Origin of the sequence: Hyphomicrobium sp. LHD-15 (genome assembly GCF_031157355.1) — a bacterium.
Classification (GTDB): Bacteria; Pseudomonadota; Alphaproteobacteria; order Rhizobiales; family Hyphomicrobiaceae; genus Hyphomicrobium_C.
On the sequence record NZ_JAVIFT010000009.1, the window covers coordinates 1 to 56,442 of the forward strand.

General features: G+C 61.3%; 56 protein-coding genes and 1 tRNA gene (1 of these 57 only partly in view). 35 read left to right on the forward strand and 22 right to left on the reverse strand.

All coding sequences use genetic code 11. The features are described from left to right. The 6 genes from infB to pnp form a co-directional block, all read left to right on the forward strand. A partial coding sequence (gene infB, locus RCO24_RS18910) for a translation initiation factor IF-2 (RefSeq protein ID WP_308964245.1) occupies positions 1–2,347 on the forward strand: 2,347 nt, incomplete at its 5' end. 169 nt (positions 2,348–2,516) lie between these two features. Beyond that, on the forward strand, positions 2,517–2,915 hold the full coding sequence (rbfA, locus tag RCO24_RS18915) for a 30S ribosome-binding factor RbfA (RefSeq protein ID WP_308964246.1): 399 nt from the start codon (positions 2,517–2,519) through the stop codon (positions 2,913–2,915). A 161-nt stretch (positions 2,916–3,076) separates the two neighbouring features. Next, positions 3,077–3,994: a tRNA pseudouridine(55) synthase TruB gene (gene truB, locus RCO24_RS18920; protein WP_308964247.1), complete on the forward strand. Its 918-nt coding sequence runs from the start codon at positions 3,077–3,079 to the stop codon at positions 3,992–3,994. A 222-nt stretch (positions 3,995–4,216) separates the two neighbouring features. Then, positions 4,217–5,488: a S41 family peptidase gene (locus RCO24_RS18925; RefSeq protein WP_308964248.1), complete on the forward strand. Its 1,272-nt coding sequence runs from the start codon at positions 4,217–4,219 to the stop codon at positions 5,486–5,488. A 325-nt stretch (positions 5,489–5,813) separates the two neighbouring features. Beyond that, the gene (gene rpsO, locus RCO24_RS18930; RefSeq protein WP_308964249.1) at positions 5,814–6,083 is read left to right on the forward strand and encodes a 30S ribosomal protein S15; all 270 of its coding nucleotides are present in this window, start codon (positions 5,814–5,816) and stop codon (positions 6,081–6,083) included. Between the two features lie 175 nt (positions 6,084–6,258). Next, entirely contained in the window at positions 6,259–8,454 is a 2,196-nt protein-coding gene (gene pnp / locus RCO24_RS18935) for a polyribonucleotide nucleotidyltransferase (RefSeq protein ID WP_308964250.1), read from the forward strand. Positions 8,455–8,572: 118 nt separating this feature from the next. On the opposite strand, the gene RCO24_RS18940 is transcribed toward pnp, so the two are convergent. Genes RCO24_RS18940 through RCO24_RS18950 form a run of 3 tightly spaced genes read right to left on the reverse strand, consistent with a single transcriptional unit; the run spans position 8,573 to position 10,265 of the window. Further along, the gene (locus tag RCO24_RS18940) at positions 8,573–9,304 is read right to left on the reverse strand and encodes a CbiX/SirB N-terminal domain-containing protein (protein ID WP_308964251.1); all 732 of its coding nucleotides are present in this window, start codon (positions 9,302–9,304) and stop codon (positions 8,573–8,575) included. Next, positions 9,301–9,894, reverse strand: coding sequence for a DUF4202 domain-containing protein (locus RCO24_RS18945; RefSeq protein WP_308964252.1), 594 nt, complete (start codon positions 9,892–9,894; stop codon positions 9,301–9,303). The genes RCO24_RS18940 and RCO24_RS18945 overlap by 4 nt, the downstream gene beginning before the upstream one ends. Positions 9,895–9,905: 11 nt before the next feature. Beyond that, positions 9,906–10,265: a DMT family protein gene (locus RCO24_RS18950; protein WP_308964253.1), complete on the reverse strand. Its 360-nt coding sequence runs from the start codon at positions 10,263–10,265 to the stop codon at positions 9,906–9,908. A 146-nt stretch (positions 10,266–10,411) separates the two neighbouring features. On the opposite strand from RCO24_RS18950, the gene RCO24_RS18955 reads away from it, so the two are divergent. The 6 genes from RCO24_RS18955 (at position 10,412) to RCO24_RS18980 (ending at position 14,456) form a co-directional block, all read left to right on the forward strand. Continuing rightward, positions 10,412–10,990 carry a sigma-70 family RNA polymerase sigma factor gene (locus RCO24_RS18955; protein ID WP_308964254.1) on the forward strand — a complete coding sequence of 193 codons (579 nt, stop codon included), beginning with the start codon at positions 10,412–10,414 and terminating at the stop codon, positions 10,988–10,990. After that, positions 10,987–11,703: an anti-sigma factor domain-containing protein gene (locus tag RCO24_RS18960; protein WP_308964255.1), complete on the forward strand. Its 717-nt coding sequence runs from the start codon at positions 10,987–10,989 to the stop codon at positions 11,701–11,703. Before RCO24_RS18955 ends, RCO24_RS18960 begins: the two co-directional genes overlap by 4 nt. A 201-nt stretch (positions 11,704–11,904) precedes the next feature. Further along, positions 11,905–12,171: a hypothetical protein gene (locus RCO24_RS18965; RefSeq protein ID WP_308964256.1), complete on the forward strand. Its 267-nt coding sequence runs from the start codon at positions 11,905–11,907 to the stop codon at positions 12,169–12,171. Between the two features lie 81 nt (positions 12,172–12,252). After that, positions 12,253–13,134: a DUF692 domain-containing protein gene (locus tag RCO24_RS18970; RefSeq protein WP_308964257.1), complete on the forward strand. Its 882-nt coding sequence runs from the start codon at positions 12,253–12,255 to the stop codon at positions 13,132–13,134. After that, on the forward strand, positions 13,124–13,966 hold the full coding sequence (locus RCO24_RS18975) for a DNA-binding domain-containing protein (protein WP_308964258.1): 843 nt from the start codon (positions 13,124–13,126) through the stop codon (positions 13,964–13,966). Before RCO24_RS18970 ends, RCO24_RS18975 begins: the two co-directional genes overlap by 11 nt. Before the next feature lie 106 nt (positions 13,967–14,072). Further along, positions 14,073–14,456, forward strand: coding sequence for a DoxX family protein (locus tag RCO24_RS18980; protein ID WP_308964259.1), 384 nt, complete (start codon positions 14,073–14,075; stop codon positions 14,454–14,456). A gap of 157 nt (positions 14,457–14,613) precedes the next feature. Here the strand turns inward: RCO24_RS18980 and RCO24_RS18985 are convergent, their stop codons facing one another. Continuing rightward, positions 14,614–15,354, reverse strand: a complete 741-nt coding sequence (locus RCO24_RS18985; RefSeq protein WP_308964260.1) for a superoxide dismutase — start codon at positions 15,352–15,354, stop codon at positions 14,614–14,616. A gap of 115 nt (positions 15,355–15,469) precedes the next feature. Between RCO24_RS18985 and RCO24_RS18990 the strand changes: the two genes are divergently transcribed. Beyond that, positions 15,470–16,204, forward strand: coding sequence for a TlyA family RNA methyltransferase (locus tag RCO24_RS18990; protein WP_308964261.1), 735 nt, complete (start codon positions 15,470–15,472; stop codon positions 16,202–16,204). Continuing rightward, on the forward strand, positions 16,197–17,420 hold the full coding sequence (locus RCO24_RS18995; protein WP_308964262.1) for a methyltransferase: 1,224 nt from the start codon (positions 16,197–16,199) through the stop codon (positions 17,418–17,420). The genes RCO24_RS18990 and RCO24_RS18995 overlap by 8 nt, the downstream gene beginning before the upstream one ends. Before the next feature lie 77 nt (positions 17,421–17,497). On the opposite strand, the gene RCO24_RS19000 is transcribed toward RCO24_RS18995, so the two are convergent. Continuing rightward, positions 17,498–17,665: a hypothetical protein gene (locus tag RCO24_RS19000; protein ID WP_308964263.1), complete on the reverse strand. Its 168-nt coding sequence runs from the start codon at positions 17,663–17,665 to the stop codon at positions 17,498–17,500. A gap of 218 nt (positions 17,666–17,883) precedes the next feature. Here RCO24_RS19000 and RCO24_RS19005 point away from each other — a divergent pair, with 218 nt between their 5' ends. Further along, a complete protein-coding gene (locus RCO24_RS19005; protein WP_308964264.1) occupies positions 17,884–19,146 on the forward strand; it encodes a DUF3419 family protein in 1,263 nt (420 codons plus the stop codon). A 113-nt stretch (positions 19,147–19,259) separates the two neighbouring features. After that, a complete protein-coding gene (locus RCO24_RS19010; protein ID WP_308964265.1) occupies positions 19,260–19,949 on the forward strand; it encodes a class I SAM-dependent methyltransferase in 690 nt (229 codons plus the stop codon). Here RCO24_RS19010 and RCO24_RS19015 read toward each other — a convergent pair. Both RCO24_RS19015 and RCO24_RS19020 read right to left on the reverse strand, forming a co-directional pair. Beyond that, positions 19,911–20,930 (reverse strand): VTT domain-containing protein, encoded by a 1,020-nt coding sequence (locus RCO24_RS19015; protein ID WP_308964266.1) that lies wholly within the window; start codon positions 20,928–20,930, stop codon positions 19,911–19,913. The genes RCO24_RS19010 and RCO24_RS19015 overlap by 39 nt on opposite strands. Before the next feature lie 92 nt (positions 20,931–21,022). Beyond that, positions 21,023–21,469: a hypothetical protein gene (locus RCO24_RS19020; protein WP_308964267.1), complete on the reverse strand. Its 447-nt coding sequence runs from the start codon at positions 21,467–21,469 to the stop codon at positions 21,023–21,025. A gap of 148 nt (positions 21,470–21,617) precedes the next feature. Between RCO24_RS19020 and RCO24_RS19025 the strand changes: the two genes are divergently transcribed. From RCO24_RS19025 to RCO24_RS19035, 3 genes are all read left to right on the forward strand, one after another. Then, positions 21,618–22,586 carry a quinone oxidoreductase gene (locus RCO24_RS19025; RefSeq protein WP_308964268.1) on the forward strand — a complete coding sequence of 323 codons (969 nt, stop codon included), beginning with the start codon at positions 21,618–21,620 and terminating at the stop codon, positions 22,584–22,586. 23 nt (positions 22,587–22,609) lie between these two features. Beyond that, the gene (locus RCO24_RS19030) at positions 22,610–23,242 is read left to right on the forward strand and encodes a glutathione S-transferase N-terminal domain-containing protein (protein WP_308964269.1); all 633 of its coding nucleotides are present in this window, start codon (positions 22,610–22,612) and stop codon (positions 23,240–23,242) included. Between the two features lie 281 nt (positions 23,243–23,523). Continuing rightward, positions 23,524–23,793, forward strand: a complete 270-nt coding sequence (locus RCO24_RS19035; protein WP_308964270.1) for a hypothetical protein — start codon at positions 23,524–23,526, stop codon at positions 23,791–23,793. Between the two features lie 64 nt (positions 23,794–23,857). Here the strand turns inward: RCO24_RS19035 and rpoH are convergent, their stop codons facing one another. Further along, entirely contained in the window at positions 23,858–24,748 is an 891-nt protein-coding gene (rpoH, locus tag RCO24_RS19040) for an RNA polymerase sigma factor RpoH (protein WP_308964271.1), read from the reverse strand. A 299-nt stretch (positions 24,749–25,047) separates the two neighbouring features. After that, positions 25,048–26,160, reverse strand: coding sequence for an RluA family pseudouridine synthase (locus tag RCO24_RS19045; protein ID WP_308964272.1), 1,113 nt, complete (start codon positions 26,158–26,160; stop codon positions 25,048–25,050). Between the two features lie 132 nt (positions 26,161–26,292). Here RCO24_RS19045 and RCO24_RS19050 point away from each other — a divergent pair, with 132 nt between their 5' ends. Together RCO24_RS19050 and RCO24_RS19055 are read left to right on the forward strand one after the other, a co-directional pair. Then, on the forward strand, positions 26,293–26,694 hold the full coding sequence (locus tag RCO24_RS19050; RefSeq protein ID WP_308964273.1) for a hypothetical protein: 402 nt from the start codon (positions 26,293–26,295) through the stop codon (positions 26,692–26,694). A gap of 96 nt (positions 26,695–26,790) precedes the next feature. Continuing rightward, positions 26,791–26,866, forward strand: a tRNA-Glu gene (locus RCO24_RS19055). Positions 26,867–27,053: 187 nt separating this feature from the next. Here RCO24_RS19055 and RCO24_RS19060 read toward each other — a convergent pair. From RCO24_RS19060 to RCO24_RS19095, 8 genes are all read right to left on the reverse strand, one after another. Then, a complete protein-coding gene (locus tag RCO24_RS19060; protein ID WP_308964274.1) occupies positions 27,054–28,163 on the reverse strand; it encodes an LLM class flavin-dependent oxidoreductase in 1,110 nt (369 codons plus the stop codon). Positions 28,164–28,200: 37 nt separating this feature from the next. Beyond that, the gene (locus RCO24_RS19065) at positions 28,201–29,334 is read right to left on the reverse strand and encodes an ABC transporter substrate-binding protein (RefSeq protein ID WP_308964275.1); all 1,134 of its coding nucleotides are present in this window, start codon (positions 29,332–29,334) and stop codon (positions 28,201–28,203) included. Position 29,335: 1 nt separating this feature from the next. Then, positions 29,336–31,741 carry a TonB-dependent receptor domain-containing protein gene (locus tag RCO24_RS19070; RefSeq protein ID WP_308964276.1) on the reverse strand — a complete coding sequence of 802 codons (2,406 nt, stop codon included), beginning with the start codon at positions 31,739–31,741 and terminating at the stop codon, positions 29,336–29,338. A 656-nt stretch (positions 31,742–32,397) separates the two neighbouring features. Next, a complete protein-coding gene (gene tsaA, locus RCO24_RS19075; protein WP_308964306.1) occupies positions 32,398–32,889 on the reverse strand; it encodes a tRNA (N6-threonylcarbamoyladenosine(37)-N6)-methyltransferase TrmO in 492 nt (163 codons plus the stop codon). A 1-nt stretch (position 32,890) separates the two neighbouring features. Next, positions 32,891–33,097, reverse strand: coding sequence for a TOBE domain-containing protein (locus RCO24_RS19080; protein ID WP_308964277.1), 207 nt, complete (start codon positions 33,095–33,097; stop codon positions 32,891–32,893). Beyond that, on the reverse strand, positions 33,094–33,885 hold the full coding sequence (locus RCO24_RS19085; RefSeq protein WP_308964307.1) for an ABC transporter ATP-binding protein: 792 nt from the start codon (positions 33,883–33,885) through the stop codon (positions 33,094–33,096). The genes RCO24_RS19080 and RCO24_RS19085 overlap by 4 nt, the downstream gene beginning before the upstream one ends. Then, positions 33,882–34,943 carry an iron ABC transporter permease gene (locus RCO24_RS19090; protein WP_308964278.1) on the reverse strand — a complete coding sequence of 354 codons (1,062 nt, stop codon included), beginning with the start codon at positions 34,941–34,943 and terminating at the stop codon, positions 33,882–33,884. The genes RCO24_RS19085 and RCO24_RS19090 overlap by 4 nt, the downstream gene beginning before the upstream one ends. Continuing rightward, complete coding sequence (locus RCO24_RS19095) at positions 34,940–35,989, reverse strand: iron ABC transporter substrate-binding protein (protein WP_308964279.1); 1,050 nt, start codon at positions 35,987–35,989, stop codon at positions 34,940–34,942. The genes RCO24_RS19090 and RCO24_RS19095 overlap by 4 nt, the downstream gene beginning before the upstream one ends. 158 nt (positions 35,990–36,147) lie before the next feature. Here RCO24_RS19095 and RCO24_RS19100 point away from each other — a divergent pair, with 158 nt between their 5' ends. Then, the gene (locus RCO24_RS19100; protein WP_308964280.1) at positions 36,148–37,152 is read left to right on the forward strand and encodes an NAD(P)-dependent alcohol dehydrogenase; all 1,005 of its coding nucleotides are present in this window, start codon (positions 36,148–36,150) and stop codon (positions 37,150–37,152) included. Positions 37,153–37,395: 243 nt separating this feature from the next. On the opposite strand, the gene RCO24_RS19105 is transcribed toward RCO24_RS19100, so the two are convergent. Continuing rightward, positions 37,396–37,896: a DUF2478 domain-containing protein gene (locus tag RCO24_RS19105; RefSeq protein WP_308964281.1), complete on the reverse strand. Its 501-nt coding sequence runs from the start codon at positions 37,894–37,896 to the stop codon at positions 37,396–37,398. A 132-nt stretch (positions 37,897–38,028) separates the two neighbouring features. Here RCO24_RS19105 and RCO24_RS19110 point away from each other — a divergent pair, with 132 nt between their 5' ends. From RCO24_RS19110 to RCO24_RS19150, 9 genes are all read left to right on the forward strand, one after another. Then, entirely contained in the window at positions 38,029–38,409 is a 381-nt protein-coding gene (locus RCO24_RS19110) for a hypothetical protein (protein WP_308964282.1), read from the forward strand. 59 nt (positions 38,410–38,468) lie between these two features. Further along, positions 38,469–38,690: a hypothetical protein gene (locus RCO24_RS19115; protein ID WP_308964283.1), complete on the forward strand. Its 222-nt coding sequence runs from the start codon at positions 38,469–38,471 to the stop codon at positions 38,688–38,690. Positions 38,691–39,755: 1,065 nt separating this feature from the next. Next, entirely contained in the window at positions 39,756–42,035 is a 2,280-nt protein-coding gene (locus tag RCO24_RS19120) for a DUF3141 domain-containing protein (RefSeq protein ID WP_308964284.1), read from the forward strand. A 39-nt stretch (positions 42,036–42,074) separates the two neighbouring features. Continuing rightward, positions 42,075–42,503, forward strand: coding sequence for a hypothetical protein (locus RCO24_RS19125; protein ID WP_308964285.1), 429 nt, complete (start codon positions 42,075–42,077; stop codon positions 42,501–42,503). A gap of 45 nt (positions 42,504–42,548) precedes the next feature. Then, positions 42,549–43,511, forward strand: a complete 963-nt coding sequence (locus RCO24_RS19130) for a phosphate acetyltransferase (protein WP_308964286.1) — start codon at positions 42,549–42,551, stop codon at positions 43,509–43,511. 3 nt (positions 43,512–43,514) lie between these two features. Further along, complete coding sequence (locus RCO24_RS19135; RefSeq protein ID WP_308964287.1) at positions 43,515–44,732, forward strand: acetate/propionate family kinase; 1,218 nt, start codon at positions 43,515–43,517, stop codon at positions 44,730–44,732. Beyond that, on the forward strand, positions 44,729–45,511 hold the full coding sequence (gene fabI, locus RCO24_RS19140; protein ID WP_308964288.1) for an enoyl-ACP reductase FabI: 783 nt from the start codon (positions 44,729–44,731) through the stop codon (positions 45,509–45,511). Before RCO24_RS19135 ends, fabI begins: the two co-directional genes overlap by 4 nt. 53 nt (positions 45,512–45,564) lie before the next feature. After that, positions 45,565–46,212 carry a 3-oxoacid CoA-transferase subunit A gene (locus tag RCO24_RS19145; RefSeq protein WP_308964289.1) on the forward strand — a complete coding sequence of 216 codons (648 nt, stop codon included), beginning with the start codon at positions 45,565–45,567 and terminating at the stop codon, positions 46,210–46,212. A 5-nt stretch (positions 46,213–46,217) separates the two neighbouring features. Continuing rightward, on the forward strand, positions 46,218–46,868 hold the full coding sequence (locus tag RCO24_RS19150; RefSeq protein WP_308964290.1) for a 3-oxoacid CoA-transferase subunit B: 651 nt from the start codon (positions 46,218–46,220) through the stop codon (positions 46,866–46,868). Between the two features lie 77 nt (positions 46,869–46,945). Here RCO24_RS19150 and ppk2 read toward each other — a convergent pair whose 3' ends face one another. Next, positions 46,946–47,800: a polyphosphate kinase 2 gene (gene ppk2 / locus RCO24_RS19155; RefSeq protein WP_308964291.1), complete on the reverse strand. Its 855-nt coding sequence runs from the start codon at positions 47,798–47,800 to the stop codon at positions 46,946–46,948. A 48-nt stretch (positions 47,801–47,848) separates the two neighbouring features. Continuing rightward, a complete protein-coding gene (gene scpB, locus RCO24_RS19160) occupies positions 47,849–48,628 on the reverse strand; it encodes a methylmalonyl-CoA decarboxylase (RefSeq protein ID WP_308964292.1) in 780 nt (259 codons plus the stop codon). 144 nt (positions 48,629–48,772) lie between these two features. Here scpB and RCO24_RS19165 point away from each other — a divergent pair, with 144 nt between their 5' ends. Beyond that, complete coding sequence (locus tag RCO24_RS19165) at positions 48,773–49,315, forward strand: GNAT family N-acetyltransferase (protein WP_308964293.1); 543 nt, start codon at positions 48,773–48,775, stop codon at positions 49,313–49,315. A gap of 113 nt (positions 49,316–49,428) precedes the next feature. Here RCO24_RS19165 and RCO24_RS19170 read toward each other — a convergent pair whose 3' ends face one another. Both RCO24_RS19170 and RCO24_RS19175 read right to left on the reverse strand, forming a co-directional pair. Beyond that, positions 49,429–50,619, reverse strand: coding sequence for an ATP-binding protein (locus tag RCO24_RS19170; RefSeq protein ID WP_308964294.1), 1,191 nt, complete (start codon positions 50,617–50,619; stop codon positions 49,429–49,431). Positions 50,620–50,651: 32 nt separating this feature from the next. Further along, positions 50,652–51,377, reverse strand: coding sequence for a response regulator transcription factor (locus tag RCO24_RS19175; protein WP_308964295.1), 726 nt, complete (start codon positions 51,375–51,377; stop codon positions 50,652–50,654). A gap of 461 nt (positions 51,378–51,838) precedes the next feature. Here RCO24_RS19175 and RCO24_RS19180 point away from each other — a divergent pair, with 461 nt between their 5' ends. The 3 genes from RCO24_RS19180 to RCO24_RS19190 all read left to right on the forward strand — a co-directional run. Then, positions 51,839–52,597 carry a DUF3313 domain-containing protein gene (locus RCO24_RS19180; protein ID WP_308964296.1) on the forward strand — a complete coding sequence of 253 codons (759 nt, stop codon included), beginning with the start codon at positions 51,839–51,841 and terminating at the stop codon, positions 52,595–52,597. Positions 52,598–52,727: 130 nt separating this feature from the next. Beyond that, the gene (locus RCO24_RS19185) at positions 52,728–56,096 is read left to right on the forward strand and encodes a glycosyltransferase family 39 protein (RefSeq protein ID WP_308964297.1); all 3,369 of its coding nucleotides are present in this window, start codon (positions 52,728–52,730) and stop codon (positions 56,094–56,096) included. 162 nt (positions 56,097–56,258) lie between these two features. Further along, positions 56,259–56,442: the beginning of a patatin-like phospholipase family protein gene (locus RCO24_RS19190; protein ID WP_308964298.1), read on the forward strand. 953 nt of this gene lie beyond the right edge of the window; 184 of the gene's 1,137 nt are visible here — the first part of the coding sequence; the start codon lies at positions 56,259–56,261; its stop codon lies off the right edge, out of view.

Consider the following 56,442-nt stretch of genomic DNA (forward strand, 5'->3'; position numbering starts at 1 on the left):
GGCACCGGCTGCACCGGCGCCCGTTGCTGAGGCCGCTCCCGCACCAGCGCCCGCTCCGCGTGCGCCCACCGCTCCGGCTGCGCCGCGCGCCGCGTCAGCTCCGTCCTCGCCTTCTTCTTCCGCGCGCCCGGCTTCGTCTTCTCCCGGGTCGCGCCCGCATGGGCATGACAGCTCGCGCCCTGCGCAGCGTCCGCGCCCGACCAGCTACGACACGCGTTTTGCGCCTCGCGAAGGCGGGCGCCCGAAGCAGATCGAGCTGCCGCGTCCAGCCGGTGGACCGCCTCCTGCCGATCGCGGCGGAGCATCCGGGGAACCCACGAAGCTCGTCAGAAAAGACGATGCTCGCCCGCGGCCCGTTGCTGTCGAGACGCCCGACGACGAAGAGAGCCGCGCCATCAAGCGCGGCGGCAAGCTCGTGCGCGTGCCCGTAAAGGCGCCCGTCGTCGACGAAAAGCGCGAACGCGGCAAGCTCACCATCAACAACGCACTCGACGAGCAGCAGCGCGAACGGTCGCTGGCTTCGCTCAAGCGTAAGCGCGAGCGCGAAAAGCTGAAGGCCATGGGCATTCAGCAGCCCAGAGACAAGATCGTGCGCGAAGTCGTCATTCCCGAAGCCATTACCATCCAAGAGCTCTCCAACCGCATGACGGAGCGCGCCGTCGACCTCATCAAGTTCCTGATGAAGCAAGGCGCGATGCACAAGATCACCGACGTGATCGACGCGGATACGGCCGAGCTCATCGTTTCGGAATTCGGCCATACGGCGAAGCGCGTTTCGGAAGCGGACGTCGAATCCGGCTTCATCGGCGAGAAGGATGCCGAGGAGAGCCAACAGCCGCGTGCGCCCGTCGTCACCATCATGGGCCACGTCGACCACGGCAAGACCTCGCTGCTCGACGCCATCCGCAAGACCAACGTGGTTGCGGGCGAAGCCGGCGGCATCACCCAGCATATCGGTGCCTATCAGGTGACGACGCCTTCGGGCGCGAAGGTGACGTTCATCGATACGCCTGGCCACGCCGCCTTCACGGCGATGCGTGCGCGCGGCGCGAAGGTGACCGACATCGTGGTTCTGGTGGTTGCGGCCGACGATGGCGTCATGCCGCAGACGGTGGAAGCCATCAATCACGCCAAGGCCGCGAACGTGCCGATCATCGTCGCGATCAACAAGATCGACAAGCCGGCGGCTGAGCCGAAGCGCGTGCAGACGGATCTGCTTTCGCACGAGATCGTGGTCGAGAGCATGGGCGGCGAGACGCTCGAAGTGCCGGTTTCGGCGCTGAAGGGCACCAACCTCGACAAGCTGCTCGAGACGATCCACCTGCAGGCGGAAGTGCTCGATCTCAAGGCCAACTCCGATCGCTCCGCGGAAGGCGTCGTCATCGAAGCCAAGCTCGAACGCGGGCGCGGACCTGTCGGTACGGTGCTCGTGCAGCGCGGAACGCTCAAGGTCGGCGATATCGTCGTTGCCGGCATGGCGTGGGGCCGCGTGCGTGCGCTGATCGACGATCAGGGCAAGAACGTCGATGGCGCCGGGCCTTCGGTTCCCGTCGAGATCCTGGGCTTCAGCTCGGCACCGGAAGCGGGCGATCAGATCGCCGTCGTCGAAAACGAAGCACGTGCGCGCGAGATCACGGATTACCGCATCAGAAAGCGCCGCGAGACGCTGGGTTCGGCCGGTACGCCGCGTACGCTCGAGCAGATGATGCAGACGCTGAAGGATGCGGCCGGCAAGAAGGACTTCACCCTCGTGATCAAGGGCGACGTCCAGGGCTCGGTGGAAGCCATCCAGGGCGCGCTCAAGAAGCTCGGTACCGACGAGGTCGAGGCGCGCATCGTGCACTCGGGCGTCGGTGGAATCACGGAATCGGATATCGCGCTCGCCGGGGCATCCAAGGCCGTCGTCGTCGGCTTCAACGTGCGTGCCAACGCGCAGGCGAAGCAGGTGGCGGATTCCCAGGGCATCGAGATCCGCTACTACAGCATCATCTACGATCTCGTGGACGACGTGAAAGGCGCCATGTCCGGTCTGCTCGCGCCGACGCTGCGCGAGAACTTCCTCGGCTACGCGACGATCAAGCAGGTGTTCAACATCTCCAAGGTCGGCAAGGTCGCGGGCTGTATCGTCACGGAAGGCAAGGTCGAGCGCGGCGCGAAGGTGCGTCTGCTCCGCGACAAGGTCGTCATTCACGAAGGCACGCTCTCGATCCTCAAGCGCTTCAAGGACGATGTCAAAGAAGTGCCGGTCGGCCAGGAGTGCGGTATGGCGTTCGCCAACTACCAGGACATCCGCGAGGGCGACGAGATCGAGTGCTTCCAGGTGGAGACCATCAAGCGGTCTCTCTAGCGCTCACGGGCCTATTCAGCTAAGGCGGCCAGCCGCCTTAGCTTGGCCCTCCGCGGGGGCGGCGCACTAGCGCCGGGTCGCGTTGCTCCCCGGCCCCCTTTGGGGGCCGAAGTATTGTCAAAGAGGCGTTGGCCTCGTGCCGGTTCGATCCCGGTAGGATTGAGAAGATATGTCCAGACGAAAATCACACCAAGCCAAGGGGCCGACGCAGCGGCAGTTGCGCGTCGGCGAGCTGATCCGCCACAAGCTGGCGGAGATGCTGGCGCGCGGCGAGATCTATGACGACGTGCTCGCGTCGCATGTGACGACGATTACCGAGGTCCGGATGTCGCCGGATTTGCGGCTCGCGACGGCCTACGTCATGCCGCTCGGCGGCAAGGACACCAAGACCGTTATCGATGCGCTCAATCGCAACACAAAGTTCATTCGCGGCGAGATCTCGCACGCGGTGGATTTGCGCGTTGCGCCGGACGTGCGCTTCCGCGAGGACGAGACCTTCGAGGAGGTCACGCGCATCGACCGGCTGCTGCACAGCGAGAAGGTTCGCCGCGACGTCGAAAAGGACTGACGCGGCGCGCGAAGTTCCTCGTTGTCATCCCGGACGCCGAGCGGTGATCCGGGATTTAGGGCGATAGCTGAAACGGATCATGCAGGCTCCGGCTCCCGGCCCCAAGAGCATCCTAGGCCGGGATGACAGAGAGCGATTGTTGCTTCCAGAAAGACCTCACGATGGCACGACGTAAAAAAGGTAATCCGGTTCACGGCTGGCTGGTGCTCGACAAGCCGTTCGAGATGACGTCGACGCGTGCCGTCGGCATTCTGAAGCGGCTGTTTTTCGCACAAAAAGTTGGCCACGCAGGCACGCTCGATCCGCTCGCGACCGGTATTCTGCCGATTGCGTTCGGGGAGGCGACGAAGACGGTTTCGTTCGCCGTCGATGGCGAGAAGGTCTATCGCTTCGCCGTGCGCTGGGGCGCCGAGACGGCGACCGACGACGCGGAAGGCGACATCACGGCGACCGGCGAGAGCCGGCCGACCGTTGCCGACATCGAGGCGCTGCTGCCGCAGTTCACCGGCGAGATCATGCAGGTTCCGCCACAGTTTTCGGCGATCAAGGTCGACGGCGAGCGAGCCTATGCGCTGGCGCGTGACGGCGAGGAAGTCGTGCTCGATGCGCGCCCCGTGGTGATCGACGAGCTCAGGCTGATCGACGTACCGAACGTCGATACGGCGATATTCGAGGCGCGGTGCGGCAAGGGCACCTACGTGCGCGCGATCGCACGCGACATGGGCCGCGCGCTTGGCTGCCGGGGGCATGTGATCGAGCTTCGGCGCACGCGGGTCGGGCCTTTTGCGGAAGAAGAATCCGTCTCGCTCGAAGAGATCGAGGAGGCGGCCGAGGCCGGGGAAGATCTGGCGTCGTTCTTGCGGCCTGTGGAAATGGCGCTCGGCGAAATTCTCGAGATCAATGTCAGCGCGTCGGATGCGGCGGATCTCGCGCAGGGGCGCAGCATCCTGATCCGAGGCCGTGATGCACCGGTGTTGGGCGGGGCGGCCTACGCCATCTCGAAAGGGCAGATCATCGCGCTCGGCGAGATCGAAAAGGGCGCGCTGCATCCCACACGGGTCTTCAATTTCGGCGGATAACGCGTTTTTCATTCATGCGTGTCTGGATCGCGGCCTTCGCCGGGATGACGTCGTTATAGCAAACATGAACGGCTAGAATTCAGACACGCCGCAAACCGTGTGCCGTTCCCAATAATTGGATGTCGCGGAGGGGGCCTGCGACGGCGCTCCGGAATAGTCCGCATCTGTATCATGCGCGAAGGCCTCCTATATGCCTGCTGGCCGGGTATTGCTGGAGGCCCCATGCATTCTTCTCAAACACGTTTCAACGTGCTTGCAGCCGTTCGCGGGCCCGTCACCCTTGCCCTGATGGCAGGGCTGGTGGCGCTCACCTCCGCTGCCGCACCGGCCTTGGCGCGTGAGGGGGACAAGGCCGAGGTTTTCGACGAAGCCGCGCGTCTCGTTCAGAACAACTTCTATGATCGCTCGCTTGCCGGGAAGGACTGGGACGCGGTGATTGCGCGTTACCGGCCGCGCTACCTCGCGTCCGCCGGCGTTCAGGAGAAGTCGGAGGCCATCAATGCGATGCTGGGCGAGCTCAAGGCGTCGCACATGATCCACGCGACGCCGGAAGACCCGCGCTATTACCAGCTGGTCGATATCTTCCGCTTCGGTCTGCGTGACAGTATCCGCAAGCATCTGCCGTCGGGCGTCTCGTATCCCGGCATCGGCATCTTCACGCGCGAGATCGAAGGCAAGACGTTCGTGACCGGCGTCATCGCGGGGCTCGCGGCAGCGAAAGCCGATGTCGCCGTGGGGGATGAGATCGTCTCTGTGGACGATGCGCCGTTCCAGCCGGTGGCGTCGTTTCGCGACAAGGTCGGCTCGGCCGTGAAGCTTTCGCTTCGCCGCGTGCGGGGCGGGCCGGTCTCGGTGGTCGAAGTGAAGCCGGAACGCATCGAGCCCGGCAAGGCGTTCCGCAACGCCATGAGCGAGGGCGCGCGGATCATCGAGGCGAACGGCAAGCGCATCGGCTACATTCGTGTGTGGTCCTACGCGGGGCAGGACTACCAGGACATCCTGATGGAGGAGCTTGCCTCGGGGAAGCTCAAGGACGCGGACGCCCTGATCTGGGATCTGCGCGACGGGTGGGGCGGCGCACAGCCGCGTTACCTCGATCTTTTCAATGCGCGCGGTCCGGACATGACGTTCACCGAGCGCTCGGGGAATACCGACTTCGCGAGCTTCAAATGGCGCAAACCGGTGGCGATGCTGGTCAACGACGGCACGCGCAGCGGCAAGGAAGTGCTCGCTTATGGCTTCAAGAAATACGGCTACGGCGAGGTGATCGGGACGCGTACGGCCGGAGCGCTGCTGGCGGGGCGCGGATACCTGCTCTCGGATGGCAGCTTCCTGATGGTTGCGGTCAACGACGTGGCGGTCGACGGTGAGCGGCTGGAAGCTAAGGGCGTGGCCCCGACGATCGAGGTTCCGTTCGAGGTTCCCTATGCCGGCGGGGCCGATCCGCAGCTCGCCAAGGCGGTCGAGGTCCTGAGCGAGGGTACGAAGGGGTGAATTCTTGTTGTGATAATCACAACTAACGATTGCGTATGTGCAACTTTTCGCCTCGTCATTTTGCGCTTTATGTAGCTAAATCAATGAATCCTGTCGGCTCACCGAGGGCGACGCTCGCTACCCATGTTGTGATAATCGCAACTTTCGCTCGCGAGATCCCGGTGAATGTGTATAAAACGCCATCCCGTTCGTGCCCTTCGGCGCGGACGGCGTTTTCGCTTGCGACCTGGCTGGACGACATCCCGGCCATGGCCGTTTCCCAAAGGACAGATCACCGTTTCGCACGGCGCGATCGTCCAGAACTCCATCCTGAAAGGAGCCTCCGATGTCGCTGACTGTTGAGCATAAGTCGAAAGTTATCAAGGACAACGCCACCAAGGCGAACGATACCGGCTCGCCGGAAGTGCAGGTCGCGATCCTGACCGAGCGTATCAATGGCCTCACTGAGCATTTCAAGGCGCACAAGAAGGACAACCATTCGCGCCGTGGCCTGCTCAAGATGGTGAGCCAGCGCCGCCAGCTTCTCGACTACGTGAAGCGCAAGGACGAAGCGCGCTATCAGAAGATCATCGAGAAGCTCGGCATCCGCCGCTAAGCGACAGCGTGCCGGTCGGTCTCCGATGGCGCAAAGTCTTAAGGCTCCGAGCATTTCGCGAATGCAGTGAAAGAGTGGCGTCGCCGGCCTTTTGGGTTCGCGGCGCCGCTGGCATTCGTGCTAAGAAGCCGCGCATCAAAGAGACATGAAACAGAGATAGAACGAAAGAACGAACATGTTCGATATTCATCGCGTGGAAATTGAATGGGGCGGCCGTACGCTCAAGCTGGAAACAGGGCATATGGCCCGCCAGGCTGACGCCGCCGTTTACGCGCAGTACGGAGAAACCAGCGTGCTGGCGACTGTCGTCGGCGCCAAGAGCCCGAAGCCGGGCATCGATTTCTTCCCGCTGACCGTCAACTACCAGGAACGCACGTACGCCGCCGGCAAGATCCCGGGCGGCTATTTCAAGCGCGAAGGACGCCCGACCGAGAAGGAGACGCTGACGAGCCGTCTCATCGATCGCCCGATCCGCCCGCTGTTCGTCGACGGCTTCAAGAACGAAGTGCAGGTGGTCGTCACCGTGCTTTCGCATGACCTCGAGAACGATCCCGACATCGTCGGCATGGTTGCAGCTTCGGCTGCCCTCACGCTTTCGGGCTTGCCGTTCCTCGGCCCGATCGGCGCGGCCCGCGTCGGCGTGATCGGTGGCGAATACGTGCTGAACCCGATGATCGACGAGATGACGGAAAGCACGCTCGATCTCGTCATCGCCGGCACGCATGATGCCGTGATGATGGTCGAGAGCGAGGCGAAGGAGCTTCCCGAGAAGGTGATGCTCGATGCCGTCATCTTCGGCCACAAGCATATGCAGCCGGTGATCCAGGCCATCATCAAGCTCGCCGAAAAGGCAGCCAAGGAGCCGTGGGACATCCAGATCCCGGATGCGGACAAGTACAAGAAGCAGGTCAAGGCCATTGCCGGCGACCTGCTGAAGACCGCCTTCTCCACCAAGGAGAAGGGCAAGCGCCAGACCCTCGTCTCGGAAGCCAAGAAGAAGGTTGTCGAGGGCGTCGAGCTGACGTCCGAAGATGCAAGCGAGAAGGTGCTGCTGATCGACGCGTTCAAGGCGCTCGAGATGGACATCATGCGCGGCGACGTTCTCAAGACCAAGCGGCGCATCGACGGGCGCGATCTCGAAACGGTTCGTCCGATCCTTTCGGAAGTGCACGTGCTGCCGCGTACGCACGGCTCGGCGCTGTTCACGCGCGGCGAGACGCAGGCGCTGGTTGTCGCGACGCTCGGCACCGGCGAAGACGAGCAGTACATCGACAGCCTGGAAGGCACCAAAAAAGAGCGCTTCCTGCTGCACTACAACTTCCCGCCCTACTCGGTCGGTGAGACGGGCCGCATGGGTTCGCCCGGCCGCCGCGAAATCGGCCACGGCAAGCTCGCCTGGCGCGCTGTTCGTCCGCTGCTGCCGAAGCAGGAGGAGTTCCCGTACACGCTGCGCGTTGTCTCCGAAATCACCGAGAGCAACGGTTCGTCTTCGATGGCGACGGTCTGCGGCACTTCGCTTGCGCTGATGGATGCGGGCGTTCCGCTTAAGTCGCCGGTGGCGGGTATCGCCATGGGCCTCATCAAGGAAGGCGAAGACTTCGCGGTGCTGTCTGACATTCTCGGCGACGAGGATCATCTCGGCGACATGGACTTCAAGGTGGCGGGCACGACCAACGGCGTGACTGCGCTGCAGATGGACATCAAGATCACCGGCATCACCGAGGAGATCATGAAGGTCGCCCTCGAGCAGGCGAACAAGGGCCGCCTGCATATCCTGGGCGAGATGGCCAAGGCGCTGACCGGGGCTCGTGAAGAGCTCGGCGAGCATGCGCCGCGCATCGAGACGATCAAGATTCCGACCGACAAGATCCGCGAAGTGATCGGCTCGGGCGGCTCTGTGATCCGCGAGATCGTGGCCGAATCCGGTGCCAAGATCGACATCAGCGACGACGGCACGGTGAAGATCGCGTCGGCCAACCGCGAGAGCATCGAGAAGGCGCTTGCCCGCATCAAGGGCATCACGTCTGAGCCCGAGGTCGGCCAGATCTACAAGGGCAAGGTCGTGAAGATCATGGAGTTCGGCGCGTTCGTGAACTTCTTCGGCGCGAAGGACGGTCTCGTGCACATCTCGCAGCTGACGCAGGGCCGTCCGCAGACGGTTGGCGAAGTGGTCAAGGAAGGCCAGGAAGTTTACGTCAAGCTTCTGGGCTTCGACGATCGCGGCAAGGTGCGTCTGTCGATGAAGATCGTGGATCAGGCAACGGGCGCGGAAATCCCGCGTGCCGAGGGCGAGCCCGAGGAAGTGTTCTCGGCCGAGCGTCCGCCGCGCCGCGATCGCGAGGGTGGTGGACAGCGCCGCCGCCGGGAGTAGTTCGCTCTCGTTTGCGATGTTCGTAAAATTGGAAGGCCGCGGGGCTCACGCTCCGCGGCCTTTTTCTTGGTTTCGTCTGGCCTTCTCGTCGAGGGCGCGGGGCGCGTGCTTGCGAGGATCAGGGTCGGGCAGCAGCCGAGAGTGCCGCGGCGATGAGGGGGGCTGCGGCGGGCGAATTGCCGATGGCGCCGGTATAGATCGCGTTGGCGCCGGTTTCGGCGATGGCTTCGGGAACGTCTTCTCCGGCGTGCATGCCGTTGCCGAAGAAGAACCCTGCGACGACGGTTGGCGCCGAAGTGACGCGCAGGGCGTCATCGAGAAAGGGGTCTTCCTCCAGGAAAGCGGTCGTGACGCTGGCGAAGCGGCGCGCGAGGGCGGCACGAGCCGCGGCTTTGCGGGTGGCGCTTGCGGAAGCGGGACCGAGCTTCGAGCCGTGGCCGACGACGAGAAGACGGGATTTCGAAGGGTCGAAGCCCTCCTGCTCCGCCGTTGCAATCGCTTCGTTCACGAGCACGTCGGAAAGGGTCGGATCGAGGCCGAGCGGGATCAGCAGTTTCGGTTCGCTCGCGAGGCCGGCCGCAGCGATGCGCTCGCGCACTTTGTTGACGAAATAGCCGTCGGCCATGAACAGCGGATAGACGGCGATCGACGCGGCGCCGGAGGTAGCGGCTTCGGCAAGCGCGTGCTCGATCGTGCGCTCGCCCTTGAGCACGCCGGTGAAAACGCGAAGTCCCGTGAGCTTGCGCACGGCCTCAGCCTGAGATTCGAGCGCGGCGTTGGGGGAGGTGCCGCCGCGGTCGCCGTGGGCCACCAGCACGGCCGCCAAAGTTTGCTGCGCAGGCGCGGTCATGGGGTGGCGGCTTGTGCGGCAGCCGCTTCGAGCGCGCCGACAATTGCCGGCGGGAGATCGAGCGCAACGGCCGAGCGTTTGCCATGCTCCGACATCTTGGCCAGCGTCTTGGCGAGGATGGTCACGACCTTCTCGGGTTCGTGCTTGGCGGCAAAGTCTTCGGCGTAATAGGCCAGAAAGACGAGGGCGGCGGTATCTTCGAGCGCTTGCGTTTCGGCGTCCTTGCGCAGGTTCTCCTTGCGCAGAAGCGATCCGACGCGGGCGATTTCCTCGGCGCTGTAGCCGCAGTTGGCGAGAATTTCGCCAGCCCATTCGGCGTGCTTGCGGCCGAGATCCTTGCGCCATCTGAGATAGCCGGGGCGGTCCATCGGGTAGGAGTTGCGCGGGACCTCCCAGCGGCGGATGTGTTGCGCGCGGACAGCGAGCCGGAGCGCTTCCGACGCATCAGGATAGAGGCGCGCCAACATCGTCGACATGCGCTGGCCGTAAATCAGCTCCGCCGGATGCTCGGCTCCGTCCACCCGCACGCGGTTCGGATCCTTGCTGTTGGCGGCGTCGATGCCGTCAGAGGCGGCGTTCAATCGGTCCATTTCGGCGTTCCTTACAACGGGCCTCGAAAGATGAAATAGGCGCCCGCCACGATCAGTGCAAAGCCCACGAAGTGGTTTACCGTCAACGGCTCGTGCAGAACCAGGACGGAAAACCCGGCGAACACGGTGAGGGTTATGACCTCCTGGATGGTCTTGAGCTCGGCCGTCGTGTAGGTGCCATGGCCGAACCGATTGGCGGGAACGGCCAGGCAATATTCGAAGAAGGCAATGCCCCAGCTCGCCAGGATGACGATCCACAGAGGAGCCGCCTTGTACTTCAGGTGGCCGTACCAGGCGAAGGTCATGAACACGTTCGAAGCGACGAGCAGGACGATGGGCACAAGATTGGTCGGCAGTCCGAAACTCTGCAAGGGGTTCTCCGTATAGACTAGTCGGGGCACTCGGCTTGGTGAGCGGCCGATGCAATCCTGATTAAGGCAACGGAACGCTGCTGTCTCGACAGTCAGTGGCAATCCGCTATTACTGAAGGCCGATTTCGGGTCCGGTGCTCCGCCGGATGCTGTTTGCGCCCACAGGTTGGGATTTTATGAAGTCGTCGCGTCAGCAACTCGATGAACTCCTTGCCGGGGTGGCGCGCGGCGATGAAGCCGCGTTTGCGGAGCTTTATCAGGTGACGTCCGCGAAACTCTATTCGGTCGCGCTGCGTATCCTTCGGAGTAATGCGGTCGCCGAGGACGTGGTTCAGGATAGCTATTTCAAGATTTGGGAGCGCGCTCGGGATTTTGACGCTGGGATTGCGTCCCCCATCACTTGGATGGCTGCCATCGTCCGAAATCGGGCGCTGGATGAAGTTCGCCGCCGGGCGGTGCGTCCTGCGGCAGATGTTTCCGAACTCGACCACATTGCCAGTGACGACGAGCATCCAGTCGAGGTGATCGGACGGCAGGAGGATGTTGCCCGGCTGATGCGCTGCCTCGAGGGGCTTGAACCCGAGAGACAGCAAATGGTCCGGCTCGCCTATCTCGACGGCCTCAGCCGGGAGGCGCTGGCAAAGAGGTTCGATCGGCCGGAAGGAACTATCAAGACGTGGCTGCACCGCAGCCTCGCACAGTTGAAGGGGTGCCTCGAGCGATGACCGAGCTCGACGACATCGATGGACTGGCCGCCGAGTATGTTCTCGGAACGCTTTCGCGCGAGGAACGCGAGGAGGCGGCGGCGCGTCTCGATCGCGATCCGGGATTTGTAGAAGCGGTTGCGGCGTGGGAGCGCCGCCTCGGCCCGTTGTCCGAAGTCGTGGCGCCCGTGCAGCCGCCGCCGGGGCTTTACAACAAGATCCGAGCCCAGATCGGGCTTGCCTCCAACGTCGTGTCGCTCAAGGCGCGCGAGCAGACGATGCTGCGGCGCGCGAACCGGTGGCGCGCGGCGGCGGGTGCGATGACGGCGCTCGCGGCTTCGCTCGCCGGTGTCGTGGTGTGGCAGGATTACGATCGGCGCCAGATGCCGACGCAGTACGTGGCGGTTCTGCAGGCGACCGACGCTTTGCCGGCGTTCCTGCTGACCGTCGATACCAAGACCAACATGTTCGTGATCTCGGCGATGAAAAAGCCAGCCGAGCCGGAGAAATCCTATCAGCTCTGGCTCGTACACGACGAGATGGCGCAGCCGAAATCGCTCGGTGTCTTCGACGATAGCGAGATGGACGTCCGGCCTATGGCCGGCGGCAAGATGCACGACATGATGATGGACGGAACCTATGCCGTTAGTGTCGAGCCCAAAGGGGGTTCGCCGACCGGGCTTCCGACAGGGCCGGTCGTGTTCAGCGGTAAGCTGGTCAAAGCGACGCCTTAACGCGTTTGCGTCCTTGGATGCATGGCGTGAAGCTGCTCTCGCCAACCGTCGATATCTTTTTCTCGATTTAAAATTCCTCGCGCTGAAACCCGTGCGCGCGCCGCCCCGTAGCTACCAGCATGCTTCCCAAGTCGGCGCCCGGGTCGGGAAGCTTTTTTGAACTCAGTCCGGGACGTGTTCATCATAAAAAAGGATACGCTCATGAAATTCACGGTGACATCTGGATCCGCGCTCGCCGCTGCTGCGGCAACCCTGCTCCTCGCTGGCGCTGTCGCGACGCCGAGCTTCGCAGCCGAAGAGGCAAAGGGACACTGCATGGGCGCCAACGCGTGCAAGGGCACAAGCGCCTGCAAGACCGCGACCAACGCCTGCAAGGGCCAGAATGCGTGCAAGGGGCAGGGCTTCACGGAGTCGACAAAGGCCGATTGCGCGAAGGTCGAAGGCGCCAAGTTCGAGCCCGCGAAGTAAGGCCGAGCGATCGGGATCATGTCCGGTGGCGGCACTGCGCTGCCGGGCATGTCTCTCATGCAAATGATCGAGGAGATGCCAATGTCGTCAGTGGATCGAAGACCGCGCGCAACGGCAATTCAGGCATCCAAGCCGCCTTATCTCGGGTTTGGTCTCGGGCTGCGTCCTCAGCACTATCAGGATATTCTCGACGGCGATCCGAACGTCGACTGGTTCGAGGTGATCTCGGAGAATTACATGGTGCCGGGCGGGCAGCCGCTCAAAATGCTGGATCGCATTCGAGACCGGTATCCGATCGTCATGCACGGCGTTTCGCTTTCGATTGCGTCTACGGCGCCGATCAATGTGGATTATCTGCGCGACCTCAAGGCGCTGGCCGCGCGCAGCGAGCCGGTGTTCATCTCCGACCATCTGTGCTGGACCGGCGTGCACGGCGTCAATCTGCACGATCTCCTGCCTGTGCCCTACACGCGCGAGGCGCTCGATCACGTGGTAGCCCGCGTCCATCATGTTCAGGACTATCTGGGGCAAGCCATCGCGCTCGAAAACGTCTCGAGCTACGTGCAGTTTTCTCATTCCGAAATGAGCGAGTGGGAGTTCATCGCCGAGCTTACCAAGCGCACTGGCTGCTGGCTGGTGTTCGACGTCAACAACGTGTTCGTCTCCGCGTTCAACCACGAGTTCGACGCGCACGCGTTCATTGCCGGCATTCCGAAGGAACGGATCGTTCAGTTCCATCTCGCCGGGCACGAGCACAATATGAGCCACATCGTCGACACGCATGATGCGCTGATCTGCGACGAGGTGTGGGATCTCTACCGCTCGGCGCTTCGCCACTTCGGGCCGGTTTCTGCGATCATCGAGCGGGACGACCACATTCCGCCGCTTGATGAATTGGTGGCGGAACTCGATCAGGCGCGGTGCGTGGCGGCGGAAACGCTCGGGCAATCTTATGCCGCATGAGACGCCAACGCTTGCGGAGCTGCAGGCCCGCTTTCAGGCGGCGATCGTCGGTGGTTCGGACGACATTCTTGGGTTCATTCCGCCTAACTCGCGGACGAGCAATGCGGTGCTGTTCGGCGTCTATCGGTTTGCCTATGTGAGCCGGCTGGTGGAGGTGGTGCGGAACGCCTATCCGATGCTCGCGCGTCATATGAGAGATGATGCGTTCGTTCGCATGGCGGAACGCTATGTCGCGCGGTATCCGTCGCGGCACGCCAACGCGCGTTGGTATGCGACCGATGTTCCGGAGCTTCTGAGTGAGGGCGACTATGCCGATGCTCCGGTGCTCCGCGAGATCGCACTCATTGAGCGGCAGCTTGACCAGGCGTTCGATGCGGTGGACGCGCCGGTGCTCGATCTCGCTGCCTTGGCGCAGCATCCGCCCGAAACGTGGTCCGATCTGGTATTCGCAGCCCATCCTTCGGTCGCGCTGCTGACACTCGACACGAACGCGTTCGACATCTGGGTGGCACTCAAGAACGAGCTGCCGCCGCCGGATGTCACTGTGCACGATGCGCAGGAAAGTTTCCTGGTCTGGCGCTGGGACGGTGTGCCTAACGTGCGCCGCGTGAGCGACGAGGAGCGCATGCTGTGGAGCGAGGCCGTCAGGGGCAAGCCGTTCGGCGGGCTCATGGAAATGGCGGCGACTTACGGTGCGCCAAGCGAGGCGGCTTTGCGGGTCGCGCAGTATCTCAACGGCTGGCTCTCAGCGGGATTGCTCAGTGAGGCAATGCTCCGGCCGCGCGAGGCGGCTAAAGCGTTCGACGCTGTTCCGACGGATCGCACGATATAGCTCTTGGTTTTGGAGCATTTTCTTACAACGGACCGGTGTCCAATTCGCCAGAAGCGCTTTAGGGTGAGGGTGCAGTCGGGTCCACACTCATCCAACAGGGAAAACCATGACTTCGACACACGATCTCACGAGCCTCGTTGCGCGCCTTCTTCTTGCGCCCATTTTCATCATTGCCGGCATCGGGAAAATCACTGGCTATGAGGGGTCCGTCGGCTACATGGAGGCTTACGGGCTTCCGGGAATTTTGCTGCCGCTCGCCATCGTCACGGAGCTTGGTGGCGGGCTCGCCATTCTGTTCGGCGTATTTTCGCGCTGGGCGGCGCTCGCGCTCGCCGGCTTCTCGATCGTTGCGGCGCTCGTCTTTCACACCGCGTGGTCGGGTGACGGCGGGCAGATGCAACAAATCAGCTTCCTCAAGAACCTGGGTCTCGCCGGCGGCCTGCTGCTGCTGTTCGCGAACGGCCCCGGCCGATATGCCGTGAAGGATTAGGCTATCTTCCCTCTCCCCATTGTCTCGAATTCAATGGGGAGAGGTCTCTTCGGTGAGACGGAATACGTACGCTTCGAATTTTTCCCGCTCTGCCGATTCACGCCGCGGCCGATAGGTGCCGCGACGATCCGAGCGCGTGGGTTCGAAGCGACCATAGTCAGATCTTGAGGGTTCCGGCCTTGGCGGCGGCGTAGCGTTCGCCGACGGCCTTCCAGTTCACGACGTTCCACCAGGCTTTCAGGTAGTCGGCACGCTTGTTCTGGTATTTCAGATAATAGGCGTGCTCCCAGACGTCGTTGCCGATCAGTGCGCGTCCGCCGTCCATCAGTGGCGTGTCCTGGTTCGGCTTCGAGACGAGCGCGAGCTTGCCGCCCTTGTCGACGGTTACGAACACCCAGCCTGAACCGAAGACCTTGGTGCCGGCGGTGTTGAAAGCTTCCTGGAGCTTTTCGAGGCCGCCGAGATCGCTGTCGATCGCGGCCTTCAGCTCGCCTTCGGGGCCGGGGCCGCCAGGCGCGCCCATGATCTGCCAGAACATCGAGTGGTTGGCGTGCCCACCGCCGTTGTTACGGATGGCGGTGCGGACGGCTTCCGGAACCTCGCTGAGCTTGGCGAGAATGTCCTCGAGCGGCAGCTTGGCGAGGTCGCCGTGATCCTTGAGGGCGGTATTCAGGTTTTTGACATAGGCGGCGTGGTGCTTTCCGTGGTGGATCCCCATCGTCGTCGCGTCGATATGGGGTTCGAGAGCTGCGGGGTCGTAGGGCAGCGCGGGCAAGGTAAACGGGCCTTCCGGGGCCGTATCTGCAAAGGCGCGGCCAATGCCGCCTGTCGAGACGGCCGTGACGAGCGTGGCAGCACCGGCGGCGCAAAGAAAGTTTCGGCGATTGGGTTTCATCATCAGCGGTCTCCGTCTACTTCTGGATGCCTGATTTCCATAGTTCATATCGATATATAGCGTTCCTCTGTGGCACAACCAGCAGGGGCCGGCAAAGTTCAACACGGAATGCACGGCGATGGGGCTGAGGCTCGACAAAGCGCTGCTTGAAAGGGGATTGGTGCCGACCCGGTCGCGGGCGCGGGACCTGATCGTCCGTGGGGCGGTGATCGTCGATGGGGCGGTGCAGCTGAAGCCCGGCGCCGTGGTGGCGGACAATGTGCCGATCGTACTTGCGGAGGCTGCGGACTATGTTTCGCGGGGTAGCCACAAGCTCGCGGCCGGGCTCGAAGCGTTCGGGTTCGATCCGGAAGGCCGGGTTGCGCTCGATATCGGAGCCTCCACCGGCGGGTTCACGGACCTGCTGCTGCAGCGTGGTGCAAAGCACGTGTATGCGGTTGACGTGGGGCACGGACAGCTGCATCCGCGCTTGCGCGACGATCCGCGAGTGACGTCGCTCGAGGGCTTCGATGCGCGGGCGCTCACGGCACAGGAGATCGATCAGGAGGTGACGGCGGTCGTGGCCGACGTGAGCTTCATATCGCTTGAAAAGGCGCTTCCGGCCGGGCTTGCGCTGGCCCGGGCCGGGAGCTGGCTGGTGGCGCTGGTGAAGCCGCAATTCGAGGCGGGACCGCAGGCGATCGGGAAGGGCGGCATCGTGCGGGACGCCGACGTGCGCGACGCGCAGGCGGAAAAGATCGCTGCCTGGATCGCGGCGCGCCCCGGCTGGCAGGTGGATGGCGTCATCGCTTCTCCGATCGAAGGCGGATCGGGCAATCAGGAGTTTCTGCTTGGAGCGCATTTCGATGGCTGAGAGCACGGAGCTCACGATCGAGCGGCTCGGCGCCAAGGGCGACGGCATCGCCATGCGCGAAGGCGCTCCGGTTTATGTGCCGTTCGCGCTTCCGGGCGAGCAGTGGCGCATCGGATCCGAAGGTGCGCAGCGGCTCAAGGACAGCGCAGAGCGCGTCGAACCAGCCTGCCGCCACTTCCTGCAGTGCGGCGGCTGCCTCGCGCAGCATATGTCGCCCGCGCTCTATCGCGATTGGAAACACGGGCTCGTGGTCGAAGCGTTCCGCCATCGCGGTCTCGATGCCGAAGTGGCGCCGGTCGTCGTCGTCGATGGCAACTCGCGGCGGCGCGCATTTCTGGGTGTCGAGCGGCGTGGCGCAGAGGTCATCATCGGCTTTCGCGAGGAAGGCCAGCATACGCTGGTCGATCTCGCCGAATGCCCGGTGCTCGATCCGCAGATCGTCGCGACGGTGCCGGGCTTGCGGGAGATGGCGCGCCGCGTGATGGTCGATCGCGCGGGCGGGCGTCTCGTTGTTACCAAGCTCGATCATGGCCTCGATGTCTCGTTCGACAACGGGCGAAAAGATCTCTCACCGCATGAACGGGCCGAGCTTGGCGCGCTCGCGCAGAAGATGAGGCTGGCGCGGCTCGTGGTCGGTGGCGAGGAGATCGTTTCCGGTGGGCGGCCGGTTTTGACCATCGGTGGCGTCGAGGTGGAGATTGCGCCGGGGCTGTTCCTGCAAGCGGTGCCGGAAGCGGAGCGGCTGCTAGCCGATCTCTGCGTCGCCGCGTTGCCGAAACGGGCGAAGAAGGTTGCCGATCTCTTTTCTGGGGTTGGGACGCTGACGTTTCCGCTCGCGCGGCGCGCGTCGGTCGTGGCCTACGACAGCGACCGGCGGGCGATCAACGCGTTGGCTGGCGCGATGCGGCATGCGCAGGGTTTGAAACCTGTCACGGCAACGGTGCGCGATCTCTATCGCGATCCGCTCTCGGCGCGGGAACTCGCCGAGTTCGACGCGGTGGTGCTCGATCCGCCGCGTGCGGGCGCGGCCGAGCAGGCGGAGCGTCTCGCGAAATCGAAGGTGCCGGTAGTGATCGCGGTGTCGTGCAATCCGGCGACGCTTGCGCGCGATGCCCGGACGCTGATCGACGGCGGCTATCGGATGGGGCCGGTCACGCCGATCGACCAGTTCCTGTTCTCGCCGCACGTGGAAGCGGTGACCGTGTTCCAGCGCTAGATAAGCTCAGACACACTTTTAGCCCCGGCTGCCGGGGCAACCAGGGCTTCAAGCAAATCGCCGTGTCGTTGAGAGGGTTAGGCCGAGGCCTTCGCCTTGGCGGCGCGCAGCTTGCCCGACTGCTTCTTCAGGCGCTTGCGAGCGGCGGCGGTGTTGCCCTGTATGCGGGTGACCTTGTCGCGGGGAATCGCGCGGCGAGCCTTCTTCTTCTGGGTCTCGACCTTGCGGGGATGACGGGCGGTCATGGTGAAAATCCTCGTAAATGCCGGGCGCTGCGCCCGTGTCCGATCTGTGACGCCTCGTCTAAGGGATCTTGCCGCCCGAGGCAAGCCGAACGGCGGAAAAGCCCGGCCCCGGGTCCAGGGTGTCGCATGGGGTCCACAGCTTGCCGCAGAGTTGTCACAGGGCTGCAACATGAAATCGTTAGTCGGGCCGGATGAATAAGGATACCCGGGGATTTGCGATGGGCGGAGCGGCTGAGGCGCACGTACAAGGTGAAGGCGAACTGAACCGGGGGCGCAACCATCGCCTCGCCGAGGCTGTGCATCGGTACGGAGCGGCGAGCCGAAAGGGCCTCGAGGAGCGGTTTTTTACCTGGGCGTTCTCGGGGCTTGTCTACCCGCAGATCTGGGAAGATCCGGTGGTCGATCTCGAAGCCATGGCGCTGAAGCCCGGCGAGCGGGTCGCCGCGATCGCGTCGGGCGGGTGCAACGTGTTCTCGTACGTGACGGCTGAGGAAGTGCAGGTCACTGCGCTCGACCTCAATCCGGCACACGTGGCGCTCAACAAGCTCAAGCTGGCGGCGGTCACGCACAGCCCCGACTACGAAACCTTCGCGCGCTTTTTCGTGTCTGCTGCCGATCCCGAGACAGCCGGAATCTACGATCGCATCCTGGCGCCACATCTCGACCGGACGACGCGGGCCTACTGGGAAGGGCGGGACGCGCTGGGGCGGCGTCGCATCAGCTATTTCGGCCGCAAGTTCTATCGGCAGGGTCTGCTCGGCTGGTTCATCACGGCTGGCCACGTGCTGACGCGGATGCACGGCCGCAACCCCGCGAAGCTGCTCGATGCAAAGAACCGCGCCGATCAGGAACGCTTGTTCAACGAAGAGCTCGCACCGCTGTTTGCGATGCGCCACATGCGCTGGCTCATGGACAAGCCGGCTTCGCTGTTCGGGCTCGGCATTCCGCCGTCGCAGTTCGATGCGCTCAAGGGTGATGCGCCGCACATGGCGGACGTGCTCAAGGAGCGCTTGGCGCGGCTCGCGTACGGCTTCGATCTCAAGGACAACTATTTCGCCTGGCAGGCGTTCGGACGCGGTTATGCGGCTGACGGCAAGGGGCCGCTTCCGCCCTATCTCGAGCGCGGAAACTGGGAGACGCTGAAGGCCCGTGCCGGGAACGTCAACGTGGTGCATGCGTCGTTCGGGGAGCATCTCGCGAGCTTCCAGGCGCCGGCTTACGACGCCTATGTGCTGCTCGATGCGCAGGACTGGATGACCGACGAGCAGCTCACGACGCTGTGGAGCGAGATCGTGCGGACGGGTAAGCCCGGTTGCCGCGTGATTTTCCGTACCGCGGGTGAGGAAACCATCCTGCCGGGACGCGTTCCGAATGCGATCCTGAGCCGCTTCCGCTACGATGCAGCGCGATCGCGGGCATTCACGGCTGCGGATCGCTCGTCGATCTATGGTGGGTTCCACCTCTATACGCTCGAGGCCTAGCGTGATGATCGAGAAATTCGCCAGATCATGCAGCCGTATTCCGAGCGAATTTCTCGATCTGAATCACATTAGTCGAGAACTTTGGCGAACTTCGGAATCGGGACACTAGCGCCATGGCTGATGCCGCTGCCGAGATGGACGCGATTTATCGCGTCCAGCGGCACATCTACGACGCGTCGCGCAAATATTATCTGCTCGGGCGCGATGGGCTTTTGGATTCACTTGCTCCCCCGCCCTCGGGAAGCATTCTCGAAATCGGTTGCGGGACGGGGCGCAATCTCATACTCGCAGCGCAACGGTATCCTTCGGCGCGCTGCTTCGGGTTCGATGTCTCGCGGGCCATGCTGGAGACGGCGGAAGCTTCCGTCGCCAAGGCCGGGCTTCAGCACAGCATTCAGCTCGAACAGGCCGACGCAGCTTTGTTCGATGCGAAATCGGTTTTCGGGATGGACGGCTTCGACCGCGTGTTCATCTCGTATGCACTGTCGATGATCCCGCCGTGGCGGGCCGCGTTGGAGCGCGCGTTTCAAGCGGTGAAGCCGGGCGGCTCGCTGCATGTCGTGGACTTCGGCGAGCAGAGCCGGTTGCCTCAGACGTTTCGGGCCGGGTTGCGCGCGTGGCTCCGGAAGTTTTCCGTCGAGCCACGGGCCGAGCTCGAAGGCGAGCTGCGGCGGCTCGCGGCGGATACGGGCGCGGTGCTGGTCTTCGAGCGGCCGTTCCGGGACTATGCTTGTCGTGCCATCCTGACGAAGCCTGCTGTCGCTTCAGGCCACAATTTTTCCGACCACCAGCGCGGGCAATAGAACGGCGAGCGCCCACAGCAGGGCGGAGCTGGCACTCGCGACCAGGAACGAACCCATCGGGCGTTCGAGATTGCCGGTTTCGAGCGGCACGAGTCCGCGGTTGAAACCCTGGAACTTGCTGATGAAGAGGCTCGGGAGGCCGCGGCTCTCGACGAAGGCGCGCGCGTCGGCGTGCTGCTTCTTGGTGGCGGAAAAAGGCCAGGTCTCGATACGAGCTTGGCGGTGCAGAATGCCTTTGTAGTAGGCGTAGAAGTCGCCGATGAAGGCGCCGATGGCGGCGGCGATCCATACCATCGGGAAATTGCCGTTGCCGATCACCATCAACGTGCCGAGGCCTAGAACCAAAAGCAGCGTCGGTACGAACAGGATCGGACGCGGGATGCTGTTGGCGATCGCAAGCAACAGGATGACCGACAGCACCGCATACTGGTGCGCGTGAAGGAACGCGATCACCTCATCCTTGAAGGTCACGAGGAAGAAGGAGGGTGCGATCACGCCCGCCGACCAGATGATCGCACTCAGGACGTTGGCGATCTGGAACGGCAACTCGCGCATGCGGAACATGCCGGCGACCACGGGGATGACGGCACGAACGGGGCCGAAGAAGTGGCCGAGGAAGACGCCGAAGGCGCCGTAGTGCTCGAAGAATTCCTGGGACTGCGTGATCAGATGTGGGCGCGTCGTGAACGGCCAAATGTTGTGGACGCTGTCCTTGAAGTAGCGACCGATCCAGAACGACACCGCATAGCCGAGCGAGCCGCCCAGGGCTGCGGCGATGATGGCGGAGGGCAGGATATGAGCCTCGACGCCGCTAGCAGCGAGCAGGGCGGCGATTCCGACCAGAATGGCGGTTCCCGGAATCAGGAGGGACAGAAAGCAAAAGCTCTCGCCAAACGCCACGATAAAGGCGACGGGGGCGGCCCAGCTTTCGTGCTCGCGCACGAAGGTTACGACCGTCTCGACAACTGCTTCCAAGGCCATTGAGGACCATACTCTCTTGTCAGGGGAGCGCGGCCAGTGCCACGCAGTGGAAGATCGAAGCCGATGCCCGGCCAGCCGTAATGTGGCGGCGGTCAGGCCTTCTTGCAACGACGATTGATTTCATTTTGTAATTCGCGTCCGACCTCTCCGGCCAGCATGGCGCTGCGGGAGACCTGGGCCGGCGTGAGGCGGGTCCCCATGCTGTTGAGGCTGGTGCGGGCGGTGTCGGCTTCGAGTTTGCCGCGCTTCAGCTCGTCGCAGGACAGCTCCTTTTTCTTGGTCTTGTAGGCAAACAACCGCACGCCCGAGGCATAGGCCTCCGGAGTGGGCGCTTCATGGACCCAGCTGCGGGATTTGTCGTCCACCATGTGACGCAGCGTGGCCTGGCGGCGGTTGATGCACTCGACGGAATCATCCACGCAGCCGAGACCGGCCCGCGCCTCGATCTCGGGACCGGCCCCGATGGCGCAGGCGCCGAGAGAAAGCGATACCGCGACGACATGCAGGTTCGCCGCGATCCGTGTGGCGGCGTAGCGCATGCTCATCCAAGGCCTCTTGTGATCACTTGATTGTGCCAATAGAAGGCACGCGTGGCAGGGTCAAGGCGATCCAAAGAGCGCCGCGTGTCGTAAGCATGGCGAAGCGCAATCGTCATGGATTCCCAATCCGTTTCATGGAGTTGCTCAAATGGTGCATGGAATACGCCTGCATGCCGTTGGCGGTCCGGATCGTCTGACGTGGGAGCAAATCGAAGTCGGCGCGCCAGGCCCGGGTGAAGTGCGAATCAGACAGCGCGCCGCCGGATTGAACTATATCGACGTTTATCATCGTACGGGGCTTTATCCGCTGGCCAACCTGCCGGCGGTGATCGGCATGGAAGGCGCGGGCGATGTGGTCGCGGTGGGCGAGGGCGTCACGTCGTTCACGGTCGGCGACCGGGTCGCTTACGGAACCGAGCTTGGTGGTTACGCCGAGGAGCGGTTGATCAAGGCGGACCGGCTCGTCAAGCTGCCGGACGGGATCTCCTACGAGACGGCGGCCGCGGCGATGCTCGCCGGCATGACCGCCCGCTACCTCCTGCGGGAGACCTACAAGGTGGGGCCAGGGACCGTGCTGCTGTTCCACGCGGCGGCGGGGGGCGTGGGGCTGATCGCTTGCCAGTGGGCGAAAGCGCTCGGGGCGACGCTGATCGGAACGGTCAGCACAGACGAAAAGGCCGAGATCGCGCGTGCGCACGGCGCACACCACGTGATCGTCACCTCGCGCGAAGATTTTGTGCAGAGGGTCCGCGAGATCACGGACGGTGAAGGATGCCATGTCGTGTATGACGGCATCGGCAAGGACACCTTCCCGCGCTCGCTCGACTGTTTGCGCAGGAAGGGTCTGTGGGTCAGCTTCGGCAATGCCTCAGGTCCGGTGCCGCCGTTCGAGCTGACGCAGCTCAAGGGCTCGCTGTTCGCAGCCCGGCCCTCGCTGATGGCCTACACCGCGACGCACGCCGAACTCGACGAGAACGCACAGGATCTCTTCCAGATGGTGCTGTCGGGCGCGATCAAGATTTCCGTCAACCAGACCTTCGCACTCAAGGATACGGCGGAGGCGCATCGTGCGCTCGAAGCACGCAAGACGACGGGTTCGACGGTTCTCACGATCTAAACATTTCCAATCCGGAGACTTTCATGGCCCAGAAGCCGATCGACTTCTATTTTTGGCCCACGCCGAACGGACACAAGATCCGCATCATGCTGGAAGAGTGCGGCTTGGCTTATCGGGTGAAGCCGGTCGACATCAACAAGGGCGACCAGTTCAAGCCGGCGTTCCTGCGCATTTCGCCCAACAACAAGATGCCCGCCATCGTCGATCCGAACGGGCCTGGCAAGGATCCGATCTCGATCTTCGAGAGCGGCGCCATCCTGCAGTATCTCGGCCGCAAGACCGGCGCGTTCTACCCCGACGACGAGCGCGGTCGCGTGCTGGTCGATCAATGGTTGTTCTGGCAGGTGGGCGGCTTCGGACCAATGGCTGGGCAGGCCCATCATTTCCGCCACTATGCGCCCAAGAAGATTGCTTACGGCATCGAGCGCTACACCAACGAGGTGACGCGTCTTTACGGCGTGCTCGACAAGCGCCTCAAGGGGCGCAGCTACCTTGCCGACGACTATTCGATCGCCGACATCGCGACGTTTCCATGGGCGCTGCATTGGCAGAGGCAGGGCCAGGATATCGGAGACTTCCCGCGCGTGAAGGCGTGGCTCGACCGGATCTCGAAGCGCGAAGCCGTGCAGCGGGGGCTTTCGGCGACGCTCGCCTGACGTTGCTGGATAATCCCAAGCCAATCGGCATTCTGGCGGTATGGTTACCGCAAGGTTTCCAAAATCGTTAAACTTGAATTTCCCTTTGCCCGGAAGTCGTTCGTTTGGCTCGAAACGAGTCGCGAATAAACCGGCTCTTGGCGAACGGCCTGTTCCCTCGTTTACCGCTTTTCATTGCTGGCGCCCCTATCGTTCGATCTCAGAGCCCCGGTTTTGCTGGCATGACCGGCAATGGCGCCAGGGCTCGCATTCGATTGGGAAGCTGCCAGAGGTAAACGGAAATGGCACGATTTGATTTTTCAGCCGAGGACATGGTCCACGGCGCTGCGCCGGTCGACGGTGCGGAAGCTTTTTTCCAGCTCGGTCTCATGTACTGCGCTGGGCGCGATGTGGAACTCGATCTGGTCGAGGCTCACAAGTGGTTCAATCTCGCGGCCTTGCGCGGCAACGACGCGGCGAAAAGCTACCGGCTCGAACTCTCGCGCGAGATGACCAAGAAGCAGATTTCAGCTGCGCAGAAGAGCGCGCGCGAGTGGCTTAGAATGCACTAGGGCCGTTCCGATTTTTTGCGGAACGACCCTAGGTCGTTGTCTATGCTCTAGTGCTTTTCGTTGGTCAGGCGGCGTCGCCGGTCTCCACACGAGCTGCGTTCTGCACGGCCTTCTGGACCTTCTCGAAGGCGCGTACCTCGATCTGGCGAATACGCTCGCGCGAAACGCCAAACTCGGTCGACAGCTCCTCGAGCGTGATCGGATCATCGACGAGACGTCGAGCTTCGAAGATGCGGCGCTCGCGATCGTTCAGGGTAGACAGCGCGTCGCTGAGATAAGATTTGCGACGACCCATCTCCTGGCTTTCGACAAGCTGCTCCTCCTGGTCAGGCTTATCGTCGACCAACCAATCCTGCCACTCGCCAGATTCGGAATCGGCGCGCACGGGTGCGTTGAGAGACGCGTCGCCACCGAGGCGGCGGTTCATCGACACGACGTCTTCTTCGGTCACGCCGAATTTCTTGGCGATCGTCTTGACGTGCTCAGGCTTCAGATCGCCTTCCTCGAGGGCCTGAAGCTGGCTCTTGGCACGGCGAAGGTTGAAGAACAGCTTCTTCTGCGCTGCCGTCGTGCCCATTTTAACAAGGCTCCACGAACGCAGGATGTACTCCTGGATCGAGGCGCGGATCCACCACATGGCATAGGTTGCGAGGCGGAAGCCGCGATCGGGCTCGAAGCGCTTCACCGCTTGCATCAGGCCGACGTTGCCTTCTGAAATGACCTCACCGATCGGAAGGCCGTAGCCGCGATAGCCCATGGCGATGCGTGCCACGAGACGCAGATGCGACGTGATCAGCTCCTGCGCGGCATCGGGATCGTTGTGCTCACGCCAACGCTTGGCCAGCATGTACTCCTGGTTCGGCTCAAGCATCGGAAACTTGCGGATCTCCTCGAGATAACGAGAGAGACCGCCGGAGCCGCCTGCAATTGTCGGTAGAGATTTCGCTGTTGCCATGTCCATCAACGCTATGGCCGGGTTGACCGGTCAGTGAACGCTCCCCATGTCTGAACCTGGAGATGATCCCGTCTTCAGGTCTGCTTCGTTATCGCAGGCCAACGACATTGAAGTTGCTCGCCTGCAGCACGTCAGCTGCCGCCGTCGGCACGTCCCACATACGTGGGTCCCGTGTCTCTGGCTGGTGTCGTCCGTGCCTTGCTTTCTACGCCAGTATTCAACGTTTGGATCGCTCGGCGGGTTTCGACATTCTCAATGCATTAACGAGATCCTAGTGCTGAATCCGTCGCTCGCGCTAATTACCGTTTGGAAACGTTGGGTTTCGCACGGCCCTTCGACTTTCGTGGAATATCCGCGGGAACGGGCTTCAAGGCCTCGTAGAGTGCTTCGATGTCGGGAGGTCGCGCACTTGTGAAGTGGAGGGCCTTTTGCGTGACCGGGTGTTGAAACCCCAACTCCTCCGCGTGGAGGGCCTGCCGGCCCAGGTTTTCCAAGGCAGTGGCGGCGTTTTCCGGCAACCGGCGGGCGCTCGACTTAAAGCCTGAGCCATAAACCGGGTCACCAATAACGGGGTGCCCGATATGAGTGAGATGCACGCGGATTTGATGCGTGCGGCCGGTTTCCAGACCCACCTTGAGGCGCGCGGCAAGGGGTTTGCAGTCGGGCCCAATAAAGGTCTCCACCACTTCGAAGTGGGTCACGGCGCGCCGGCCATGCTCTCCGCGCACGACGGCCATGCGCTTGCGGTTGATCGGGCTGCGGGCGAGGTTGGCTTCGATGGTTCCGGTCTGCCGCGCCGGAATGCCCCAGACGAACGCCTCGTAGGTGCGAACGAGCCGGCCGTCCTCGCCGTGGGAGGCAAACTGCTCGGCAAGCCCCTGGTGGGCGGCGTCCGACTTCGCAACGACCAACAACCCAGACGTATCTTTGTCGAGGCGATGCACGATGCCGGGCCGCTTCACGCCGCCGATGCCGGACAGCTCATCGCCGCAATGGGCGATGAGTGCGTTGACCAGCGTGCCCTGGGCGTGGCCAGCCGCGGGATGGACGACGAGGCCTGCCGGCTTGTCGAGAACAAGCAGGTGCTTGTCCTCATAAACGATGTGCAGGGGTAGGGCCTCGGCCGCGGGCTCGGCCGGCGTCGGCGGCGGGATCATGATTTCGTAGCGTTGGCCGTCCCGCACTTTCGCGCCAGGGTCGCGCGCCGGCCCCGCCGGGCCTGCGACGGTGCCCTGTCGAATGAGCGCCTGGACGCGAGCCCTGCTGATGCCGGCGAGCCGCTCGGCGAGAAAGCGGTCGAGCCGCATGCCGGCGTCGGTGGTCGTTGCCGTCAGTGCGTGGGTGCCGCTAGCAGGCTCGACGGGCGCCGTTTCCTCGGCATCCTCTTCGATTTCGATCTCGTCGTCGATCATGGTTGTGCGCCCGCGAATTTCTGTCGCCACGTGCGCCGGGAAGCTGTTAGAGCAGTGTCCGGCCTCGATCGACGTAGGCTCACACGAAGACTGGCGCACTCCGGCGCCGCGAAAGGCAAGGACTTCGACGGCATGACGCAGCCTTCGCGCGACACGAAACCCGACGATGCGGACGAGGCGGCTGCGCGTAAGCGCACGGAGCGCCTTCTGGTGTTCATCGTCTCTTTTCTCGGGTTGCTCATTGTCGCCGGCATTACCGCTGTCGTTCTCAGGATCATCTATCTCTCGGCGACGCCTTCGGCACAACAGGAGCCGTCACAGGTTGCAGGGGCTGCGGCGCCGGTTGCCGGGCTTCCGTCGCCAGATCGGCTCGATCTGCCGGCAGGCGCCGTCGTCAAATCCATCTCGGTGAGCGGGGACCGGCTGGCGGTTCACTACGAGGCCCCGAGTGGGGCCGGTATCGCGGTTTTGGACCTTGCAACGGGCGTCGTCACCCGGCGTGTGAGCATCGCTCCAGAAGCAGCCGGCCGGTAGCGCGGCTCTTTAGCCCACTTTATTGGCTCCGGAGGGCGAAGTTCGTCCTTGATCGGCGGCGCGGCCTCTCCTATAGGTGGCGTCCTTCGGAGAGCAGCCCCGTTCGTCTAGTGGCCTAGGACACCAGCCTCTCACGTTGGTAACAGGGGTTCGAGTCCCCTACGGGGCGCCACCTTCGTTTTCGGCCTTTGATATCATTGGCCAAAACGGCTGAATGTCTCCACCAGACTGCCATCCTCCAAAAAAGTGGAAAATGTGAAGCGAAGCCAGCCCTCGCTGGTGGCGCGTCGCTTTCCCGGCCGCACGACGTCAGAGTGTCGTTGACCGGTGTATAGCGCGAGTGCTTAGGCGAGCCTCCGCTATGACTGCACTGCCTTCATAGAAAGTGCGCGCTCAACTCGTGGTCGAAGCTCCTGTCCCATAAGGGTGAGGGACTTCTCGAGTAGCTCAAGTGGTAAAAATCCGAAAAACGCGCTGAGAGCATTCAGGTAAGCGACGCCAAGTTCGTCGTGAAGCTGGGCGATTTGCCGGGTGCAGGTTTCAGGGCTGCCGGCAATCACCATCTCCCGGTAGAAAACCTCAGGATCGAGCTCTCTCTCGGTAACCACGCCCTTGCGGTTGAACAGCCCAAAGCCTTTCAAGCGTTCTGTCAGCTTCAGAACGGTGGGCCAGAGTTCCTTGCGCGCGGTCTCGTCAGTCTCGCTCACATACACGAAACGTCCGAAGGGAACCCGCGACGGATCTCCGCCAGCGTCGGTAAAGGCGCGCATCAGGCGGCGCTGGTTGTCCATATTGGTGATGCCGTGGCACATCAGCGTATGGCCCTCGCGGCCGGCCCATGCAGCTATTTCATCGGAATGGGTTCCGATGAAAAATGGCGGATGTGGCCGTTGGATGGGCTTCGGCTCGATCGAGTAGGAGCTTGTCCCGAGAACGACCTTTTCGTCCTGCCAGGCACGCTTGAGAAATTCCAACGTCGAATGAAAGCGTTCGCCAACACTGTCTTGGGATACGCCGTAAGCTTCCAAGTATCTCGCGTTGCCGCCGCGCGAGACGCCGAAATCGATCCGTCCGTCCGATATTACGTCGAGCGTTGCGATCTCTTCGGCGATGCGAACGGGGTGATGCAGCGCGAGAAGCAAAACGGAAAAGCCGACCCGCAACTTCTGGGTTCGCGCAAGTATGGCCGAGGCGAGAATCAAGGGCGAATGGCAGCGGCGGCCTTCGACCTCGACAATGCTTCCTTGAAAGTGCTCTTCGTTCAACCATAGGCCATCGAAGCCCAAGGCTTCGGCCTTCATGGCAAGATCGAGCAGCTGCGAGGAGGAAACGGATTCCAATCCGCCGCCGCAGCCGGATAGGCCAATACGAAAAACCGGACGGGCGTTAGTCAGGGTTGTGGATGGTTGCTGCGGGTGGCTGCCAGTGGTGGCAGAGCTAAGACTTCTATTCATTTCGCGCTTTTCCACTCTCAGGCCTTACGAGGCAATCTGCTGCGACGTGTCTTCATCTGTGCTGGCCCGCCCTGCCTTCCAGGATCTCGCGGATGTCCTCGTCACTGAGGGAAGTCCCGAGAAAATTTTCGTAGAACGAACGAACTTCGCTTTCGAGCGCGGTATCGCCAAAGGTATCGGGATGAATCAGTTTCGCCGCCCACAGAACCGTGAGGGGCTGCTCCACGGTTCTGTTCCCCCACACGTGCACACCCATTGGAACAGCATAGACACGCCGATTTTTTATTGCCGAGACACTCGCCAGAACCGGGTTGGCGTAGGCGGCGGCGATTTCGCGTTCCGCACTGACGAAGATGACCTCAGGGTTCCAATCCAACACTTGCTCGATTGAAAAGTTGAAAGCTTCCGCCGTTCGGCCGTTGTCGGTCACGCTCCGGCCGCCTGCTTTTTCGATCCACCATTCGGCGATGCGATGTGGTTGCGTCAGGCGATCAAGGCTCGCGTAGAGGACACGAGGCCGCTGCTCGAGGCTGAGCGCTTCAGTTCGTGCGCTCACTTTGGCGAGCGTGTCGTCAAAGTAGCGGCAATAGGCTTCGGCTGCGTCTTGCCGCTGATAGAGTTCGCCAAGCAAACGCATGACGTCCTTGACGTCGTCCGGTTGCCGCCAGGACAGGAATATTGCCGGAATACCCACCCGTTCCATGAGATCGACGGTTTTGCGATCCATGGTCAGTACGACGTCAGGGGAGGCTTGGACGACCCCTTCTACGATTGGTCCTTCGCTGCTTTGAACAACGGGGCGCTTCGCCAAATCCGGTGCAACGACGTACTGAAAACGCCATCGTGCTCCGCCGAGGTTTGGCGGGAGATTGTTGGCGATCGTCGCGGATTGCCCGAGCGCGAAGACAAAGCTGTTCAGGACCGGAACAGCACCGATGGTTGCAACCCGCGAAATCCTATCCGGTACCCTGACAGTGCGTCCGGCCATGTCGGTGACCGAACGCTCGGCGAGCACCGGCGATGCTGTCGACAGGTAAGCAGCTAGAATGACGAGAAAGAGCACCAACAGGTGGCTGAGAGCGGCGCTGCGACCGGACATGAATTCGTTCTTCCGTGCTCTGGCCAGACGGGTTTCTCGACGGGAACTGAAGAGGGGCGCAACAATCGTCGCGCCCCTACAACCCATTTCAGAATTTCACCGCGACGGTGCCCATGAGCGTGCGCGGTGCGCCGACATAGTAGTTGGCGCTCGAGCTCAAGTCGGTCTCGTTCGGAGAGATCTGGGAGACGTATTTGCGATCGAACAGGTTGATCACGCCAAACTTGAAGGTAGCCTCGTCAAGTCCGAACTTGTCCTTGATGTCGTATCCCAGCGTGAGGTCGACAACCGTGTATCCGGATACCTTCTGCACGTTAGCGGCATCCCCGTAACGCTCGCCGATGTAGCGGACAACCGGCGTGACGGAGAAATCATTCCACGTATAGGTCATTCCGGCCTTGAGCATCGTTTGGGGTGTATTGGGGATCTGGTTTCCCTTGGTGGCCAGAAGAGAGCCGCCGGTCAGGGTTGGCGTGTCGGCGTCGAAGGTTTCTGATGCCAACGTGCCTGATCCGAAAGCGAACAGTGTCGAGTTGAACTGATAGGCGACCTGGAGCTCGACTCCGTATTCGGTGCTCGACCCCGTTCCTTCATAGTAGGCGATATTCGGACCGATGCTCGGGTCGATCACTTTCACCTGCTTGTTGGTGTGCTCGGCATAGAAGACCGACGGAATGACGGTCAGTCCATATCCTCTAAAGCTCACCTGGGCGGCAAATTGATCCGCTACTTCTGGCTTCACTCTATCGACGACATCTTGCAGCGTGATGCCTTTGGCCTGGAACGCGGCCCGGTTCTGAATGTAGTTGCTGGCCTGCGGTCCCCAATCGGGGCGACCGAAGTTGCGACCATAGGAAACGTTGGCGCTCCAGCCGCCGCCGAAGTCGTTGGTGATGCCGATGTTCGGCAGATACTCGGTGTAATCCTGGGCGGCGACGGTCGTCCCCGGGAACGGAGCTGGATTTGCGGCCAGGGCATCGTCCAGGCTTCCGTTCGGAATGCCGGCGCCGTTGAAATAGTGCATGTCGGGCGCACCGAGGTTCATATAGCGCAATCCACCGGTAACAGTGATGGACCCGAGCTCTTGCGTCAGCTGGACATACGGGCTGTTGACGACGAAGTCGTCGATATCCGCGATGGTGTTCCATGATGCGAACGCGAGGTCGCCGGAGGCGGTGACGCTGAAGCGACGCTGGTCGGTCGGAGGCGGAGGAGGCGCCATGGACTGCCACCAGTATCCTACCACGACGTCGGTGCCGGTCCTGAAGTGCCCGTTGTATTCCAGAACACCGCCGACGTTGTCGCTCTGCTGACGCCAAATCTGAACGGTGCTACCGGCGGCATTGTATTGGGCGCCGTCGTTCTTCCAGTAGTAGGGCTTGAAGACGAGGTGTTGGCCTTCGGAAAACTGATAATCGATGTCGGCTTGAACGGCGAACGTCTCAGAATTCACGCGATTGAATTTGTAGTAGTTGACATCGGCGGCCGGAATTCCCGTCAGCGTCTTGTTATAGTCGAAATCGTAGTTAGCTTTCAGATTCTGCGTTTGCGCATAAGTAAGTGCGCGATAGGAATTTCCGTCGAACTTGTTGTAGACGGCATTCACGTCGACCTTGAGGGCGTTGCCGAACGACTGGCTCAAGCCCAATGCGGCGTTCTCGCGCGACGCGTCACCGACCCCGGTCCATTTGTCGGCGCTCGTGGTCGATCCCGAAATGAAGAGCTTGGTCCCGGTGCTGAGCAGACCGGTGTCGATGCGTGCGAAGGTCTTGTTGAAGTCCCAGGATCCAAAGCTCTGCTCGATGAAGTTGGACTGCTTGTTTTGCGGTCCAAGGATGCGCTGATCGATCACGCCGGAGGCATTTGAAATGCCCAAGCTCTTGTCGGCCGGAATTGGCCCCCGGTAGACATCGAGGCGGTAGATATTCTCCAGGTCATAGAGATCGCCTCCGCCAACGATGCCCGCTATGGGGAGACCGTTGATCGTGCGGGCGAGATGGAAGTCGGATTTGCCGGCGATGTTGATATTGCGCGTTCCGCTCAAGCCGTAAGGATCGGGGCTTTCGACGAGGATTGATGGCAAGATGTCGGCGGCTTTGTAAAAGCTGGTTTGGGCGCCTCCGCCGAGCAACGACAGCCCCTCATGCGTGACGCTGCTGACGCGTCCCAAATCCGGATCTGCCACGATAATTCCGCCAACCGTTTGTCTGTTGACTGAAGGTGGATTCGCGTTGTCGCCGCCTTGCGCCGCGGCGTTGGCGCCTCCAATTGCCCCATCAGAGCTGGACGTGCCGGCACCGGTGCCTCCCGCCACATTCGCGTTTGGCTTCTTCTTCGCTGCCTTCTGCTTCGCGGGCGATTTTGGCTGTTTGGTCGTAACGACGTTGATTGGCGGCAGTGAATTGGTGGCTTCTGCCGATTTCTCTTCTTGCGCCAGCGCACCCATCGGCGCCAGCAGACAGATGCCCGTCAGGGCCGACACAACTTTTCTCATACGCATGACTCCCTAGAAACGTGAAAGGCGGCCTTGGCGGTACGCGCCGCGTTTTCGGCCTTGCTGGTGGATGGTGAAAATTCTGATGAAACGTCGGCCGTTCATCCGCCCTATTGGCAGACGCGGTCGGACGGATGATTGCCGGTGGGAAATCGCGGCGCGATCTCGGGTGAAGATGGTGCGTTGGCTGCAACCGCGTTCGAAATACTCCGGGTCGCGGCGGCCGTCTTTGGCGGCGCCAACTTGAGCCTCAGAGACCGGTTCGAATGGAAGAACCCGGAGAACAGCGGTTGTCGTGCCGGCGCCTTTGCGAAGACGGTACAACCACATCGCATTTTGCGATCAGTCGCTTTGCGATCAGTCGTTCGAATTTTAAACGCAGCTGGAAATATGCAAACAGCACCTTCTGCTGCGGTTGATGCAGACCGCAACATTACTCCCCCCGAACGCACTTGCCATACGACCCCCGTATGGTTTGCACGCTATATCTGCATGACTATAGCGCGTGTTCAATAGAATAATTCGAATGAAACCATTGGCGGTGCCAATCGCAAAGCGGTGCTAAAGCATTTGTCGGCAGACGATCCGGCAACAGATAGTTTCGCCGCGGCTAGCGGATCGAGTATTCGACTCGCGTCGTGTGAAGCGTTTCGTCGTCAGCCCGTCTCGAAGTCGCCAGGCTGCGGTGGTGCCAACGGCGTGAAGGCACAACGATCGGGTTTTATGTCTACGAGTGGCGTTCCGTCCAAGCAATCCAAGCCACGGACAAGCAGCGTTGCCTCCTCGATGCCGACGAGGGCGACGATTGAGGTTCCGATTGGATTGGGCCGAACCGGCGAGCGCAGAGAAAATGTGCCACGTGCGACGCCGTCGTGAGCGGGGCATTGGAGGACCAAGTCACGCCGCGACTGGTGCAGCCAATAGAGGACTTCCAACCTCTCGTACTGATCAATTCCGTCCAGGGCTCGCTGCCATGGCTCGAAGATTTTTATTTTACAGATTGGGCCATCAATCCGTCCCTGCCGCGGCGTGTCGAGACGGGACGTCCATGGCGTGTGGATCGAGCCTATGAAAACAAGGCTCGCATCCGTTGCGGGCGGGGGCGCGATTGCCAACTCACCCGCCCTGATTTCATTCTTACGCACCATGTCAATCGACGGCAATCATGACGTCCGAGGCTTTGATAACCGCATACGCAGTCTTTCCCACCTCAAGCTTGAGTTCGTCGGTCGCGGCGTTGGTAATGGACGCCGTGACAACCGATCCGCCGATGTCGATTTTGACGTGAGCTGTCGTGGCCCCCTTCGTCACCTCGACGACTTTTCCCTTTATGATGTTGCGGGCGCTGAGCTTCATTTTGATTTCTCCTTCACCTTCAGCGAGGGGATGCAGATGTGTCGCTTTTCCTGTTCCATATAGGTGACACTTACGTCGACACCATAGAGATCGTGCAGCGATCTCGAAGTCACAATTTCTTCCGGCGTGCCGAATGCGATGATACTCCCCGCCTTCATCAGCGCAACCCGGTCAGCGCAGGCGAGAGCGTGGCTGGGATTGTGGGTTGAGAGCACGATTGCCAAGCCCGAAGCGGACAGGGATTGGATGGTTTCCAGAACGCGCACTTCGTTGCCGAAATCGAGCGCGGAGGTGGGTTCGTCCATGACCAAGAGCTGTGGCCCCTGGGCGAGAGCGCGTGCAATCAACGCCATCTGACGTTCGCCTCCGGAAATCTCCGAGAAATGGCGGCGAGCAAGATGGGATATTCCGAGTGCATCGAGCGCCGCATTGGCCGCGGCAAGATCGTTGGTTGATGGTGTCCTGAATAGGTCGATCTGGCTCGCACGCCCCATTAACACGATATCGATAACCCGGAACGCGAACGTCGGCGCCTGAGCCTGAGGCACATAGCCGACGCGACGGGCGAACGCCGCGCGGGAATACGATGCGTAGGTGCTCCCGCCGAGCTCGAGACGCCCTCTCAGCGGAGGAAGAAGACCGAGCAGGGTTTTGAACAGGGTGGTCTTTCCGCAGCCGTTCGGACCGAGCAAGCACACGACTTCTCCGGCCGACACCGAAAGGCCGATGTCGGTCGCAATGGACGTGTTGCCGTAGCCGACGTCAAGGCCGACCGCTTCGAGTATCACCGCCATGAGAAACGCGCCGTCATGAGCAGCCACAGAAAGAAGGGGGCTCCAAGGGCCGCCGTGAGGATGCCAAGCGGGACCTCAATGTCGGCAATGGATCGTGCGAGAGTGTCCACTGCCACCAAATACCCCCCGCCGAGAAGCAACGCAGTCGGCAGCAGTCGCGAAAAATCCGGGCCGACGAGCATGCGAGCGACGTGAGGCACGAGCAACCCGATCCAGCCAATAATTCCTGAGATCGAGACGGCCGCGGCCGTCATCAAGGTGGCGGCGGCAATAAAGACAAGCCGCAATTTTGCGGTTTCGACGCCGAGCGCGCGTGCTTCCTCATCGCCGAGGGTCATCAGGTTCATTCTCCAGCGCAGCAGCACCAAGGGGATCAGCCCAATTGCGGTCGCCGGGACGATCGAGAGCATGTCGCTGCGGGTCACGCTGGCCAACGAGCCGAGCAGCCAGAAGGTGATCGCAGGCAGTTGATTGTAGGGGTCGGCGAGCACCTTGAGCAGCGAAATGCAGGCGCCAAGCAATGCTGCAATCGCGACGCCGGCGAGCACGAGAACAAGGGTGGGATCGCGGTCGCGTGCCGCGGAACCAATCCCATAGACGACCGAGACCGCGATCACGCCGCCGGCAAAGGCAAGGCCCTGGATGATCAAAATCGAGCTCGAGAGAAAGATGCCGAGCACCGCGCCGAGGCTGGCGCCGGCAGACACACCGAGAATGTCGGGCGATACGAGCGGATTGCGGAACAACCCTTGATAAACCGCACCGGCAGCAGCAAGCGCGGCACCCACGAGAAAGCCAGTGATGACGCGCGGAAGGCGAATGTTCCAGATCACCGTCTCGGCGGTCGAGCCGGCGCCGCTATCGCTCCCGCTTATGCCCGCAGCCAAGATCCGAATGATGTCTTCGGGAGAGACCCTGTACTTGCCGGTGCCCAAAGCCCAAAGCAGAACGGCAGCCAGCAGAACAGCAGCGAGGATAGGCCAATAGCGGAGAAGCGCGTTTCCCGATCGAGGCAGATCCCCATGTTGCGTGGCAGGTGGCCCAGCTTTCATTTGTCGTCTCGCAGGTCAGAAAGAAGGGTGGCCACCTGATCGTCGGTTAAATTGACCTGGTAGAAGAGACGATAAAAATCACGGGTCTCCTGCTTGAGATCGATATCTGTCCTGCCGGGGTAGAGAACGGTTGCGAGCCACGACACGCCGATGACGCGATTTATGCCCGGTGGAGCATCGAACCATCCGAACGGCAGAACAGGCGCGCGGAAAATGCGACCGGCCTTGACCGCGGAAATCCCGCTCCAAAGCGGGTCGGTTTTCACATTGCTGAAAAAGGCCGTATCGAGTGTGAGGATGACATCGGGATTCCACGACAGCACTTGCTCCACCGAGACGTTGGCAAGCCCGCCTGCGCCAGCCGATTGCGCCACGTTCTTTGCACCGACGGCCTCCAAGACTTCCATGTTGATTGAGCCCGCGAGGCCAGTCTCCAATCCATTGGGTCCGCGACCGTAGTAGACCTTTGGTTTCTGCTCGTCTGGAATGGTCGCCATGAAGGAGGCTGTTCGAGCGAGGGTGCCATCTGCGTAGCGCGCCAATTTCTCGGCCCGTTCGCCCACGTCCAATAACTCGCCGGCCCGTCTCAGCGTTTCTGAGTTCTGCTTGAAACGCCCGTTGAGCAGGACGTAGGGGATACCCGTCTGTTGCTGAACGCGATCGGCAAGGGAGGCGTAGCTCTCGCTAACGGTGCCGACATCGACAATGACGTCGGGCTTTGCGGAAAGAATGGCCTCGACATTGGCAGTCCCGCCGCGGCCCGTCACTCGGCCATGTGCCGGCAGGTCACGGTACGGCTCGGCAATGAATGCTTTCTGATCCTCGCTCGGGGCGCTTACCCATCCCACCATTTTGTCGGGAGCAAGAGCATAGAGAAGGACAGACGCGGGCGGGCCTGCTGCCATTACCCGGTTTATCGTGTGAGGAAGGACGACCGTCCGCCCGGCGTCATCGACGAAGGATCTCTGCGCGGCTGCCGGGGTTGCGAACAGCGCAACAAGCAACAACGAAATTGCGGCATAGGCGACGCGCTGGCAGGCTGCCATGGGAAAGTCCTTCTCGACTGCGGCTCGGCGATTGTTATATTGAAATGAATACGGCGGCCAAGAGAGACGTCAAAGGCGACCGCCTGCCGCGCTTATTTGTGGTGCGCCAAGCTTGCTTTTGGTGCGCGTCTTTCGCACAGGAACGGGAGCTGATTTGAATGATCAAGGCCTGGGCTACAAGTGCCGCCGACAAGCCGCTAGAGCCGTTCGAGTATGATCCGGGTCCGCTTGAGCCAGATGATGTCGAGATCGCCGTAGAAACGTGCGGGATCTGTCATTCCGATGTCTCCATGATGCACAACGAATGGGGAATGACGGCGTACCCGCTGGTTCCAGGGCACGAGGTCATCGGGCGGGTTACTGCGCTCGGTTCGAATGCGAAAGGGCTCAAGATCGGGCAGCGCGTCGGAGTGGGCTGGGCGGCTTCGAGCTGCATGCACTGTCAACCGTGCCTCAACGGCGATCAAAACCTCTGTGCAACCCATACCGGCACGATTGTGGGGCGACATGGCGGGTTTGCGGAAACGGTGCGGGCTCAGTGGCCTTGGGCGATTCCAATTCCCGATGGATTTGATGCGCAGGAGGCTGGGCCACTCCTATGCGGAGGCGTCACCGTCTTCACGCCATTTCGTGCTTTCGGCGTCAAGCCTACCGACCGTGTCGGCGTGGTCGGAATCGGCGGGCTCGGCCATATGGCGCTTAAGTTTGCACATGCCTGGGGATGCGAGGTTACCGCCTTTACATCAACGGATGCCAAGGCGGACGAAGCCCGGTCGTTCGGCGCCGACAACGTCGTCAACACCCGCAACGATTCTGATCTGAAACGCATTGCCGGCACGCTCGATCTGCTGTTGGTGACGGTCAATGTTCCGCTCAATTGGCCGGCGATGCTTGCGACGTTGAGGCCGAAGGGGCGTTTGCATGTTGTCGGCGCTGTTCTCGAGCCAATTCCGGTCGCTGCATTTCCGATCATCACCGGGCAGAACAGCATTTCTGGATCGCCGAACGGCGCGCCGGTCACGTCACAGCTGATGCTGGAGTTCTGCGCGCGTCACAATATCGTTCCGCAAACCGAGCATTTTCCCATCGCGAACGTCAATGATGCGATCCAGCATCTGCTCGACGGCAAGGCGCGCTATCGGATTGTTCTCGACGTGACCTAGGTGCGCACACTCGCTCTTGCTTTTTGCGGGCGCCTTGGCAGGCGAGCCCCGGTTAAGCTGCGGGGCGCATGTGCTGTTCCCATATCGCCGACGACGGGTCGTGTGCTGCCCAGATGCACTGCTCAGGTTGTCGCAAAGACCAGTAGTTGCGCGGCTGAAACCGGCTTAACTGAGACTTGCCGCATCGGACATCGCGGCGTGTCGAGCCCCCATCACAGCTCGACACCAAGCTTGGAGATGGGCCTAGTCTGCGGGAATGATGGCGCCCAAGGGGCCGACAAATTCGAGATAACTTTTGGTGAAGGGCGGCGCGACCGACGTTAGTACGGGTTTATCGTGCTCGGCAGCACACACGAACGCGGCGATGAGACCTCCGCCCTCGGCCTCGAGTTTTCCGAATTTACTGAGGATGACCAGATCGGCGCCGGAGATGTGATCGAGAATTGCGGCGCACGATTCAGCCACCCCCGCAGGGTCGAGACAGCAGGCCGTCGAATACGGGCCAAGATCCTGATAGAGGCGGTGGTGAGTGCCTGACACGAGATTCCGTAGAACAGAACCCCCGCAGGCCTTCGGCAATCCCTCGGTATGTTCTTCGACGAGGCCGACGACGCGGGCGCCGTTCAGGCGCCAGGAATTAGCAAGAAACGTTAGATGGTCCTGAATTTTCTCGCTGGAATCTCCTTGGATGCCCGCGATACGCGTTTCGGACGTCCACTTCACGCTTGCGTCCCCTCCGGTCACCCCGACATCCCTCCGTCTCATGCTACTCATGTCAATTTATCACCTCCGAGCTCTCGGCGCACCCCGTGAGACCTTTCGCATTTGCATCGGCTACGTTATATTTTTATAGATATAGCGCGGCGAGGATACGAGATGGACATCGAAGTGCAAGCCTTAACGACATACAGCGTCGCCGATGATGGGCAAAGCGTGGCGCTCGGCTTGAAGGATACGGCGGGAAACAACGCCACGCTCCGAATGAAAATCTGTGAACTCGGCAATCTGGTCATGACGCTTCCAAGCGTCATCGAAACGGCGCTGCGACGCCGCTATCGCGACGTTTCTCTGCGATACACCTATCCGCTTGGCGCATGGCGGGTCGAAGCGTCGTCGGATCCTGGACATGTCATCGTTACGCTGGGTACCGAAGATGGCTTTGGAGTGAGTTTCTCAGTTCCACGGGCGCGTGCCGGTGAGCTCGGGGCAGCGATTTCGTCGTCCGTTCGCCAGAAGACGCACGTTCTCGCTCATTGATCCGGGGATGGTTTGTGCAGACCGGGGATGAGGATTGTCGTGCTCTCTGGGAGTACGTCGTGACAGCCAATGAAGATGATTGGACGATCTCGCTCATGGGCAATGTCGTCGACGCGTATTACTCGGAACGCGAGGCGTTGCGTTTTGCGATCGAAGCCGCGCGCGATGCTGGTGTTCGTGGTCATCGCGCCGAGGTTCTGGTTCGTGACCGGGGAAATTGTCTACGCAATGTCTGGATCTTCGGTATCGACCCATTCCCGCCACCCGAATTCACAGATTGAGATCTGTCCGAGTATCCGTTGCCTGCCTTCTCTGAACGCACGGACGCCAACGCCGAGTGAGATTCCGTCGAACAGATTGCCGTCATCGAACGAATAGTTAGACCAGAGTTTGAAGCTGTGCTTGGGGAAGAAGGAATTGAACTATGGGCCGATCTCGGCGGGCTGTCCGGCTGTGAACGCCGCCGGTCAGTGGGGCAATCTCAGAAGCGTGTTCGACGTGTCACGCCGGCGGTAGACGGCAAGATCTCGGCTTGCGTGGTGGGCACCGTGCGAGCCCAAATCAACAACGGCTCCCTGTCGAGCGACGCGGACACCGTACGGTGCTGCCAACAGCTCCTCTAGAGGGCAACGAGAATTCTAGCGGATCTCAACACCGCCGTCCCCGGAATGAACAGTGCCGTTCTGCTCGATCTCGATCGTCAGCCGATATCGGTGGCAATGGGCGGCAAAGAGGACGTGCCGTGCAGTCCCTAAGATGGCTCCGCCGATACTCCTTGCATCGGCTAATAGCACGTGCGAAAAAACGCCATCATCTCCGTACCGATACTGAACATTTCATAGTTATTGAACTTCCGAACATCGACGTTTCGCGCATTAACTCTGGATTAAAAGTAGCTGTAAGCTCCAGGCGCGCTCACTCGTAGGTTCTCCTCTGCGCGCTTGATGACGGCTAGGAGTTTCCCATGGAAGCTCGAACCATACATGGCTGTGCTGCTCTTACCGGAGGCTTGCCGCTGTGCGCGGCGGGCATTGAGCCGAGTTGGGTACCACGCAATGTGCGTCTGCCGAGTCCGACGCTTGTAGGTCTGCGCAGTCCGCTCAGCGGCCACGCCAGGACGCGCCGGTTCGATCTCTCAAAGTGCTGCGCCGCTATGAGGCGAGGCGCAGGTCGGCCTTCTGGTGCCTCACCGAGAATAAAGACACGCTGACTTTTGAGTTCCGGGCCACGCTCAATGGAGCGCGATCCGGAGTAGAGAAGCTTGGCATCGCGAAGTAGGTGCCGGCATTTTCGTCTGAGTGCAGGGCCGGGAGACCGCTCGGCTCTGGAGCCACACGAGGCTGCACATGAGTACGCAAGCCGATTCAAAACCCGTAAAGTCTCCTCGGGCCTCCTCGCCATTCTGGTTCGGGCAAGATGCGATCGAATACTGGGTCGATGCCTGGCAGCGCAGCATTCTCACCCTGGACGTGATGCGGGAGCGAACGGCTCGCTACGAAGAGCATGCCGCAAAAATTGCGCCTCATGTTCTTAAGTTCGAGTGCGAGCTCATAATGGATGGGCGTGAGCTGAAGCGGCCGGTGAATTACGTTCTCGCCCGCATAAAGCCGCCGAAAGACATCGTCCTCGATGAGAAGAAGCGCCCGTTCGTCGTCGTAGATCCTCGGGCTGGTCACGGCCCTGGGATCGGAGGATTCAAGCCCGAGAGCGAGATTGGGGTCGCCTTCAAAACCGGACATCCCTGCTACTTCATCGGCTTTCTGCCTACGCCGATGCCGGGTCAGACGATCGAGGATGTCGCGCACGCTGAAGCTGCGTTTCTCGAGCGAGTTATTGCGTTGCATCCCGCCGCCGAAGGAAAGCCCGCCGTCATTGGAAATTGCCAGGCAGGCTGGGCGGTCATGCTGCTCGCGGCCCTTCGGCCGGAGCTTTTCGGCCCGATCATCGTTGCGGGATCGCCACTGTCCTATTGGTCCGGCGTACGGGGCGCAAATCCCATGCGGTACACGGGCGGTCTGCTGGGAGGCAGTTGGCTGACTGCGTTTGCCGGTGATCTCGGCAAAGGCAAGTTCGACGGTGCCTGGCTCGTCTCGAACTTCGAGAACCTCAACCCCGCCAACACGCTTTGGGCGAAGCAATACAATCTGTACGGAAACGTAGACAAAGAAGGGCCGCGCTATCTCGAATTCGAGCAATGGTGGGGCGGGCACGTGCTGCTTAACGCCGAAGAAATGCAATTTATCGCCGATGAGCTGTTCATCGGAAACAAGCTCGCCGGTGGACGCTTGATGACGAGCGACGGCACGCAGATCGACCTCAAGAATATTACGTCGCCGATCCTCGTGTTCTGCTCAAAGGCCGACAACATCACGCCGCCGCAGCAGGCCCTCGATTGGATTCTCGACCTGTATGGGTCCGTGGAGGATATCCGAGCCTACGGGCAAACGATCGTCTACGCCATTCACGAGTCCATCGGTCATCTCGGGATTTTCGTCTCCGGTTCCGTGGCGAAAAAGGAGCATGAGGAATTCGCGACGAACATCGACCTCATCGACGTTCTGCCGCCCGGTCTGTACGAGGCTGTGATGACGCGGCGGGGTTCCGAGGAGGCGTCCGACACTCTGATCGGTGGCGACTACCTCGTGCGCTTCGAAGCTCGAACGCTGGACGACATCCGTGCGCTTGGTGGAAACGATGACGACGACGACCGAAAGTTTGCGACGGTCGCACGCATATCGGACATCAACATCGGACTCTATCGGACGTTTGTTGAACCTTGGGTCCAATCTTTCACGAGCGACGGGATGGCCCAGGCGATCCGGAGGCTCCATCCTCTGCGTCTCCAATATGACATGTACTCCGCTGCAAATCCGCTCATGAAAACACTGGAGTGGACCGCGAAGTCTGTGCGGGATGCGCGCCAGCCGGTCTCCAACTCGAATATATTCTGGGAAGCGCAAGGATGGATTGCCGACTATGTGGAGAAATCGCTCGATACCTATCGCGAAACGCGCGACCTCATGCTCGAGGCGACGTTCCACGCGGTTTATGGGGCGCCGCTGCTGCAAGCCCTGACAGGTGTCACGGCCAATGATCTCCGTCGCCGGCCGCCTCTCATGGCCGCCGCGCACTCCGCACTGGTGCAGCAACGGATTTCAGAGATCAAGCGCCGCGCCTCCGAAGGCGGCCCTCGGGAAGCAGCCTTACGCTCTCTGATCTACATTCGCATGCCGGACGGTGTCGTCGACGAGCGCGGATTTAACTTTCTTCGCACGTTGCGGCGGGAGGCAGGGCGAAGCTACTCACTGGTCGATTTCAAAAGCCTCCTCCGCGAACAATTCCTACTCCTGCTTCTCGATCAGCGCCGCGCCGTTGAAGCCATGCCTGGAATGCTCGCGAAGGATCCTGATCTCGCCCGAAAAATGCTGGCCACGTTGCGCCGCCTGATCGAAGTCGTGGGGTTGCGCAGCGATGAGGCGAAGGCGCGAATGGCCGAGATCGAACGCCTTTTCGAAGACGGAGCAGCGGATCGTGAACGAGCGGACGATAGCGGACCTAAGCGTCCGCCGCCACCTCCTGTAGCCCGAGCAAACTTACAATCAGCGAGGCGGAGCAAGCATCACTAGATGACGGCCCGCGTGGCCCAAGCAATGGGAGAGCGATCGATGGCGACACTTCTACGTCCGACAGATCTGAACGAAATCTCCTCGGATGCCGAGGTCCAGAAGATGGATGAGGAGCGGAAGCTCAAGAAGAAGAAAGAGCAAAAGCAACTTGAGCTACGGGATGCGTTCATGGAGCGCGACATTCATCCCGAGGTGTTCGATCGCATCAATCACGCGGTGAGCGTCGCCGCAAAGCAGGGGCAGCACCAGATTCAAGTGATCACGTTTCCCTGCAGTTATTGCAGCGACGGAGGCCGACGGATCAACATCGCAGATCCCGAGTGGCCGCAAACCTTGGAAGGATTCGCGAAGAGGGCGTTCGAATTCTTCGACAAGGAGCTGCGGCCGCTCGGGTACAAACTTCACGCCGAGATCATCAGCTTCCCTGGCGGCATGCCCGGCGAAGTCGGACTGTTCCTGAAGTGGTAAGCATGCGCGACTGGCCGCGCTCACGAGTTCGGGAGGACAAGCGCCATGACGAGAAAGGCCACTGTCTCTCAACTCCACCGGCACGAGAAATATGAACGGCTCATTGCGGCGACGGCAGGGCTGGCTCCGCTTCCAGCCGCCGTCGCTCATCCATGCGATGAAAACTCGCTACGGGGGGCCGTGGATGCGGGGCGGCAGAATATGATCGCCCCGATCCTCGTTGGGCCTCGGCAACGTATCATCGAGTTGGCAAAAGACTGCGCTATCGACCTCGGCGGCGTCGAGATCGTCGACTCACCTCACAGCATCGCAGCCGCGGAGATGGCGGTCGACCTCGTACGGACAGGCCGGGCGGAGTTGTTGATGAAGGGCAGCCTACATTCGGACGAGCTGTTAGCCGCCGTTACGAGGCGAGAAGGTGGCCTCCGCACCGGACGGCGCATCAGCCACGTTTTTGTGATGGACGTTCCCACGCATCCGCAGACGCTCTTCATAACCGATGCCGCCGTGAATATTGCGCCGGACCTGATGGCGAAGCGCGACATCATCCAGAACGCCATAGACCTCTACACCGCGCTCGGCCTCGGCGTGCCGAAAGTTGCCGTCCTTTCGGCCGTGGAGACGGTCACGCCGAGCATTCCGTCCACCATCGAGGCGGCTGCGCTTTGTAAAATGGCGGATCGCGGCCAAATCACGGGAGGGCTCCTGGATGGGCCTCTTGCCTTCGATAATGCGATCAGCATCGAGGCGGCGCGCATAAAGGGTATCAAGTCGCCCGTCGCCGGACAGGCGCAGATCCTCGTGGTGCCCGACCTCGAAGCCGGAAACATGCTGGCCAAGAATCTGACGTTTCTGTCGGGAGCAGACGCGGCCGGGATTGTTCTTGGCGCCCGCGTTCCCGTAGTCCTCACATCGCGCGCCGACAACGTTCGCACGCGCATGGCGTCCTGCGCCGTCGCCATGCTTCTCGCCCATAGCCGCAGAGCGCGGGAACCGATACGGGCATGAGCCATGACCGAGGCAATTCTTGTCATCAACGCGGGCAGCTCGAGCATCAAGTTCCAGCTCTTCGCGGTCGCGCCCGACGATCGTCTGGTGCGGCGGTTCAAAGGCCAGATCGAGGGGATCGGTACGCGTCCCCGGTTGGTCGCGGTAACATCTAATCGCGAGATCCTCGTCGATGAAACGTGGCCATCGGTCGATGTTGCCGATCTGCCGGCCGCCCTTGACAAGGTCATTGCATTTTTGCGGCCGCAGATAGGTGGCGAATTGCCGGCCGCAGTCGGACACCGCGTCGTGCATGGCGGCCCGCACTATGCGTCACCCGTAGCCGTCACATCGCGTGTTCTCGCAGAACTCGAAAAGTTCGTCGCGCTTGCGCCGCTGCATCAACCCAACAACCTCGCTCCGATCCGCGCCGTGCTGCAGCGGCGTCCGCATCTGCTGCAGGTGGCCTGCTTCGACACCGCTTTTCACCGGGGCCATCCGGAGGTCGCCGATTGCTATGCCATTCCGCAAAGCCTTTATGCGGAAGGCGTCCGAAGGTACGGGTTCCACGGGCTTTCTTATGAGTACATCGCTCAGCGTCTCTCCGCCGTCGCGCCTGACGTTGCAAGCGGCCGTATCGTCGTTGCGCATCTTGGAAGTGGCGCTTCCATGTGCGCCATTTCCAACGGGCAAAGCGTCGAAAGCACAATGGGCTTTACGGCAATGGACGGCCTGCCGATGGGGACGCGCCCGGGTCAGCTCGATCCGGGTGTGGTGCTCTATCTTTTGAACGAAAAGGGAATGAGTGCGGAAGCGATCGAGACGTTTCTCTACAAGGATTGCGGTCTCAAAGGTTTGTCCGGTATCAGCAACGACGTCAGAGAGTTGCTCGCAAGCCCGGATCCGCGAGCCCAGATGGCTCTGGATTACTTCACCTATCGCATTGCCCTGTTCACGGGAATGCTGGCTGCTGCAATGGGCGGTATCGACGGCTTCGTCTTCACTGCCGGGATCGGCGAGAACGCTCCCCTCATTCGTGAAGCCGTGATCCGGCGCCTCTCATGGCTCGGCCTAGATGTCTCTACGCAAGCCAACAAGAAGAACGCGCCGTGCATCTCCCGCAAGGGCGCCCGCGTGCCGTGCTTTGTCATTCCGACCGACGAGGAGTTTATGATCGCGACCCATACGTTGCGCGTGTTGCGTGAACGTACGGCGTCCGCCCTTGAGGAGAAACGCGCATGATCGATCTCTCAACGTTGGCGCTTTTGAAAGGCAAAAAAGCGCTGGTAACCGGAATCGCGAACGATCAATCAATCGCGTGGGGCTGTGCCAAGGCGTTTCACGCCTTCGGCGCTGATGTCGCAGTCACTTACCTCAACGATAAATCCAGGCGCTTCGTCGAGCCCTTGGCGAAAGAGGTCCGTGCCTCGATGATGATGCCGCTCGATCTCCAAAAGCCAGGAGAGCTGGAAGCCGTTTTCGACGCCGTGAAGGAGAAGTGGGGCAAACTGGACATCGTCTTGCATTCCATCGCCTTCGCTCCCAAGGACGATCTTCACGGCCGTGTCGTTGATTGCTCCCGAGATGGTTTTCTGCTCGCTATGGAGCTTTCCTGCTGGTCCTTCATCCGCATGGCAAAGCTGGCGGAGCCGCTTATGAAAAGCGGCGGTACGCTCTTCACGATGACCTACTATGGATCGCAGATGGTGGTCGAAAACTACAACATCATGGGACCTGTGAAGGCGGCGTTGGAATCCGCCACCCGCTACCTCGCGGCGGAGCTAGGCCCGCAGAGCATTCGGGTGCACGCGATTTCTCCCGGCCCGCTCAAGACAAGAGCTGCTTCGGGGATCAGTGAGTTCGACAAGCTGCTGCAAAAGGCCCAAGCGAAAGCGCCGAGCCGTAGCTTGGTCTCCATCGACGATGTCGGTGTCGCCGTGGCCGTGCTCGCCATGAACGGCGCCAAGCTGATCACCGGAGAGACCCTCTACATCGATGGCGGCTATCACATCATCGACTAGACAGCCGCCGGGTTTGTCCTCCGATAGTTAGCCAGTAACCGGTGGGACCGCAGATGAAGCCTATACCCGTTGCGGAAGCCGTTGCAATGATACCGGACGGTGCCGTCCTTTTGGTCGGCGGCTTCATGGGCGTCGGCACGCCGGAACGGATCGTCGACGAAATCGTGCGTCAGGGAAAGCACGAGCTCACTGTCATCGCCAATGACACCGCGAAGCCTGGAACCGGCATAGCAAAGCTGATCAGCGCAAAGCTCGTGCGCACCGCAATCGTGAGCCACATCGGGCTCAACCCCGAAACGCAGCAGCAGATGCATGCTGGTGTGCTCACGGTAGAGTTGGTTCCGCAGGGAACGCTCATCGAGCGCATTCGTGCAGGCGGCTTTGGCCTCGGCGGCGTGCTTACGCCAACCGGCGTCGGTACGGTCGTAGAGGAGGGCAAGCGGAAGATCGACGTGGACGGGCAGGACTTCCTGCTTGAAACCCCGCTCAAGGGAGACTTCGCCCTCGTTCACGCCTTCCTCGCCGACTATATCGGTAATCTTTCTTATGCGTTGACGGCGCGGAACTTCAATCCGCTGGTCGCGATGGCGGCTGCGACGGTGATCGCCGGCGCCGAACACATCGTTCCGGTCGGATTGATAGCCCCGGATCACGTCGTGACGCCGGCTCCCTTGGTCGACTACCTCGTCGCAAACGAGTGACCGCAATGGACGCACAGACGCTCATCGCACGACGCATTGCCCGCGAGCTGCGGACTGGAATGCTCGTTAACCTCGGCATCGGCATTCCGACGCTCGTTGCCAACTATGTGCCGGCCAACATCGACGTCTTCTTCCAGTCAGAGAACGGCTTGATCGGAACCGGTCCCATACCGGAGGCTGGCATGGCGCATCCGACCCTGACGGATGCCGGTGGCCGGCCGGTCACTGCGCTGCCCGGGGCATGCACGTTCGATAGCGCTATCTCGTTCGGCCTCATCCGCGGCGGCCATGTCGACATGACCGTGCTCGGAGGTTTACAGGTCGACCAGCGCGGCTTGCTCGCCAACTGGATGATCCCAGGTAAGATGGTCCCGGGGATGGGTGGCGCAATGGATCTCGCGACCGGTGCGAAACGCGTTGTGGTCGCCATGCAGCACGTTGCCAAGGGCAAATCCAAGATCGTCAAGCAGTGCTCATTGCCGCTGACGTCTGTGCGCCCCGTGGATCTCGTCGTCACGGAACTTGCTGTCATCGCGTTTTCGGAAGGCCGCGCAACTCTCAGCGAGCGCGCGCCCGGAATATCTATCGAAGAGATCTCCGAGGCGACTGAGGCAGAATTGATCATCCCGCAGAGGGTGCCTGAAATGATTCTTTAGGCACTGAATCCGGCGCTCGGATCACCGGTGCCGCCATCCCCATCGAGGGAGGCCGGACGGCACAATGATCCGGCCCGTCAATGGACTTCGGGAACCTGTTTGACAGGATGGACGAGGTCGCCTGCGCCTGCCGTTACGCGACGCTTCGGGAGCTTCACCTTTTCCCGTGGAACGCTCTTGTAGGGAATCTTGCCCAGGAGATGCTCGATGATATTGAGGCGAGCCCGCCTTTTGTCGTCGGAGCGCGCCACATACCAGGGAGCCCAGGCGGTATCCGTCGCCAGGAACATGTCGTCGCGCGCTTTCGAATAGTCGTTCCACCGCGTGTAGGACTTGATGTCCATGCCAGAAAGTTTCCAGATTTTCCGATCGTCGTCGATGCGGTCTTCGAGCCGTTTGGTCTGTTCGTCCGGACTAACCTCAAGCCAGTACTTGAGCAGGATAACCCCAGATTCCGTGATCGCTTTTTCAACGTCGGGAACGATGTTGAGAAAACGCTTGGCCTGCTCATCGGTGCAGAAGCCCATGACGCGTTCGACGCCGGCGCGATTGTACCAGCTCCGGTCGAATATCACGACCTCTCCGCCCGCGGGCAGGTGAGGCAGATAGCGCTGGATATACATTTGTGACTTCTCGCGCTCGGTCGGCGCGGGCAATGCCACCACACGGAACACACGAGGGCTGACCCGCGCTGTGATGGCCTTGATGGTGCCGCCCTTGCCGGCGCCGTCGCGTCCCTCGAAAACGATGCAGATCTTCTTCTCCTCGTGCCGTACCCACTCCTGAAGCTTCACGAGCTCTCCGTGCAGCCGCTTGAGCTCCTTTTCAAAGGCTTTGCGCTTGAGTTTGCCCTCGTCGTTCAGTGTGGATTCGTCGGTGTTTTCCGACGCCCTCTCACTTGCGCGGCTGCGTGTGCTTCTGCGGTGTTCCATTTCTCGCTCCTTCCTTGGTCGCCCAAGGCGGTGATCTTTGGTTCCCCATCAATGACCGGAGAATTTCGGGACGCGCTTCTCGCGAAACGCCCGAATGCCTTCGGCATAGTCCTCGCTGTCGTAAACGATGCGTCTAAGTCCCTGCACACGCTCGAACCGGCGGGGGCTCATGGGATGGGCACCCGCGAGCATCCGCATTTGCTCCTTCATGACTGAGATCGACAGCGGCGCGTTCTGGCAGATATCCCAGGCGAGACCTTGTGTGAAGGCCTCTAGCTCCTCGGCCGGGACCACACGGTTGACAACACCGAGGCGTTCGGCGCGCTCGGCGGAGATTGGCTTCGCCGTGAATACCATCTCCTTCACGACACGTAGCGGACACGCGTTGAGGAAGGTCAGCATCCCGGTGACATTGTAGGGAACTCCGAGCTTCGCCGGCGTCACGGCGAACGTTGCGCTCGGCGCGGCAACGATGAGATCGCACGCGAACGCGAGTTCGCACGCGCCGCCCCACACACCCCCTTCGATCATCGCGATTACTGGCGCCGGAAACTCCTCTATTGCTCTCACGAGCGCACGGAGCGGGTCGTCCCAGCCAAGCGGATCGCGACGGCCTTCAGGAAGTTCGTTCACGTCGTGGCCGGCGGACCATACCGTGGTGCCGGGCTGGGCGCGCAGGATGACAACTCGGGCGTGCTTGTCTGCAAAGCCCATGAGTGCGCCGATCACGTCCTCGACAACCTCGGCCGAAAGCGCATTGCGCCTTTCAGGATTGTCGAGGATGATGGTGCCGACCGCACCGTCCAGCTTGGTCTCTATAAGAGGCATTTGGTGGCCTCCCGCGACATTGCTTCGATCTTTGGGTCGTACAAGATCGCAATGTAGCAAATATTCGAACCGATGCGCCATCGGATGATATAGTGAATCGTAGAATTTTGGTTTTCCAGCGGGGCTGACGCGTGAGGCGGTGTCGTGATCGATGCGCGAACCTATCAGGCAGCCACGACTTTGAGCGACGGCACTTCCGTGACCGTTCGCGCCATACGCCCGGATGATTGGCGCGCAGTTCTTACTGCGTTTGAGGGGCTTGATTCCGAGTCGGTCTATAAGCGCTTCTTCACCTACAAGAAAACGTTGGCCGACGACGAGCTGCGGCAGATCACCGAGGTCGACTTCGATCGCGTCGTTGCGCTCGTGGTGGTCACAGCGGAGAACGGCGGTGATCCCCAATTGATCGGAGGCGGCCGCTACGCGTTCAATGAGGTAGCGAGCGTGCAGGACAGCGCCGAGATCGCTTTCATTACCAGTGAGGGTTACCGCGGGCGGGGCGTCGCCCCTCTGCTTCTCAAACACCTCGCTGGGATCGCGAGGGAGCGGGGTGTTTCGCGGTTCGAGGCACAGGTTCTATCCCAGAACCAAGCGATGCTCTCAGTCTTCCGGAGGAGCGGCCTGCCTATCACAACGCAGTTCAACGGCGATGTTTTTACCGTCTGTCTCTCACTGATCGCAGGTTAGGGTTCGAGGCGCCCGGTCACGAAATGGTAGGCGCGTGAGGAAGTGTGGCGTCATTTGTGAGCCGCGCAGGATCAGCTGCCGGAAACAGCGAAGGGTTGGCATCGGGACAACGTTCATCCAGGAAGCACAGTGGGAAGCTCGACGACCTGAGCCAAGCCCCCGTCGGGACGATTTGAGATTCTGATGTCCCCTCCGTCCCTGCGGATGATCTCGCGAGAGATCGTGAGGCCCAAGCCGGCACCGGGGATTTTCTGGCCACGCGCCCTATCGGCTCGGAAAAACGGCTCGAATACCTGGTCCAGAACATCGGCTGAAATACCGGGCCCCTGATCAGAGATGGTAATTCGCGCCATCGCACCTCCGGTGACGGCTACAGCGCCGCGTACGCCATGGGTCGCGGCGTTGATCAGGAGGTTCCGCAATGCGCGGCTCAAAGCCAGTCGGTTGGCCCTGACGTACGCTTCGCTCGTGTCGATCACCTCGATTTCAAAATTCTGTTCCTGCAAATCTTCCACGACGCTCCTGACAAGGTCATCCACCCGAATGACTTCCAGCGACGCCTTCGTCGTTTCCTCTCGGACAAGCTGAATCGCGCTGTCGGCAATCCGTTCGAGTTCGTCGATATCCCTGAGCCACAAAGTCCGCTCCTCATCGTCCGTGACAAATTCCGCTCGCAATCTCATGCGCGTCAGTGGGGTGCGAAGGTCGTGGCCGGCCGCCGCAACGAGCCTCATCCGGCTTTCGGTGGCGCGTTTCAGGCGAGCGGAAAGCGAGTTGATCGCGGCTGCCGTCGCGCGAACCTCCGCGGGGCCTCGTTCGGCGAGCATCGGAAGGCTGCCGTCCGGGCTGACCGACTCGGCCGCGCTTTCAAGGAGCGCCAGGGGCTTGCTCATACGATGGGCTGCGAACACCGCAATCGATCCGACACCAATCGTGATGAGTACGAACCAAATCCATAATTCTGGCTCTGATGGAGGATCAATGTCGACAACGGCCCAGCTTTGAGGTCCGACGCGTATCGACGCGATGCGGAATCGGCTGTCGTCTCGATTGTACGTCACGATAACGTCGACGGGTGTTCCATGCTGCGCAGTGCTTGCGCGCATCAGTTCGGTTTGTTTTTTGTCGAGCACGCCCGCATCGGGGTGCCGAGATAGACCCTCCACTTCAGGATTATGTTTTCCAAGCCGTTCTATGGTTATGAGCTGCTTGGCGAGGAATTCGATCTCCATGTCATTCGGCGTCGCAAAAACATACATCACGGCAAGCGTGATCAATGCCACGACCGAAACGATGGAGGTCACGAGAAGCAGGGCGATCTTGGCCCGCAGCGTATTCATCTGTGCCTATCCAGAATACGGACCTTGGCGGCGAGCTGATATCCGCCGTTGCGGACAGTCTTGAAGAATTGAGGCGCGCCGCCGTCCGAAAGCTTACGCCGCAGCCGGCTGATCAGAACGTCGATCGAGCGATCCAGAACCTCGCCGTCGCCTCCACGCGTCAGGTCGAGGAGTTGATCGCGCGTGAGTACGCGCCCCGGCCGGTCCAAAAAGGTCATCAGCAGATCGAACTCGGCGCCGGTGAGGGGCACATCGCCGCCATTGGGGTCGGTCACCGAACGGGTGGACGGATCGGCTACGAAGTTCTCGAAGTGATAGACACCGGCCGTGCGAGGCTCCAGGTCGGAATTTGCGACCCGTCGGAGGACCGCACGTGCCCTGGCTAGCAGCTCTCTTGGATTGAATGGCTTTCCGAGGTAGTCGTCGGCGCCGATTTCAAGACCGATGATCCGGTCGACATCCTCCCTCAAGGCCGTGAGCAGGATGATCGGAATTGTCGATCGCGCTGCTCTCAAATCCCGGCAAAGATCGAGTCCCGAACCGTCGGGCAGCATCACGTCGAGGATGATGAGATCGATCTGATTGGTCACGATCCTCTCGTGCACCTCCGAACACTTCGATGCGAGCAGAACGCGAAAGCCTTGCTCCTGCATGTAGCGAGCGATCATTTTCCGGATTTCCGTGTCGTCATCGACAACGAGAATTTGCGCGTGCGGGCTCATATCCGACCGTCAATGCCTCTGCTCTATCGTGTTGATCTATCTCTGCCGTAGAGCGCTGGAGCAACTTTTTTGTGTCAAAGGCTGTCTACGGACCGCCAAGACATGTTTCGACATAAAAAACGCACGGAGGGAAACGTTCGGACATTCAAGTCCGGATATTAAGCCACGAGAACTCCTTATCGATTGCCGCGAGCGTTAACGATCGGGGGTTCTGAATGCGCTTTCCAACTGGGTCGAGGGCCTCAAGAGCGGCCAGAAATGGTATCGCGGCCGGCAAGGCATTTTCTGCAGGGGGCACTCACTTCGCGCCATTGGTCACCAGGCCCAGCGTCTCGTCGGTGGAGCAGGTGAGCAGGAGGCGATCAATGCGCGTGCCGCCTGGTTCTACGAACCTCGTCATGTTGGCCATGGTCGGTCTTCTTCCCGCATGCGCCAGTGCACCTCTAGTGCAAGGTGTCGGATTGACGTCCTACGACGCAATGACGCCTTCCGACGGCCTGCTGACAAAGGCGCGTCTTCAAGTGAAGAAGGAGCAGGTGCTGGCGGCCAAGACGATCAAAATCCAACCGACCGCGTTTCCTTCCACTATTGCGCCGAAGCTCTCGTACGAACAGCGTGAGCTTGTCGCCAATGCCATAAATCGTGCGCTGTGCATCAACCTCAGCGACCGCTTCAAAGTCGTAACACCCTACGAACCGGCGGATTTGACCGTTCGCGCAACCGTCACTCAGGCGACGGAAACCGATGAGGTCGCGGCGGGCGTATCGGCTGCCGCATCGCTAGGCATGAACTTCGTAAAGGTGAATGTGCCGGTTCCGGTGCCGCGCGTTCCGATCGGACTGGGCAGCCTTTCGCTCGAGTCGGAGGCTATCGACTCTCAGGGCTATCAACAGGCATCCATGCTTTGGGCAAGAGGCGCGACGGCGTTTTTCAGCTCGCCAAAGGCGTCGAAAGCAAGTGACGCCTACGATCTGGCGGACAAGTTCGCTGACGACTTCGCCCACCTGCTCATAAAAGGCGAGAGCCCCTTCGATAACGGGGGCATCAGCCTGCCATCGCTGCCTTCTTGGCAAAAAATCAACTCCACCATGGGGCTCGCTCCGAAGTACGCCGCTTGTGAAAACTACGGCCGCGCTCCGGGAATCGCCGGCGCTGTCGGCGAGCAACTTGGGTTGCCGCCTGAATGGACCGACAACGGCGCCAAACAAGCATCACGATAGAACCCCGCGCGATTTCGCTAGATACAACGCCACATCAAGGGAACGCGTTTAGCCGATGCAATCGCCAGAGATGACAAACTCCATCCAGCATTCTCTGGATGGAACGGCCCCGTGTTGCCTGCGGAGTGCCGTGCGGGTGTCGGTTGTCGTGCCGACGCTCAACGAGGTCGAGAACGTCGATGCGTTGCTTGCCGCAATCCTCGCCGAAGGTGGGAACGGTCTCGATTTCGAGATTCTAATCGCTGACGGCGGTTCGACGGACGGCACTGTCGAGCAGGTGAGGAAGTGGGAAGGTGTAACGAATGTACGCCTTGTTGTGGGCGACGGAACACGGGGGCTGGCCGGCGATGTGCTGAAAGCTGCGGCGCTTGCCGTAGCCGATATCGTGGTTGTCATGGATGCCGACCTCAGCCATCCGCCCGGTCGCATCCGCGCGCTCGTCAATCCGGTCATGGATGGTTCGAGCGACATGGTGGTGGGCAGCCGCTTCGTGCCAGGCGGGGCAACCCCGGATTGGCCGTTTCGGAGACTTTTGCTGTCGCGCCTCGGCAGCCTGCTGGCATGGCCGCTGACGGAGGTGAAGGATCCGATGTCCGGATTTTTCGCGGTACGTCGGGATCGACTGCTCGCAGTCGATCCCGAGGCTGCGGGTTTCAAGATCGGGCTCGAGGTCATCGCCCACGGCGGTGGCGCACTGAGGGTTAGCGAGGTTCCGATCGTCTTTCCCGATCGCATACATGGCGAATCCAAGATCGGCAAGGCGCAGTTGGTGGCTTATCTGCGCCGTCTTTTTGCGTTGGCCGGTGGAGCGGTGTCGGCCGGCGGCGTAGCCCGCTTCGCAGCGGTTGGCCTCATCGGCATGTTCGTAGACATGTTTGTGTTTCTGGCCCTCTCGGGCCTCGGCGCGACGCTGATCACCGCTCACATCACCAGCTTTCTCGTCGCCACTCTGTCGAATTACGTCCTGAACTCGCGTTGGTCTTTCGCCGAAAGCTCGGGGGCGAGCCGGCAGCGACCGGGGGAGCTTTACCTGCGCTTCTTCACCGTGTGCCTCCTGGCTCTTGCAATTCGCGGCGGCATCCTGGCTGGGTCAACCGATATCCTCGGTGCATCCACGCAGGTCGCAATACTGTACGCAATCGGTGCCGCGGCCCTTGTTACGTATCTCGGCTCCGCTTTTTTTGTGTTTCCGTTCGTCAATCCACGAGTTCCCGCCGACATACGCTGGCGCGTTGCCGCCATCGGCGTGGCGAGCTACGTCATCGTTCTGCGTCTGCTCTTCGTCGGCCTTGTCGATCTGTTGCCGCAAGAGGCTTATTATTGGAATTACTCACAGCATCTCGACATCAGCTATCTCGACCATCCGCCCATGGTGGCGTGGCTGATCTGGGCTGGCACCAACGTGTTCGGCGACAACGAGTTCGGCGTGCGCGTTCCTGCCTGGCTCAGCTGGTTCGTAACAGCTTTCTTCAGTTTTAAACTCACGCATAGGCTGTTCGGCAAGTCTGCGGCGTTCGTTAACTTGCTGCTTATTGCGGCATTGCCGTTCTATTTCGCGACCGGCTTCTTCATGACTCCTGATGCGCCGTTGCTCGCGGCGTGGGCCGGTGCACTCTATTTTCTGGAGCGCGCGCTGGTAGGTGGCCGGTCGAATGCCTGGTGGGGCGTCGGTGTCTGCATTGGCCTTGGGATGCTTTCGAAGTACACGATCGCACTTCTTATGCCGGCCGCGTTGTTTTTCCTGCTTGTCGATGTGCGGTCGCGGATTTGGCTGAAGCGGCCCGAGCCTTATCTTGCCGCCGCGCTGGCGATGCTCATCTTCTCACCAGTCCTCTACTGGAATCTGGAAAACGGTTTTGCATCCTTCTTCTTCCAAGGCACGCGTCGCCTGAATGCTGCGTTAAATTTTTCGCTGCCGATGCTCGTCTTTAACGCCGCGATCCTGATTACTCCGGCGGTTCTGATTTCGGCGGTGGGGGTGATCTGGACGCTTCGCCGGTTCGAGAGGACGGCTCACGTGGATGAGGAAGTGCGGCGCCACTCGCGCTTCATCCTCATTTCAACGCTCGTTCCGCTGTGCGTGTTTCTCGTTTTCAGTTTGACGCGCGACGCGAAACTCAACTGGACGGGGCCGGTGTGGCTTTCTGCTCTTCCCGCAATCGCGGCGTCAATTCTCTCTGCTGGGGAGCGTGCCCTGGCTTTCGAACGCGCGATGCGTCGCGTGTGGGTGCCAACGATCGGGACCAGCCTCGTGGCCTACGGGCTTCTCCTGAATTATCTCACGCTAGGTGTGCCGGGCCTCGGGTATGCCCTGCGTCTCCCGGATGTTCCGGTGGCCTGGAGCGAGTTCGGACGCGAAGCCGCTGACCTTGAACTCGAGGTGATGCAGGCCACGGGCACCGAGCCCTTCATGATCGGCCTAGATACCTACAACGTCGCGAGCGAACTCGCCTTCTACAACAATGGCAATGGCGAAGGCGCCACCAACTCGGTCGGACGCGGCGTTCTGGGGAAGATGAGCCTGATGTACGAGTACTGGCACGACGCAGGATCGTTGCGCGGCCGGCCGGCCGTGATGTTCGCCTTCAAGCGTTCCCATGTCGTCGATCCTGCGCTCGCCCATTACTTCGGAACGCTCGGAGATCCGATGGAGCGTGTCCTTTACAAGGATGGTTTGCCGGCGGGCAGCTTCTACTATCGAGTTGGCTACGATTTCCAGGGCGGACGATCCGGCTCCCGGTCTTCGGCTGCCGGTCCAGTGTTGCTTACTGAAGCCGTGATGAGCCAAAGCATTCGTTCCCCAGTTGGTGGGATTGGTTGCGAGGTCCTCTGCTATCGATCTCGATCGGTTCGCCGTCGGGCAGGACGGAGACAGGCGCGCGACGCTGCTCGCAGACCCCGTGCCCCGCACAGGAACCGTTCGATCCAGTGCGGAAGGGGCCGGCCATGCGCTCGGCGACGGCTACAAACACCAAGGCGTTCGGAGCTCGTCCGCACCGACTGTGGAGCGCGTTGGCTTCGGTCCGGGCGTGTCGCCAATGGCCCGCTTGGAGAAAGGGCTTACCTCGACGTTCAAGCCTCACGTGCCGGTGCGCCTACGGCCGCGATGGTGAGTTTGGTCCTGCTGCTTGTCGTTGGCTGCGCCACTGAACAGATCGAGTCCGGGCGTGTGGCGCGTGATTTTGAGAACGAAGGATCGAACCGCGGGGGCGATGCCGTGGCTGGTTCCGAAGAGACAGGTACTTGCGCAAGCATTGCCAGCACATTTGCCTCTCACTTCCGAAAAATGGAGGACCTGCGGCGGCAGGAAGAAGCGGAGCGGCGAGCGCCTCCGGCGACCATCATGCTGGCGTATGGGCGCCTGTTCGGGCCCGATGGATCCGGATACGAGGCCACGGAGAAGCTCCGGCAAGAGCGCATCAAGGTCAATCAGCTCGAAGCAATGCTCGCCGCCAAGGGATGCTCGGGCATCAAATCTGATGCGTCCCTTCTGCGTTGAGGGCTGCTGATGGCTCACCGGTACGCTCACGCATCATCGTTGGCCGGGCTGCGTGCTCAACTAAACCGCAGCCTGGCCTTGCTTGGACCCTGCTCTGCTTACGGGGTTCAGCGAACGCATGGACAGTAGAGAATGGTGTCCCTGTATCGAACACTGACTGTCATGACTGCGCTCGCACTAGGGGGATGTGCTGCGACGCTCGCGTATACGCCGGTTCCGGAAGCAGCAATAGGTCGAGCGCAGGTGTCGGGTTACACAAATATTCGCGCATGGGGAGATGCGGACGAAGCCGATGCGGCTATCAACTTCACAGGCGTTTTACCGGCGCCGTTGTCGCGAACAGAGG

Coding starts and splice junctions, on each gene's coding strand:
- RCO24_RS19045 (WP_308964272.1), bottom strand. CDS start 26,160: ATGATCGACGACGAGATCGAAATCGAAGAGGATGCCGAGGAAACGGCG.
- rpsO (WP_308964249.1), top strand. CDS start 5,814: ATGTCGCTGACTGTTGAGCATAAGTCGAAAGTTATCAAGGACAACGCC.
- RCO24_RS18995 (WP_308964262.1), top strand. CDS start 16,197: ATGGCTGAGAGCACGGAGCTCACGATCGAGCGGCTCGGCGCCAAGGGC.
- RCO24_RS18965 (WP_308964256.1), top strand. CDS start 11,905: ATGAAATTCACGGTGACATCTGGATCCGCGCTCGCCGCTGCTGCGGCA.
- RCO24_RS18945 (WP_308964252.1), bottom strand. CDS start 9,894: ATGGACCGATTGAACGCCGCCTCTGACGGCATCGACGCCGCCAACAGC.
- RCO24_RS18985 (WP_308964260.1), bottom strand. CDS start 15,354: ATGATGAAACCCAATCGCCGAAACTTTCTTTGCGCCGCCGGTGCTGCC.
- RCO24_RS18925 (WP_308964248.1), top strand. CDS start 4,217: ATGCATTCTTCTCAAACACGTTTCAACGTGCTTGCAGCCGTTCGCGGG.
- RCO24_RS19050 (WP_308964273.1), top strand. CDS start 26,293: ATGACGCAGCCTTCGCGCGACACGAAACCCGACGATGCGGACGAGGCG.
- RCO24_RS19095 (WP_308964279.1), bottom strand. CDS start 35,989: ATGGCAGCCTGCCAGCGCGTCGCCTATGCCGCAATTTCGTTGTTGCTT.
- scpB (WP_308964292.1), bottom strand. CDS start 48,628: ATGCCTCTTATAGAGACCAAGCTGGACGGTGCGGTCGGCACCATCATC.
- RCO24_RS19065 (WP_308964275.1), bottom strand. CDS start 29,334: ATGGGTTGTAGGGGCGCGACGATTGTTGCGCCCCTCTTCAGTTCCCGT.
- pnp (WP_308964250.1), top strand. CDS start 6,259: ATGTTCGATATTCATCGCGTGGAAATTGAATGGGGCGGCCGTACGCTC.
- RCO24_RS19120 (WP_308964284.1), top strand. CDS start 39,756: ATGAGTACGCAAGCCGATTCAAAACCCGTAAAGTCTCCTCGGGCCTCC.
- truB (WP_308964247.1), top strand. CDS start 3,077: ATGGCACGACGTAAAAAAGGTAATCCGGTTCACGGCTGGCTGGTGCTC.
- RCO24_RS19135 (WP_308964287.1), top strand. CDS start 43,515: ATGACCGAGGCAATTCTTGTCATCAACGCGGGCAGCTCGAGCATCAAG.
- RCO24_RS19025 (WP_308964268.1), top strand. CDS start 21,618: ATGGTGCATGGAATACGCCTGCATGCCGTTGGCGGTCCGGATCGTCTG.
- RCO24_RS19125 (WP_308964285.1), top strand. CDS start 42,075: ATGGCGACACTTCTACGTCCGACAGATCTGAACGAAATCTCCTCGGAT.
- RCO24_RS19145 (WP_308964289.1), top strand. CDS start 45,565: ATGAAGCCTATACCCGTTGCGGAAGCCGTTGCAATGATACCGGACGGT.
- fabI (WP_308964288.1), top strand. CDS start 44,729: ATGATCGATCTCTCAACGTTGGCGCTTTTGAAAGGCAAAAAAGCGCTG.
- RCO24_RS19080 (WP_308964277.1), bottom strand. CDS start 33,097: ATGAAGCTCAGCGCCCGCAACATCATAAAGGGAAAAGTCGTCGAGGTG.
- RCO24_RS19035 (WP_308964270.1), top strand. CDS start 23,524: ATGGCACGATTTGATTTTTCAGCCGAGGACATGGTCCACGGCGCTGCG.
- RCO24_RS19005 (WP_308964264.1), top strand. CDS start 17,884: ATGGGCGGAGCGGCTGAGGCGCACGTACAAGGTGAAGGCGAACTGAAC.
- RCO24_RS19130 (WP_308964286.1), top strand. CDS start 42,549: ATGACGAGAAAGGCCACTGTCTCTCAACTCCACCGGCACGAGAAATAT.
- RCO24_RS19030 (WP_308964269.1), top strand. CDS start 22,610: ATGGCCCAGAAGCCGATCGACTTCTATTTTTGGCCCACGCCGAACGGA.
- RCO24_RS18990 (WP_308964261.1), top strand. CDS start 15,470: ATGGGGCTGAGGCTCGACAAAGCGCTGCTTGAAAGGGGATTGGTGCCG.
- RCO24_RS18975 (WP_308964258.1), top strand. CDS start 13,124: ATGCCGCATGAGACGCCAACGCTTGCGGAGCTGCAGGCCCGCTTTCAG.
- RCO24_RS19150 (WP_308964290.1), top strand. CDS start 46,218: ATGGACGCACAGACGCTCATCGCACGACGCATTGCCCGCGAGCTGCGG.
- RCO24_RS19070 (WP_308964276.1), bottom strand. CDS start 31,741: ATGAGAAAAGTTGTGTCGGCCCTGACGGGCATCTGTCTGCTGGCGCCG.
- rpoH (WP_308964271.1), bottom strand. CDS start 24,748: ATGGCAACAGCGAAATCTCTACCGACAATTGCAGGCGGCTCCGGCGGT.
- RCO24_RS18955 (WP_308964254.1), top strand. CDS start 10,412: ATGCTGTTTGCGCCCACAGGTTGGGATTTTATGAAGTCGTCGCGTCAG.
- RCO24_RS19010 (WP_308964265.1), top strand. CDS start 19,260: ATGGCTGATGCCGCTGCCGAGATGGACGCGATTTATCGCGTCCAGCGG.
- RCO24_RS19015 (WP_308964266.1), bottom strand. CDS start 20,930: ATGGCCTTGGAAGCAGTTGTCGAGACGGTCGTAACCTTCGTGCGCGAG.
- RCO24_RS18980 (WP_308964259.1), top strand. CDS start 14,073: ATGACTTCGACACACGATCTCACGAGCCTCGTTGCGCGCCTTCTTCTT.
- RCO24_RS18960 (WP_308964255.1), top strand. CDS start 10,987: ATGACCGAGCTCGACGACATCGATGGACTGGCCGCCGAGTATGTTCTC.
- RCO24_RS19110 (WP_308964282.1), top strand. CDS start 38,029: ATGGACATCGAAGTGCAAGCCTTAACGACATACAGCGTCGCCGATGAT.
- ppk2 (WP_308964291.1), bottom strand. CDS start 47,800: ATGGAACACCGCAGAAGCACACGCAGCCGCGCAAGTGAGAGGGCGTCG.
- rbfA (WP_308964246.1), top strand. CDS start 2,517: ATGTCCAGACGAAAATCACACCAAGCCAAGGGGCCGACGCAGCGGCAG.
- RCO24_RS19100 (WP_308964280.1), top strand. CDS start 36,148: ATGATCAAGGCCTGGGCTACAAGTGCCGCCGACAAGCCGCTAGAGCCG.
- RCO24_RS19000 (WP_308964263.1), bottom strand. CDS start 17,665: ATGACCGCCCGTCATCCCCGCAAGGTCGAGACCCAGAAGAAGAAGGCT.
- RCO24_RS19020 (WP_308964267.1), bottom strand. CDS start 21,469: ATGCGCTACGCCGCCACACGGATCGCGGCGAACCTGCATGTCGTCGCG.
- RCO24_RS18940 (WP_308964251.1), bottom strand. CDS start 9,304: ATGACCGCGCCTGCGCAGCAAACTTTGGCGGCCGTGCTGGTGGCCCAC.
- RCO24_RS19090 (WP_308964278.1), bottom strand. CDS start 34,943: ATGAAAGCTGGGCCACCTGCCACGCAACATGGGGATCTGCCTCGATCG.
- RCO24_RS19175 (WP_308964295.1), bottom strand. CDS start 51,377: ATGAGCCCGCACGCGCAAATTCTCGTTGTCGATGACGACACGGAAATC.
- tsaA (WP_308964306.1), bottom strand. CDS start 32,889: ATGGTGCGTAAGAATGAAATCAGGGCGGGTGAGTTGGCAATCGCGCCC.
- RCO24_RS18970 (WP_308964257.1), top strand. CDS start 12,253: ATGTCGTCAGTGGATCGAAGACCGCGCGCAACGGCAATTCAGGCATCC.